This is a genomic window from Paraburkholderia dinghuensis, from assembly GCF_003837865.1.
GTDB classification, from domain to species: domain Bacteria; phylum Pseudomonadota; class Gammaproteobacteria; order Burkholderiales; family Burkholderiaceae; genus Paraburkholderia; species Paraburkholderia dinghuensis.
The window spans coordinates 113,262-170,932 of record NZ_RQIS01000007.1; the positions used below are offsets into that span (position 1 = coordinate 113,262).

46 protein-coding genes and 1 pseudogene (2 of these 47 cut by a window edge) are annotated in these 57,671 nt (G+C 63.6%); 23 read left to right on the forward strand and 24 right to left on the reverse strand.

Annotated elements, in window-relative coordinates; translation table 11 throughout:
• Positions 1-228 carry the final stretch of an alpha-hydroxyketone-type quorum-sensing autoinducer synthase gene (cqsA, locus tag D1Y85_RS11410; protein WP_124151160.1) on the forward strand. 1,077 nt of this gene lie to the left of the window's left edge, so only the last 228 of its 1,305 coding nucleotides appear in the window; its start codon lies beyond the left edge, outside the window; its stop codon occupies positions 226-228.
• A gap of 34 nt (positions 229-262) precedes the next feature.
• Here cqsA and D1Y85_RS11415 read toward each other — a convergent pair whose 3' ends face one another.
• From D1Y85_RS11415 to D1Y85_RS27000, 4 genes are all read right to left on the reverse strand, one after another.
• On the reverse strand, positions 263-1,276 hold the full coding sequence (locus tag D1Y85_RS11415) for a response regulator (protein WP_124151161.1): 1,014 nt from the start codon (positions 1,274-1,276) through the stop codon (positions 263-265).
• Positions 1,273-2,628, reverse strand: a complete 1,356-nt coding sequence (locus D1Y85_RS11420) for a sensor histidine kinase (RefSeq protein ID WP_246024880.1) — start codon at positions 2,626-2,628, stop codon at positions 1,273-1,275. Before D1Y85_RS11420 ends, D1Y85_RS11415 begins: the two co-directional genes overlap by 4 nt.
• A 600-nt stretch (positions 2,629-3,228) precedes the next feature.
• Positions 3,229-4,056, reverse strand: a complete 828-nt coding sequence (locus D1Y85_RS11425) for an alpha/beta fold hydrolase (protein WP_124151162.1) — start codon at positions 4,054-4,056, stop codon at positions 3,229-3,231.
• Between the two features lie 248 nt (positions 4,057-4,304).
• Positions 4,305-4,442 (reverse strand): hypothetical protein, encoded by a 138-nt coding sequence (locus D1Y85_RS27000; RefSeq protein WP_185218956.1) that lies wholly within the window; start codon positions 4,440-4,442, stop codon positions 4,305-4,307.
• A gap of 204 nt (positions 4,443-4,646) precedes the next feature.
• Between D1Y85_RS27000 and D1Y85_RS11430 the strand changes: the two genes are divergently transcribed.
• Positions 4,647-5,096 carry a PaaI family thioesterase gene (locus D1Y85_RS11430; protein ID WP_124151163.1) on the forward strand — a complete coding sequence of 150 codons (450 nt, stop codon included), beginning with the start codon at positions 4,647-4,649 and terminating at the stop codon, positions 5,094-5,096.
• A 94-nt stretch (positions 5,097-5,190) separates the two neighbouring features.
• On the opposite strand, the gene D1Y85_RS11435 is transcribed toward D1Y85_RS11430, so the two are convergent.
• From D1Y85_RS11435 to D1Y85_RS11445, 3 genes are all read right to left on the reverse strand, one after another.
• The gene (locus D1Y85_RS11435) at positions 5,191-6,102 is read right to left on the reverse strand and encodes a ketopantoate reductase family protein (RefSeq protein ID WP_124151164.1); all 912 of its coding nucleotides are present in this window, start codon (positions 6,100-6,102) and stop codon (positions 5,191-5,193) included.
• 391 nt (positions 6,103-6,493) lie between these two features.
• Entirely contained in the window at positions 6,494-7,135 is a 642-nt protein-coding gene (locus D1Y85_RS11440) for a hypothetical protein (protein WP_124151165.1), read from the reverse strand.
• Between the two features lie 14 nt (positions 7,136-7,149).
• Positions 7,150-8,544 carry a selenium-binding protein SBP56-related protein gene (locus tag D1Y85_RS11445; protein WP_124151166.1) on the reverse strand — a complete coding sequence of 465 codons (1,395 nt, stop codon included), beginning with the start codon at positions 8,542-8,544 and terminating at the stop codon, positions 7,150-7,152.
• A gap of 254 nt (positions 8,545-8,798) precedes the next feature.
• Between D1Y85_RS11445 and D1Y85_RS11450 the strand changes: the two genes are divergently transcribed.
• Entirely contained in the window at positions 8,799-9,122 is a 324-nt protein-coding gene (locus D1Y85_RS11450) for a DUF4148 domain-containing protein (RefSeq protein WP_124151167.1), read from the forward strand.
• A gap of 228 nt (positions 9,123-9,350) precedes the next feature.
• Here the strand turns inward: D1Y85_RS11450 and D1Y85_RS11455 are convergent, their stop codons facing one another.
• The 6 genes and pseudogenes from D1Y85_RS11455 to D1Y85_RS11480 all read right to left on the reverse strand — a co-directional run bounded on the left by D1Y85_RS11455 (position 9,351) and on the right by D1Y85_RS11480 (position 15,492).
• Positions 9,351-10,802 carry an efflux transporter outer membrane subunit gene (locus tag D1Y85_RS11455; protein WP_124151168.1) on the reverse strand — a complete coding sequence of 484 codons (1,452 nt, stop codon included), beginning with the start codon at positions 10,800-10,802 and terminating at the stop codon, positions 9,351-9,353.
• Positions 10,799-11,779, reverse strand: coding sequence for an efflux RND transporter periplasmic adaptor subunit (locus D1Y85_RS11460; RefSeq protein ID WP_124151169.1), 981 nt, complete (start codon positions 11,777-11,779; stop codon positions 10,799-10,801). The genes D1Y85_RS11455 and D1Y85_RS11460 overlap by 4 nt, the downstream gene beginning before the upstream one ends.
• 1 nt (position 11,780) lies before the next feature.
• Positions 11,781-11,993, reverse strand: a complete 213-nt coding sequence (locus tag D1Y85_RS11465; RefSeq protein WP_124151170.1) for a DUF1656 domain-containing protein — start codon at positions 11,991-11,993, stop codon at positions 11,781-11,783.
• Between the two features lie 37 nt (positions 11,994-12,030).
• A complete protein-coding gene (locus D1Y85_RS11470) occupies positions 12,031-14,172 on the reverse strand; it encodes an FUSC family protein (protein ID WP_124151171.1) in 2,142 nt (713 codons plus the stop codon).
• An 8-nt stretch (positions 14,173-14,180) separates the two neighbouring features.
• Complete coding sequence (locus tag D1Y85_RS11475; RefSeq protein ID WP_124151172.1) at positions 14,181-14,645, reverse strand: MarR family winged helix-turn-helix transcriptional regulator; 465 nt, start codon at positions 14,643-14,645, stop codon at positions 14,181-14,183.
• A 150-nt stretch (positions 14,646-14,795) separates the two neighbouring features.
• Positions 14,796-15,492, reverse strand: a pseudogene (locus tag D1Y85_RS11480) (HAD family hydrolase).
• A 347-nt stretch (positions 15,493-15,839) separates the two neighbouring features.
• On the opposite strand from D1Y85_RS11480, the gene D1Y85_RS11485 reads away from it, so the two are divergent.
• Positions 15,840-16,598 carry a class I SAM-dependent DNA methyltransferase gene (locus tag D1Y85_RS11485; protein WP_124151173.1) on the forward strand — a complete coding sequence of 253 codons (759 nt, stop codon included), beginning with the start codon at positions 15,840-15,842 and terminating at the stop codon, positions 16,596-16,598.
• A 28-nt stretch (positions 16,599-16,626) separates the two neighbouring features.
• Here the strand turns inward: D1Y85_RS11485 and D1Y85_RS11490 are convergent, their stop codons facing one another.
• On the reverse strand, positions 16,627-17,889 hold the full coding sequence (locus tag D1Y85_RS11490; protein WP_124151174.1) for a pyridoxal-phosphate-dependent aminotransferase family protein: 1,263 nt from the start codon (positions 17,887-17,889) through the stop codon (positions 16,627-16,629).
• 183 nt (positions 17,890-18,072) lie between these two features.
• Between D1Y85_RS11490 and D1Y85_RS11495 the strand changes: the two genes are divergently transcribed.
• On the forward strand, positions 18,073-18,768 hold the full coding sequence (locus tag D1Y85_RS11495) for a hypothetical protein (protein WP_124151175.1): 696 nt from the start codon (positions 18,073-18,075) through the stop codon (positions 18,766-18,768).
• A gap of 61 nt (positions 18,769-18,829) precedes the next feature.
• Here the strand turns inward: D1Y85_RS11495 and D1Y85_RS11500 are convergent, their stop codons facing one another.
• From D1Y85_RS11500 to D1Y85_RS11530, 7 genes are all read right to left on the reverse strand, one after another.
• Positions 18,830-20,077: an autotransporter strand-loop-strand O-heptosyltransferase gene (locus tag D1Y85_RS11500; protein WP_124151176.1), complete on the reverse strand. Its 1,248-nt coding sequence runs from the start codon at positions 20,075-20,077 to the stop codon at positions 18,830-18,832.
• A gap of 14 nt (positions 20,078-20,091) precedes the next feature.
• Positions 20,092-22,671 (reverse strand): glycosyl hydrolase family 28 protein, encoded by a 2,580-nt coding sequence (locus D1Y85_RS11505; protein WP_124151177.1) that lies wholly within the window; start codon positions 22,669-22,671, stop codon positions 20,092-20,094.
• A gap of 77 nt (positions 22,672-22,748) precedes the next feature.
• Positions 22,749-28,142 carry an AIDA repeat-containing protein gene (locus tag D1Y85_RS11510; protein WP_124151178.1) on the reverse strand — a complete coding sequence of 1,798 codons (5,394 nt, stop codon included), beginning with the start codon at positions 28,140-28,142 and terminating at the stop codon, positions 22,749-22,751.
• 123 nt (positions 28,143-28,265) lie between these two features.
• Positions 28,266-29,510, reverse strand: a complete 1,245-nt coding sequence (locus D1Y85_RS11515; protein ID WP_185218957.1) for an autotransporter strand-loop-strand O-heptosyltransferase — start codon at positions 29,508-29,510, stop codon at positions 28,266-28,268.
• Between the two features lie 635 nt (positions 29,511-30,145).
• On the reverse strand, positions 30,146-30,940 hold the full coding sequence (locus tag D1Y85_RS11520) for an ABC transporter ATP-binding protein (protein WP_124151180.1): 795 nt from the start codon (positions 30,938-30,940) through the stop codon (positions 30,146-30,148).
• Between the two features lie 3 nt (positions 30,941-30,943).
• On the reverse strand, positions 30,944-31,840 hold the full coding sequence (locus D1Y85_RS11525; RefSeq protein WP_124151181.1) for an ABC transporter permease: 897 nt from the start codon (positions 31,838-31,840) through the stop codon (positions 30,944-30,946).
• A gap of 188 nt (positions 31,841-32,028) precedes the next feature.
• Positions 32,029-33,015 (reverse strand): ABC transporter substrate-binding protein, encoded by a 987-nt coding sequence (locus D1Y85_RS11530; protein ID WP_124151182.1) that lies wholly within the window; start codon positions 33,013-33,015, stop codon positions 32,029-32,031.
• Positions 33,016-34,019: 1,004 nt separating this feature from the next.
• Here D1Y85_RS11530 and D1Y85_RS11535 point away from each other — a divergent pair.
• The 6 genes from D1Y85_RS11535 to D1Y85_RS11560 all read left to right on the forward strand — a co-directional run bounded on the left by D1Y85_RS11535 (position 34,020) and on the right by D1Y85_RS11560 (position 40,114).
• On the forward strand, positions 34,020-35,138 hold the full coding sequence (locus D1Y85_RS11535; RefSeq protein ID WP_124151183.1) for a branched-chain amino acid ABC transporter substrate-binding protein: 1,119 nt from the start codon (positions 34,020-34,022) through the stop codon (positions 35,136-35,138).
• A 130-nt stretch (positions 35,139-35,268) separates the two neighbouring features.
• Positions 35,269-36,195 (forward strand): high-affinity branched-chain amino acid ABC transporter permease LivH, encoded by a 927-nt coding sequence (gene livH, locus D1Y85_RS11540; RefSeq protein WP_124151184.1) that lies wholly within the window; start codon positions 35,269-35,271, stop codon positions 36,193-36,195.
• A gap of 7 nt (positions 36,196-36,202) precedes the next feature.
• Positions 36,203-37,483 (forward strand): high-affinity branched-chain amino acid ABC transporter permease LivM, encoded by a 1,281-nt coding sequence (locus D1Y85_RS11545; protein WP_124151185.1) that lies wholly within the window; start codon positions 36,203-36,205, stop codon positions 37,481-37,483.
• The gene (livG, locus tag D1Y85_RS11550; RefSeq protein WP_124151186.1) at positions 37,480-38,250 is read left to right on the forward strand and encodes a high-affinity branched-chain amino acid ABC transporter ATP-binding protein LivG; all 771 of its coding nucleotides are present in this window, start codon (positions 37,480-37,482) and stop codon (positions 38,248-38,250) included. The genes D1Y85_RS11545 and livG overlap by 4 nt, the downstream gene beginning before the upstream one ends.
• On the forward strand, positions 38,250-38,951 hold the full coding sequence (locus D1Y85_RS11555; protein ID WP_124151187.1) for an ABC transporter ATP-binding protein: 702 nt from the start codon (positions 38,250-38,252) through the stop codon (positions 38,949-38,951). Before livG ends, D1Y85_RS11555 begins: the two co-directional genes overlap by 1 nt.
• Positions 38,952-39,520: 569 nt before the next feature.
• Positions 39,521-40,114 carry a DUF4337 domain-containing protein gene (locus D1Y85_RS11560; RefSeq protein WP_124151188.1) on the forward strand — a complete coding sequence of 198 codons (594 nt, stop codon included), beginning with the start codon at positions 39,521-39,523 and terminating at the stop codon, positions 40,112-40,114.
• 67 nt (positions 40,115-40,181) lie between these two features.
• On the opposite strand, the gene D1Y85_RS11565 is transcribed toward D1Y85_RS11560, so the two are convergent.
• The gene (locus D1Y85_RS11565) at positions 40,182-40,625 is read right to left on the reverse strand and encodes a hypothetical protein (protein WP_124151189.1); all 444 of its coding nucleotides are present in this window, start codon (positions 40,623-40,625) and stop codon (positions 40,182-40,184) included.
• A gap of 166 nt (positions 40,626-40,791) precedes the next feature.
• A complete protein-coding gene (locus D1Y85_RS11570; protein WP_124151190.1) occupies positions 40,792-41,244 on the reverse strand; it encodes a DUF2501 domain-containing protein in 453 nt (150 codons plus the stop codon).
• 608 nt (positions 41,245-41,852) lie between these two features.
• Here D1Y85_RS11570 and D1Y85_RS11575 point away from each other — a divergent pair.
• The gene (locus D1Y85_RS11575) at positions 41,853-42,968 is read left to right on the forward strand and encodes a transposase (protein WP_246024881.1); all 1,116 of its coding nucleotides are present in this window, start codon (positions 41,853-41,855) and stop codon (positions 42,966-42,968) included.
• Between the two features lie 51 nt (positions 42,969-43,019).
• On the opposite strand, the gene D1Y85_RS11580 is transcribed toward D1Y85_RS11575, so the two are convergent.
• Entirely contained in the window at positions 43,020-44,540 is a 1,521-nt protein-coding gene (locus D1Y85_RS11580) for a mannose-1-phosphate guanylyltransferase/mannose-6-phosphate isomerase (protein WP_124151191.1), read from the reverse strand.
• 145 nt (positions 44,541-44,685) lie between these two features.
• Between D1Y85_RS11580 and D1Y85_RS11585 the strand changes: the two genes are divergently transcribed.
• The 11 genes from D1Y85_RS11585 to D1Y85_RS11635 form a co-directional block, all read left to right on the forward strand.
• On the forward strand, positions 44,686-44,889 hold the full coding sequence (locus D1Y85_RS11585; RefSeq protein ID WP_124151192.1) for a hypothetical protein: 204 nt from the start codon (positions 44,686-44,688) through the stop codon (positions 44,887-44,889).
• 144 nt (positions 44,890-45,033) lie between these two features.
• Entirely contained in the window at positions 45,034-46,413 is a 1,380-nt protein-coding gene (locus tag D1Y85_RS11590) for an undecaprenyl-phosphate glucose phosphotransferase (protein WP_124151193.1), read from the forward strand.
• Positions 46,414-46,490: 77 nt separating this feature from the next.
• Complete coding sequence (locus tag D1Y85_RS11595; protein WP_124151194.1) at positions 46,491-47,909, forward strand: UDP-glucose dehydrogenase family protein; 1,419 nt, start codon at positions 46,491-46,493, stop codon at positions 47,907-47,909.
• A 32-nt stretch (positions 47,910-47,941) separates the two neighbouring features.
• Positions 47,942-48,388 carry an arsenate reductase/protein-tyrosine-phosphatase family protein gene (locus D1Y85_RS11600; protein WP_124151195.1) on the forward strand — a complete coding sequence of 149 codons (447 nt, stop codon included), beginning with the start codon at positions 47,942-47,944 and terminating at the stop codon, positions 48,386-48,388.
• Positions 48,382-49,557 (forward strand): polysaccharide biosynthesis/export family protein, encoded by a 1,176-nt coding sequence (locus D1Y85_RS11605; RefSeq protein ID WP_124151196.1) that lies wholly within the window; start codon positions 48,382-48,384, stop codon positions 49,555-49,557. Before D1Y85_RS11600 ends, D1Y85_RS11605 begins: the two co-directional genes overlap by 7 nt.
• A gap of 83 nt (positions 49,558-49,640) precedes the next feature.
• Positions 49,641-51,863: a polysaccharide biosynthesis tyrosine autokinase gene (locus D1Y85_RS11610; protein WP_124151197.1), complete on the forward strand. Its 2,223-nt coding sequence runs from the start codon at positions 49,641-49,643 to the stop codon at positions 51,861-51,863.
• 36 nt (positions 51,864-51,899) lie between these two features.
• Positions 51,900-52,826: a glycosyltransferase family 2 protein gene (locus tag D1Y85_RS11615; protein WP_124151198.1), complete on the forward strand. Its 927-nt coding sequence runs from the start codon at positions 51,900-51,902 to the stop codon at positions 52,824-52,826.
• A gap of 32 nt (positions 52,827-52,858) precedes the next feature.
• The gene (locus D1Y85_RS11620) at positions 52,859-54,007 is read left to right on the forward strand and encodes a glycosyltransferase (RefSeq protein WP_124151199.1); all 1,149 of its coding nucleotides are present in this window, start codon (positions 52,859-52,861) and stop codon (positions 54,005-54,007) included.
• A gap of 2 nt (positions 54,008-54,009) precedes the next feature.
• Positions 54,010-55,482, forward strand: a complete 1,473-nt coding sequence (locus tag D1Y85_RS11625) for a glucose-6-phosphate isomerase (protein WP_124151200.1) — start codon at positions 54,010-54,012, stop codon at positions 55,480-55,482.
• Positions 55,483-55,505: 23 nt separating this feature from the next.
• Positions 55,506-56,723: a glycosyltransferase family 4 protein gene (locus D1Y85_RS11630; protein ID WP_124151201.1), complete on the forward strand. Its 1,218-nt coding sequence runs from the start codon at positions 55,506-55,508 to the stop codon at positions 56,721-56,723.
• Positions 56,724-56,764: 41 nt separating this feature from the next.
• Positions 56,765-57,671, forward strand: the 5' portion of a protein-coding gene (locus tag D1Y85_RS11635; protein WP_124151202.1) for a glycosyltransferase family 4 protein. Its footprint extends 266 nt past the window's final position; 907 of the gene's 1,173 nt are visible here — the first part of the coding sequence; its start codon is at positions 56,765-56,767; its stop codon lies off the right edge, out of view.

The following is a 57,671-nucleotide window of genomic DNA, read 5'->3' on the forward strand; positions in this document are numbered from 1 at the left end:
GCGCCCGCGACGGCGCAGAACCGGTCGATTGTGCGGTTTTCGGTGAATGCTGCGCTCTCGGATCAGGAACTGGAGCGAATCGTCGAGGTGTGCGACGAGATCCGCGATGAGGTTGATATGTGGAACTGGCCGTCCACGCGGCGTCTGGCTACGCGCGGTGCGTCCCGCATGCGCGTGCGTCAGGCGCAGCCTGCGGTGGGCATGGCGATGGAGGCCGTGCTGGCCTGATGGCAGCGCGGCGTGGGACCGCCTTGCGCGAGTCTCACGCCGCCGGCACTTCGCCGTCCAGCTGGTGCAGATACGTGTCGTAGGGGAGGACCGTATCGAGCGCCAGCCCCGCTGGCTGTTTCACGATCGCATACGTATAGCGGCGCTCGCCGGTGAATACCGAGGCGGGATGCATGTACTGCTGCCACTCGGTGCACTGCGCCGGGTAGTAGCCGTCCGTGCGCCAGAAGTAGGGCACGCTGCGATGGCTGTCGAGTTCGGCCAGGAAGCTTTCCGGCGCGCCCTGTTCTACGGCGATCTCGCGCACGCCGCGCAGTGTTTCGTCGGTATGGATCACGAGCAGGTACGCCGTGCCCGCTTCATCGACCATCAGGAGGCCGTGCGGCTGATACGTGAGGTAGTGCTCGACAATGCCAAGCGACTTGAATATGTCGTTCACATGCCCGGCCAGCGCGCTGTCCTTGAGAAAGCGATATTCCGCAACGCAGAGCGCATCGCGGACCGAGGCGCCCGCGTGTTCGAAATACGCGTCCTGCATGTCGCGGATCGCCTGATTGAGCGCCTCGTCGGCATCGACTTCATGCTTGCGGATAAAGCGGTCGATAAGTCCCTCGTTAAAGCTGCGCACGGCAACGCGTTCGTCTGCCTTGCCGGTGAGCATGATCTTCTTCACCGTGGGATCGGTGATGCGTCGGCAAAACTCCAGTCCGTTCAGCTCCGGCATGTCGTAATCGACCACTACAACCGATACGGATTCGAAGCGCCCGGGCTGATGCACGAGGCTGCGGATCGCATCCACGCGCATCGCGACAACCTGTTGCGCATCGTTTTCCTCGGTCCGATCGAGATACGGACTGAATATGTGTTCGGCGGCCTGATGCTGCGCGGGGCGTTCATTCAGGAATTTCAGCGCCTCCACCGGAGAACCGAACATGCGGAATGCCAGCAGCGGATCGAGCTGGAGACTCAGGTTCGCCAGAAACGCCGTGCTGTCGTCGACAAAGGCGACAGTGGTGGGGTACGCGAACGGTTTGATGGCTTTCGTCATGGCGCTGGGAATGTCAAAACGAACTCAGTGTACTCACCTTGCACCGAAGAACACGTTATCGCGCCGCCGATCGCCTGCATGACGTCGCGGCAGAATGCGAGTCCGATTCCTGTGCCGAGCGTGACGTCCTCGGTGGTGCTCGACGAAGTATAAAAGCGGGTGAAGATGTGCGGCAAGATGTCAGGCGCGATACCGCTACCCGTATCGCTGAAAATAAGGCGATTGTCCGTCGATCCCGATTCAAGGCGAATCGAAATACAGGCGGTTTCATTACTGCCCATATGCCGGAAAGCGTTTTTGAGCAAATTGAAGAGAACGTGCACAGTCAGCATTTCCGAGCCATTGAACGAAAAATCGGGCCGCAGATTGCAGTGCACGCGGGGCCGGTCGCCTTCGCGAAACGGATAGCGCGAGAGTGCCGTTTCCACGCAATGCACGATCGAACACGTCGCTGCGTTTTGCATGTTCCCGCCCGTGAAGCGCGCGGTGGCGAGCAGCATGTCGATGATTGCGTTCGAGTAGTTCGCTTCCTGCTCGATGCGGCCGGCGACACCCTGAAGCGAACGCAGATGTGCCGTGCGGATGCGCGGCACCGGCAGACGGTGGCGTTGCGCGAGCAGGTAGGTGTCGAGCAGACCCGGCAAAAAACGCAGGAGACCGGCGGCGCCCACGCGGATCGCCACGAGCGGCGTGCGCAGTTCGTGCGCCACGCTCCCCGCCGTGGCGAGCATCGCGCGCTCCTGTTCGATCTGGATGCGCTCCTGGTCGTAGTTCGACGCTGCGCCGAGCGCCACCGCGAACGAGAAGATCGTGAGGTGCATGAGGTAATTGGTGCCTAGCACGACGGGGTCGGTGGTCAGGCAATACGCGATTATGCCGAGGCCGATCCCTGTCACGAAATGCAGGACGAGCATGCTCCAGTCGTGCAGCAGAACCATCACGAACGCGGCGATCAGTGCGCTTTCCACCCACACGTCATTGCCGTTGTTCTTGAGCAGCATGAACGTGAAGAAGAACGGCAGCGCATAGAGCGTGGTGCCATACCAGTACCAAGGCAGCAGCTTCTTTGCCCAGGTGGGCCATCGTTCGAACGCGAGCGCCGGCACGAACAGCGCGGAGCCGATCAGCCGCAACGTGAGATTTTCGTACGGTTGCGGAAAGAGGAATTTCCAGACGTAGTAGTAAAGCGGAAAACCGACGATAGCCACCAACGCGATTACCCGCATCCGCCGCTTCACATACTGCAGGTTGCGCAGCGCGGGCGCGAAGGCGCGCAGGATGCGCGGACGTATCGACGTCCATGCGTGCCGCAGCCGCATCCGCAGCCGCAGCGAAACTCTCGGTCCATTCATCTGCGTGAAATCGTTCATTGTTGAAGCCAGCGGTCGCGTGCCGCCAGGTCATCGTCGCTGCGTCGTTGCCGAGTGCTTTGCCCCATGCCGCGATACCCCGCTCGCTACTGGCATGGTGCTTTCCGGCCGCGCGCTGGCCGGCGCAGGCCGCCGTGACATAAACAGGCGGCATCCAATACAGACAATATCATTAATGCGTGTCGCTGGAACGGTGCTAATGGCATGTCGCACCCCAGTACCTCTACGTGACTGTGCGTGTTTCATGCGGGATGCATTGTTTCGGCCGCAATGAGTCTGCGTTGTGTGTGCTTACCGTCTGGTACGAAGTGTCTGCGAGGGGACTTCGCCAGCCCGGGCGGGTCGCCACGGCACTGGTCTCGTTCCTCTGCGCACGCCCGGAGGACATCGTGTTTTCGACGCCACCAACGCTTATTCGCTGACCACGCTAGTGACGGCCACCGTGGGGGCACCGGCTTTGCAGTTCAATTTCGCGATTGGCGCGATCGACGATCAGGCGGCGGGAAGACGCGGACGCGTCGTGTGTGGCATCGGGGTGAGCAGGCACCGTGCCGCGCGGTTGGGGTGCTTATAGCGGCAATTTTATGCCGAAACAGCATGTTGCCGCTGTTCGAGCACGAATTGCGCGATGACGTCGTTGAGCGGCTGCGGGGCGTCCCGGTGCGGCGAGTGGCCTCCGTGTGCGAGCGCATGCACGCGCGCGTGCGGCACTGCGGCGCCGATGGTTTCGATCTGGGCCATCGTTCCGTAGTGATCGTCGAGCGCCTGCACCGCGAGGAGCGGCGCGCGGATCGTGCCAATCTGATCGACGATGTTCCAGGCCCGGAACGCCGGACTCAGCCAGATGTCGCACCAGCCGTAGAACGCCGAATCGACGTCGTCGTGATAGCGCGCGAGCTTGCTGCGAAGATTCGTCGTTTCGTAGGCGAGCTTCGTTTCAGCGATGCCTTCGACCGAGATGTCCTCGACGAACACGTGCGGTGCGATCACGACTGCGCCGGCCAGCGCATGCGGGAAAAATGCGGCGTAGTGCAGCGCGATCGTGCCGCCGTCGCTATGGCCGACGAGCCACATGCGTTCGCGTTGCAGCGCGCTTAAGCCGAGTGTGTCGAGCAGCGCGGGCAGCACGTCGCGCGCTTGCAGCGCCAGGTAGTCGACAGGCCACCTCACATCGTGCGGACGTGGCGTCGAACGGCCGTAGCCGGGGCGAGACCAGACGAGTCCGCGCATGCCGAGCCGCTCACAGAGCGTTTGCGGCCAGTCCTTCCACATGGCGATCGAGCCGAGGCCCTCATGCAGGAAGACCGCAAGCGGCGCGTCGGCGCGTTCGACACCGATCCAGCGGTATTCGATGGAGAGGGTCCCGCGCGTCGCGGTAGCGGGCAGGTGGGCGAATTCGCTCGGTGTCATGATTTCAACGGCTCGGCTGGAACGGCTTGCGCAGACGGAAACGATGGATTTTACCCGTTGCGGTCTTCGGCAGGTCATCGGCGAACAAGATGTCTTGCGGGTGCGGGTTAGGTGCGGCACCCAGGCCGATGTTTTATTAATGTGCGTAGGCGTTGGGCATTTAATTATTTCGTATCACTGATCAATATGCGGAAGAATTTCATCGAGTTGAATGTCGCATTTTCACGCGCGGCGCCGGAGTTGAGGTGCTATTTGCAGGATGCCTGTGTGAGCGCGCTGTGGATGTCGCGCAGTTGCTCAAGGGCGCCAACACGCGCATCGCCACTTTCGAACCACAGCGCGTGAAGCACGGCGCGCAGCGGGAGGTTGCCAATATCCACGGTCATGGCAGGGACGCATTCCGGGCGCACCTGAAGTGCAAAGGTCGGCCGGACCTGGAGACGTACTGAAGCAGGGCGCTTCGCCGGTTTAATGCGGTTTTAGCACGATCGTTCGAAACGCGGTAGGATGCGCGAATTGCCGGAACATGCATCGTCGAATCGCGGGTGTTGCGTGTGCTGACCGGCGTGACCCAATGGAGCCTGAACGCCATGAACCTCCTGGCACAATTACCGCCGGGCCTGACCGGCCTCGAACAGTTGCAGCACATGATCGAACTTGGCGGCGTCGCGCCGATCGGCCAGACGCTCGATTTCCGGCTCGTCGAAGCGGAGGACGGCCGTGCGGTGTTCGCCGGCACGCCCGGGTTGCATGCCTATAATCCGCTCGGCACGATTCACGGCGGCTATGCTGCCACGCTGCTCGACTCCGCATGCGGCTGCGCCGGACATACACGGCTCAGCCCCACACAGGGATACACGACCCTCGAACTCAAAGTGTCGTATCACCGCGCGATGACGGCCGATACCGGACCGGTGCGCGCCGAAGGCCGCGTGATTTCGTCTGGCCGCCGCGCGGCCTTCACCGAAGCGACGATCACCGATGCGGCGGGCAAGATCTACGCGTCGGCCACGTCCACGCTGCTCGTATTCGAACGCTGACGCCCGAGACGTTTTCAGACGTCCTTCGAATTGGCGGACAACAAAGAAGCCGGCGCCCTCGGGGCAATCGTGCCGCGGTCGGGTGCCGTTATCGCTACACGACCTGGCGCGCCTTGTCCTCGATGAGACGCACGAGCGTGTGCAGCAGCCGGTTCGCGGGCGCAGGTACGCCAAGCGCCGCGCCGCGGCGTGCGACGTACCCGTTGAGGTGGTCGATCTCACTGCGCTTGCCGCGCGCCAGGTCCTGCGCGGTGGACGAGTATTGCCCCGGCATGGTCTCGGCGATTCGGCGCACGGCGACATCCACGTCGGACGGCAGCGTTACGCCGTCGGCCTGCGCGACCGCGACGCATTCGTCGATGACGTCGCGCATCGAATCGCGAACGCCTTCGCCCGTGACGAGTCGTCCATAGGGCAACTGCGTAATCGCCGAAAGCGCGTTGTACGCGCAATTGAGGATCAGCTTGGCCCACAGTGCGCCGCGCACGTTCGCGGAAATCTCCACGGGCACCTGCGCCGCGGCGAGCGTCTGCGCGACCGCCGCGCTCTGCGGCGACGGCTCGATCACGAGTTCGCCGCGTCCGTGATGGCGCACGTGGCCGGGACCGGCCATTTCGGTGGCGACGTAGACGACCGCCGCAGCCACGTCCTGATCGATGACTCCGCGCAGGCGCTCGGCGTTGTCGACGCCGTTCTGCAGCGTGAGCACGAGTGCATCGGCGGCGAGATGCGGCTTGATGAAAGCGCCTGCGCTTTCGGTATCGGTCGACTTCACGCAGAACAGCACGAGGTTCGCGCCGGTCACCGCGGCCGGATCGACGCTCGCCGTGAGATGCGGGTGGCCGATCTGTTCGTCGAACGTCTGCGTTTCGAGGCGAAGGCCTTCGCGCTCGATCGCCTCGACGTGCTGCGGGCGGCCGATCAGCACGACGTCGTGTCCCGCTCGCGCGAGCATGCCGCCGTAATAGCAGCCCACTGCGCCTGCGCCCATGACGGCGACTTTCATATGCGGTTCTCCCATTTGGAATCAGGGTGTTGTTGATATCGGTGCGCTCGCGCGCGCCCATTCATGCGGTGCGGCGCGCCGGTCGGCGCGCGCCGTTCGCGACCGCAGTTCACGACAACATGCGGCCGGGCGCATTGGGTGTGTCGGGCGCTTCCCGGCTGTCGCAGCTAGCAAGGCGACGTATGGTACATGTGCTCGCGTTTTGCCGCTGCAGTGCATGCGCCGGGAGGTGGAAAGGCCGAAGTGGCTGTCACCGCATGGATGAAACGAACCTGCTGCGAGCGCCTCGCGTCTTTCACGGCGCTCCATCGGAGCGCGGCGATATTAGCGCTCGCCAGTGCTTACGCGCAAACGCCGGTTGCACAGATTGCGTTCCCGATTCCGTTCGGTGTCAGCCCGTCGCGATCATCAGCGTCCCGGTCGCCACGAGCGCGCCGCGCCAGAGCCAGTCGAAGTTGATCCAGCCGCGCCGTAGCAGCCCGAGTCCGAGATACTCATAGACCGCGAGCGCGATGGCGGCGGTCGTGGCGAGTGTCGTGATTGTGTGCAGCGCGGTGAACTGCAGCGAGACGATCAGCGAGTCCGTCGCCGCTGCCGACGCTGAACTGCCGCCGCACAGCGGCAGCATGGCGGGCATCAGCATCAGACCCGCGCCGTGCAGCATCGCCATGAGCGCCGACCATGCCGCGAGTCCGGTGAACCCTGCCGTCATGCCCACGCGCACCCGATGCCGGTGCCCAAACACCTGCAGGCACGCGGCCCAGCCGATCAGCAGCGCACCGAGCAACCAGTGCAGACCGGAAGCCGGCAGCCACGCGCCGAGCGCGGCCGCCGAACTCGTGAAAAGCAGGATCGCCGCCGCGTGCCCGAGCGCGATGGGCGGCAACGCGGTGAGGAGCGCCGTGCGGGTGCCGCGCTGCAAGCCGAGCGCGGTCGCGAAGAGCCAGCCCATCGCTGGATTCAGGCCGTGAAAGACGCCGCTGCCCACGACCGTCGCCCAGGCGCTCCAGTGTGTAGCGAAGAGGCTGTTCACGCTGCGCTCCGCGTTCAGGGGTAGCAGTACGAATCCGACGACGCATCGCCGCCTTCGAGCCGGATCTGATGGGGCCGGTGCGACTTCGGCCATTCGATGAACAAGCGCTCGTCGAACGTGATGCCACCGTCCGGCGCGGCGTCGAGTTTCACCATCCACCCGTCGATGCCCTCGGGATAGAACTGCGGGTCGATTGCGCCGTAGAGCGAGTTCGTGAAGTAGATGCGTTGTCCGTCGCGGCTCACTTCCACCATCTGCGGACCGCCGTTGAGCGCGCGGTCCGGCGCGCGCGGATGCGCTGCCTGCGCGGCGATTCCGCCGATACGCACGCAGCCCGTGAGGCGAGGGTGCTCCGGATCGGAGACGTCGTACTGGCGCATGTCGCCCGTGCCCCAGCACGCAACGTAGAGAAAGCGGTCGTCGAGCGAGAGCGCGATATCGGTGACGAGCGGCGGCACCGCCGCGAAGCCTTTTAGCATCGGCGGCAATTGCGCGGGATCGGCGGGCTCGGCGGGAATCTCGATGATCTTTCGCGCGGCCCACGCGTCACCATCGAGATACCACTGCCAGATCGACGCCGAGAGGTCCTTCAGGCTGATCACCGAATTCACGAAGCCATAGGGCCGCGTGGGATTGTGCGCGGGGCGCAGTTCGAAGACGAGCTGGTTTTCGGCGCCGAAATCGACCACCTGCTTGTGGTGACGCGTATGCAGATCCCAGAAGTGCAGTCGGTGCCCGTATTGCCCGCCGAGAAGCACTTCGGGGACGAGGCCGTTCTCGAACGCCGCGGGCAGGCCCCATTCGCTCGTGACGGCGGTATCGAAGCCGAGATGCCACCAGGCGTCGTACGCAAGTTGCTGCGGGCCGCGATCGATTTCCCACTGACCGCGAATGTCGAAGGTCTCGTGGTCCATCAGGAAGAGACCGCCGGGCGCATCGCCCGCCGCGTTCGCGAGCGCGCTGACGTAGATGCCCTCCGGGCCGCAATGCACGGTATGGGGCCGCGAATAGCCCGCGCGGTGCGCGACGGTCTCGGGTTCGTGCACGCGCACGATGTGCGGACGCTTCGGGTCGGGCTTCGTATCGACGATGTGAATGCGCGACGAGCGCAGCCCCGGCACGACGAGATAACGCCGCTCCGAATGCGGGTGCGGCGCGTCGGGGCACAGGCACGAACTGCAGGCGTTCCAGCCGAAGTGATGGAGTTCGTCGCCGGCGTTGGGCATGGACAGCCGGTGAACGACGCGCCCGAAATCCACGGAGGCGGAATCCAGATCGACGACGTCGAGCGTATCGGGCACGGTACGCGTGGGGTCGAAACACGCGACATACGCGAGCGTTTCTTTTGGCGCGTCTGCCGCCATGCGGGCGGACGGATAAAAGGTCGGATCCGGTTTCCAGGTAGCCATGGCGCTCCCCTCATCGGTGAAGGCTTTTGCCATGATCCACCCGGCTGCGTGGCGTATGGCGAGTGTCCCTTATTCCTTTGTGGATGAAGCACCTGACCGCAAGCGATACGCCACGCGGTGGCGTGATTGACATGCTCTGCAAGAACAGTCATTTCAGATAGTCGGCATTTATCTGTGCGCCTCACCTTCCTAAACTGTATTCAACGGATGCAGAAATGCGCTGCTCCGACATTCAGATTTTTGGAGGTTTATTTATGAAGTCGCTCGTCAAAGCTGTTGCACTCGCGGTCGTACTGGTGGCACCCGCCGTTTCTTTCGCGCAAGCGCAACCGGGCAACGGACCTGTCACGCGCGCCCAGGTGCGTGAGGAACTTGTTCAGCTCGAAAAGGCCGGCTACCGGCCGAACGTGAACGAGCAGAACTATCCGGACAACATCCAGGCCGCAGAGGCCCGCGTTCACGCGCAAGACGGCGGACAGGCGAGTGGCTACGGTCCGGCGACGAGTGGCACGACGCAAGCCGGTGGCCCGGTCACCAGCTATTCAGCCCCGATGTCGGTGTATAAGGGAGGCCACTAACGGGCCTGATCCGTTGATGTATTGACGTCACGGGCCGGTGCGCCGGCTCGTGATTGCTTGAGTGCCGCGCGGATCGCAGTCCGTGCGGCACTGTGTTTTCCGGAAGATGGCGTCGTGGTGCTTCACCACTAACGCGACGCCCGCGTTGCGCGGGCATGTGCCCACCTTCATCGGCAATGCAAAGCGGAGTGATGCGGTCGTCGCACCGAGCCCGACCGCCTCCGTGCGTTACTGCGCCTGCGTCTGAGTCTGCGTCTGCTCCCATCCGCCGCCAAGCGACAGGAACAGCTTCACCTGATCGATCGCCACCTGGCCCTCCACCGCTGCAACTTGTGCTCGCGAGGACGTCAGCGTGCGGGTGGCGTCGAGGTCCGAGAGGAACGAGTCGCGTCCCGCGGCATAGAGCCGGTGCGTCTCATCGGCGGACTCCTTCGCCGTTGCGTACGCCGCGCGCAGCGCCTCGGCGCGCTGGTCGTCGGCGGCATAGGCCGCAAGGTTCGTCTGCGTTTCGCGCAGCGCGTTGAGCACGACGCCGTCGAAGTGAGCGAGCGCGCCGTTCGTCGCCGCTTCGGCTTCGCGCACGCGTGCGCGCTGACCATTGATCGGAAACGACCAACTGATCAGGGGTCCGAATGACCAGTGATTGGTCGCCGGCGTGAACAGGTCCTCCGCGACGCCGAGCGTCCCGACCCCCGCGCCGATGCTGATCGACGGATAAAGCGCCGCTGTCGCCACGCCGATGCGCGCAGTCGATGCCGCAAGCTGGCGCTCGGCCGCACGCACGTCAGGGCGGCGCTTGAGCAGTGCTGTGCCGTCGCCGACCGGGATCGGCTGCGTGAGCTTCGGCAGGCGCGCGCACGTGAGCGCGCCTTGCGGCAGGTCGGCGGGCGAGCGCGCGAGCAGCATCGCAAGCTGGTATTGCGCGATGCGGCGGCGGCCCTCGAAGCGGGGGATGTCGGCAGCGATCGTCTGGACCTGGGTCAGGCCGCGCGTCACGTCGGGTTGGTTGCCACGGCCCGCGTCGCGCAGCCGTTTCGTGAGCGCAACGCGTTCTTGCGTCAGCTTCAGCGAATCCCGTGCGATGGCGAGTTCTTCACCGGCCGAGCACGATTCGACGTAAGCCTGCACGACGTCCGCGACAACGGTGATGCGTGCGAGATCGGCTGCGGCCAGCACGGCGTCGTCGTCGGCGCGTGCCGCTTCCACGCCGCGCCGCAGCTTGCCGAACAGGTCGATCTCGTACGAGATGTTCACGCCGAGCGCGCCTTCGTTGACGACAGGCACTTTGCTGAAGAGCAGGAACTGTTCCGCCGATTCCTGCGCACGCTCGAAGGCAGCACTTGCGCCGCCGGAGAATCCGCCCTGTTCGGTCGCGACCTGAACCGCCGCGCGTGAGCGCGCGAGATTCGCGGCCGCCACGCGCAGGGACGTGTTCGACTGCAGCGCGTCATGCACGAGCGTGTCGAGCACCGGATCGTCGTAGAGACGCCACCAGTCGACAGGCATGTCGCCTGACGCGACAGGGGCGTTCTGCGCGCCCGCGATCGGCCCCTGCGCCAGTGGGGCGTTGACGAGCGCGTCGTCCGGCATTTTGTAATTCGGACCGACGGTCATGCACGCGCCGAGCGCGAGCACCATCGGCGCGAGCGCGAACGCGCGCCAGCTACGGCGGCGTGTCATTGCGAGGCTCCTGCGGCGCTGGCGCCTTGCTTGCCGGCTGCCGCCGCACCGCTTGCACCACTCGCACCGTTCACTGCTGCTGCACCGGCTGCGGCCCGGTTGTTCTCGTTTCCGGACACGCGCACCGCAACGGTCGCCGTGCGGCCGGCGATCATACGGAAGTCCTCGGGCACTTCGTCGAGCGCTACGCGCACCGGAATGCGCTGCGCGAGCCGCACCCAGCTGAATGCGGGGTTCACGTTTGGCAGCAGATTCTGGCTTTGCGTGCGGTCGCGGTCTTCGATTGCGGCGACGATGCTCAGCACATGGCCGCGCAGCGCATGCGGCTCGCCCATCACCGTGATGTCCACGGGCTCGCCGATATGGATGCCGCGCAGCTTCGTTTCCTCAAAGTAGCCTTCCACGCGAAACGAGTGCATGTCCACGACGGACAGCACCGGACGGCCCGACGACACGTATTCGCCCACACGCGGCGCGCGATCGTTCAGGTAGCCGTCGACGGGACTCACGATCGTCGTGCGCTGCAGATTCAGGCGCGCGGTGTCGACCTGGACCTGCGCGTCCGCGACGGTGGCCTCGCCTTGTTCGACGCGCGTGCGGCTCTCTTCGATCGTCTCGCTGGCGACGAGATTGCCGAGCGAGCGATTGCGGGCGTACTCGCGCTTCGCCTGGGCGAGCGTCGCCTGACGTTGTTCGAGTGCGGCCTGCGCGAGCCGCAGCGTCAGCGCGTAGCGCGCCTGGTCGATCACGAACAGCACCTGGCCTTGCTTGACCTGCTGGTTGTCCGTCACTTTCACGGCGGTGATGAGTCCGCCCACGTCGGGCGCGACCTGGATTACGTCGGCGCGCACGCGCCCGTCGCGTGTCCACGGCGAGAACATGTAGTAGTTGACGATGCGCCACAGCACGATGCCGGCGACCACGACGACGATGAGTGTCAGCAGGATCTTGCCTGCGGAGAACAGAGTCTTTTTCACGTTAATTTGGCATGTAGCGATGCGAGACGACGATGACGGCAGCCAGCACGAAGACGTAGATGCCGAGATCAAAAACAGAACGGTGCCAGACGAACCGGTAGAAGCCGATCAGTGTGAGCACCTTGCGGACCACGATGTTGATGAGGTACGCGATCAGCATTAGCACGAGCACGGTCGGCACGAACACGCCGAAGATATCGATTTCGCCGATCATGGTGCGAGCCTCGAAAGAAGAACGGAAATACAGGGGCTCATGCCTTGGCCTCCCCAGAGAGTTCGGGCGGCTGTGCGCCGGCGTGCGGAAAGAGCGAGAGCCGCAGGCCCACCAGTGCGTGCCGCGTGTCGCGCAGCCAGCGCTGTGAGGCGCCGATGTGTTGCGGTTCCCCGGCGGGCGTGGGTGCCTCGGGTGCAGGGTGCGTCGCGATGAAGTCGCGCGAAGCACCGGCAATGCGGCCGAGCGCGTCGTCGATGGTGTCGCGCAGCGCCTGCGGTGCATTCTGGCGCTCGCTGGCCTCGGCGCACTGCGCGTAGTGGGCGCTGACGCCTGCCAGCACGCGGTCGACGGCCGCGGACATGTCGCCGCTGAGCTTGTGGCGCGAGCGGCGCAGATCGAGCGCATTGAGTGCGATGCGCAGATCGCGGAAGCTCTCTATCGAAGGTTGACGATGCTCGTCCGAGGCGGCAAGGCGCGGGATCAACTGCATGAGGCGGTCGAGCATGCGCGAGGCGAAGTTGCGCTGGTCGGCGATCGGCGTTGAGGACGCCGAGAGCGCGACGTCCTGCCAGCTCGAACGCAAGAGCCGCTTCGCTGCGAGTTCGGCGCCGAAGGGGCGCGCCACGCGCGTCCAGACGAACGCGAAAAGCAGGCCCGCGACGCCCGCGAGATTGCTGTTCAGGAATACGAGGAAGTCGGCCTCGTAAGCGCCCTGGATGCTGATGAAGGTGGCCGTGTTCACGGCGACGAGCATCGTCACCATGTTGAACTGCGGGCGCGGAATCAGCGTGCCGACCAGAATGAACGGCACCGCGAAAATGACGATGAGCAACTCGAAGTCGTGGACGTGCGGCAGCACCACGAACACATAGAGGCCCGCGAACACCACGCTCGCGCAGGTGGCGAGGAAGAAGCGGAACACCATGGGCGCCGGTTCGTCGAGCGCCGCGAAGAAGCAGCACGCCACCGCCGCGAGCGAGACCGCGCCTGCACCGTCATGCCAGCCCGAGCTGATCCACAACATGCATGCGACGATAATCGCGCTCACCGGCACGAGGCACGAAATGAGCATCATCCCGCGGTCGAAGAATCGTTCGGTGCCGCCGAGACGCCAGTGGCGATAGCGGGGCCGCCACGTGCCCGCCTCGTGCGCAATGAGCGCGCGCAGCGCCCGGCAGTCCTGCCAGACGTCGATCACCTGACGAAGCCGCCACAACGCATTCGAGAACAGCGCGCCTTCCCAGCCTGTTATCAACTCGCGCGCGGGCTGCAAGGCGGCGATGCGCTCGCGCAGGCGATCGGCCACGGGGTCGCCCGCGTCGTCGTGCATGTCGGCTGCGCGCGTCGGCAGCGGCGCGTCGAACCATTTCGCGGTGTCGGCGAGCAGCGCGTCAAGGCCTGCGGGGCGCACCTGAAGATCGCGCATCAGCGCGATCAACGGATCGGCAAGCGCGGAGATCATCGGCAGGAAGAGCAGCATGCGGCCGCGCAGCGCTTCGGCGCGCTTGAGGATTTCCGGATGCGTGTGGTCGTACGCCAGTTGGCTCAACAGGAATTCGAGGCCGTAGACCGTGCTCGCGAGCCGCTGGCGAATGGCGGAAAGCCCCGTGCCCGCGAGGTGGCCCGACAACGTTTCGCGGCCGTAGAGCGCCGCGTCGCGGAACCACATGTCGGCGCGTTCGACGATCGTGGGGGCGAGACGGCTCGGCAGCACCACGCTGCCCACCACGCTCGCGCAGACGATGCCGAGCGTGATTTCCTGCGTTCGCGCGATGGCCACGTCGAAAATGGTGGTGGGATCGGTGACCGTAGGCAGCGCGATGAGCGGCATCGTATAGCCCGCGAGCATGAACACGTAACTGCGCGCGGTCCGGTCGGACATCGCGAAGTAGAGCAGCGTGCCGGTCCACACCGCGACGATCACGCTGAACGTGAAGGGCATTTCGACGAAGGGCGGCACGAGCATGACAGCGGCGAATGCGCCGAGCGCCGTGCCGAGTGCGCGATAGAGCGCCTTCGAGCGCGTCGCGCCGACGAACGGATTCGACACGATATAGACGCTCGCCATCGCCCAGTACGGACGCGGCAGCTCGAAATAGAGCGCGAGATAGAGCGCGAGCATCGCTGCGGCGAATGTTTTCACCGAGAACAGCCAGTCGCGCAGGGAGGGGTAGGTCATGGCGCCGTTCACTCGCGGGATGCCGGGTTGAACGGGTCGGCCGCGTTGGACGTGTTGAATGCGTTCAGCACGCGCAGCGTCGCTTCGAGGTCGGCGCGCGTCACGCCCTTGAGCACGCGCTCGCGCAGCGCGCGCAGTTCGTCCTCCATTTTCGCCGTGACGGCGCGGCCTTCGCTGGTCAGCGAGATGGTTTTCGCGCGGCGGTCCTCGGGATCTTCGTCGCGGCGCACGAGGCCCGCGGCGCAGAGCTGGTCGAGCAGGCGCACGAGCGACGGCCCTTCGATGCCGACATGTTCGGCGAGCGTAACCTGGTGCACCGCTTCGCCGAGCCGGCTCGCGGTGAGCAACGGCGCCGCGCAGGCTTCCGAGACGTTATAGGCGGAAAGTGCGCCGTGCGTGGTCCGACGCCACTTGCGCGCGGCGACGACGAGCGTACTGCTGACGGCACGACGTAAAGTATGAAGATTAGACATCGGCGGGATGATAGCCCAGAGCGATTCGGTAGCAAACTATCTTTTCTGGCTGACGACGCGATCATCGGATGGTATTCGAGTCAGCCTTCGCGCGCTTCGCAGGTGAGCAACGCGCTTTTACTAGCGTGTTTTACGAGCGTTTTGCGCCGGTCATGCAGCGCCTCCGTGCGTGCCCCAGCGTGCGAGCAGAGCAGGCAGATCGGCCATGTCCCCGAAGACGTGCGCGACGCCCGCTTCGCGCAGCGCCGCGGCGCTGCTGTGGCCCGGTCCGGACGGGCTGTAGCCGAACACGGTCGCGCCCGCGGCGAGACCCGCGCGCGCCGGTCACCGTGTCCTCGATCACCGCGCAGCGCGCGGGCGCGACACGCAGGCCGGCCGCCGCGGCGAGATAGACATCCGGGTGCGGCTTGCTGCGCGGCATTTCGTGGCCGCTGTAGATGTGGGTGTCGAAGCAGTCGAGGAGGTCCACCTTGCGCAGTTGCAGTTCCACCTTGCGACGGTCCGCGCCCGAGGCGACCGCGATGCGCCCGCCCAGCGCCGCATGCACGGCGCGCACGGCGGCGGGGGCGCCCGGAATTTCGACGAGATCGCGCGCGAGGGCTTCGTTGCGTCGCTCGCGAAAGTGCTCGAGCCAGGCGTCGTCGATCATCACGCCCGTGTGGGCCTCGATGCGCGCCGCCTCGTCCTTGACCATTTTCCCGACGAAAATATCCATCGCGTCCTCGACGGAGATCGTCCAGCCCAGCTCGCCCAGCATCTGCACGAGCACGACGTGCGTGATGCGTTCGGAGTCGACCAGTACGCCGTCGCAGTCGAAGAGCACGGCATCGAAGGGAATGTGGGACATCGTCTGTGTGGAGTAGCTGGGTGTGGCACGGGGTTGGGGGCGCCCGTGTTACGCAAGAGCGCGATGATAGCCTGACAGCGTGCAACGCGTGGCGCTCGCCGGCAAATGGGGCTTGGTGGTGGCGGTGGAAGGAAATTGAAAGTTTGTATTCCGTTCTGGCGATAAGTCTGCACGCCCGGAAATTGTCGGGTTCGTGCGTTTGCCGCTGTGGGGTGGTCTGGTGTGCGCCGTGCCGGGCTCACTGTAAGCCACGTCCGGCCCGCACAGTTTCAGCGAAGCCTGGAACAAAGCCCGGAAAACGACGGACAATAGCGTTCCCGCGAAATTCCGCCACGCACAAACCCCCGATGCCCGCCGACAAGCCAATTCCCAGCGCCGACTCTAAAGAGCTTCCAGGCCGCGCGAACTACACGCAGTTCGCGGACCGCTACGCGCAACGCGTGCCGGAGAAGCCGCATAACGCCCTTTACGAGCGTCCGGCCACGGCCGCACTCCTCGGCGATGTGGCGGGCCAGACGGTGCTCGATGCCGGATGCGGCCCGGGCATTCTCAGCGCGATGCTGGCGGCGCAAGGGGCGCGCGTCCATGCATTCGACGTGACGCCCGCGATGGTCGAACTCGCGCAGGCGCACTGCCTGGGGTTACCCGTCGAAATCACGACCGGCAACCTGGGCCAGCCGCTCGACTGGCTAGCGGACGAAACGTTCGACTGTATCGTCTGTTCGCTCGCGCTGGACTATGTTGAGACACTCGCGCCGACCTTCGCGGAATTTCACCGCGTGGCGAAGCCGGGCGCGCTGCTGGTTTTCTCGATGGCGCACCCGATGCGCGACTGGATCGACACACGCACGCGCGGTTCGCGCAGCTACTTCGAGACGACGCGTTTTGGCCTGCACTGGGGCGGTTTCGGTGAGCCGAAACCCTACATTGAAGCGTTCCGGCGGCCGCTGGCGGAGATCGTCAATGGATTGACGGAAAACGGCTGGATACTCGATCGGCTGGTCGAGCCGAGACCGTTGCCGGAGATGAAGTCGGTGGCGCCCGCGCTCTATGCCGAACTGGAGCAGTCGCCCGCGTTTATCTGCGTACGCGCGCGGCGCGCGTGAGACCCGCGCGCCGCATTCGTAGCGGTCTTTAACGCCGCGTCTCGCGCGCGCCGGCCAAAAGCGATTCTTCGAGCGCCGCAACGCCGGCAGGCAGATCGACCTTCGCGCCCAGATCGCGGATCGTGCGGCCGAGCGCATGCACGGTGCGGAACAGGTTATGTTCGCGGCACTGCTCGCCCATCTGGCCGATACGAACGATCGGCAGGCCGAACGATCCGGAGATTTCAACCTGATACTGCTGCGAAATGCGATCGCACACGTCGTGTGGTGTGAGGCCTTGCGGGAGCCTGATGCCTACGACGGAGTTCAGTCGGCAGTCCTCGGGCGTGTAGAGCGCGAGGCCGAGCGCGCTTACGGCGCTTTGCAGCGCAAGCGAGCAGCGTTGATGGCGGGCGAAGCGTTTTTCCAGCGTTTCCACGCACACGAGCCGCAATGCTTCGTGCAGCGCGAGCACACCGGACACCGGCGCCGTGTAGTGATAGCCCGCCTTGTGCCAGAAATTCTCGGCGAGCGTAGCGTCGAGGCACCAGTGCGTGTTCGGTACGGTGCGCGTGCGCACGCGCTCCCACGCGGCATCTGAAAACGCGATCAGCGAAACGCCAGGAATCGACGAGAGCCCTTTCTGGCCACCCGTGATCACCACGTCGATACCCCAGGCGTCCATGTCCAGCGGCATCGTGCTCAGCGTGCAGACCGCATCGACGACGACCAGCGCGCCGACTGATTTCGCGACCTGCACGATTTCCCTGATCTGCCGGTTCCATACCGTGTTCGAGGTCTCGCCGTGGACGACCGTGACGACCTCGGGCCGCGTGCGCTCGATGGCCTGCGCCAGCGCTTCGAGCGAGGCGATTTCGCGGTCGGGCACGTCGAACGTCGTGACGTCGGCCCCGACGCGCCGCGCCATTTCGGCCATGCGACTGCTGAAGAAGCCGTTTGCAATCGAAAGCACACGCGTTCCAGGCCACGCGAGATTCGACACAGCCATTTCCATGGCGGCGGATCCCGGTCCCGCCACGCCGAGCACCCAGTTAGAGCGCGTCTGGAACACGTAGCGCGCCATCTCCTTCACCTGGTGAATCACGCGTGCCATCGTGTCGCCGAGGTGATTGATCACCACCGAGTTCGCCTGGGCGACCGCAGCCGGAATGGGCACGGGGCCGGCGCCCATCATCAGGAGCGGCTCGTCGGGCAGGATGCCGTCGAGCGACTCGACGACCGGGCAGGGGACCGGTGCCGCTTGCACGGAAGGCGTAGCGATGGAGTCGGGGTGGAGCGGGGTGTCGTTCATGTGGGTACCTGTTTGCGGCGGATTTCGCGAAAGGTGCGGGCGCGATGGCGAAAATACAGTGTCTTCCCGGATGTATACATCTGACCATATACAGTTGCGGCGAGTTTGGCCGAACAGTAGTGTGGCTTTGCGCCGCGTCGTGTCCGTGCCGATTTCGGCATCATTTCTGGCGCCGGGCTTGCGGTGGCGCTCGTCGGCCGCTTTGCGCCGATCCTGCATTTCGGGGGTATCCGATGTCGGGCGTCGAATTCGGGAGCGCGAAGGACAGTCGCCGCTGGCGTACGGAAATCCTCGCCACGCGGCCCCGGTTATCGGACAATGCACCATTTTCAAGACGACTCCCGGACTCCGGGCCATGACTTCATGAAGCCGCTTTTCTTCTCCGCGCCGGGCGCGTTGCTGGCCCTGATGCTGGCCGTTGGTGTTCCCGCATCGGCCGAGGCGCTGACCCATACGCCTGTGTCGCACAGGGCAGCCACACTCGATCAGAACGCACCGGCGTTTGCCGTTGCCAGCGTGCATGCCATCGCCGGGACATGGAACCCGCGCGAGATGATGACGCGGGCCGCGCCCGAAATCATGACGCCATTCGTGCAACAGGAATTGCCGAACGCCTACGCGCGCCTGAACGCGAAACTAGGCAAGCTCACGACCCTGAGCGCGCCGGTCAGCGACAACGGCCCGCCGCTGCCGGGCAAGGACCCGATGGCGAACCCCATGCCGGTCACGGTGCCGGTGCCGCGCGACGGCATGGTTCAACGCTATCTGTTCAATGCGCAATTCCAGGCGGGCGCGCCGGCGCGCATCGAGATCGTGCTGCGATATCGCGAGAAATGGCAGATCGTCGGTCTGCATGTCGACTCGCCGATGTTGCATTGATCAAAAGAAAGGGGCCGTGCATGACGCGGCCCCCGGTGTTTTTATTGGATCCGATGGCCAGTCACGGACCGGCCACGCAGGACTTTAGATCATCGATCACACGCTTGATCGTGCCGATCACCTGGCCCGGCGTAATCATCCGCGAGCACTCGAACTGACGCTCCGTACCCGCACCGCGCGGGCACCACAGGTAGTTCTTGTTGTCGAACTCGACGGTCATGTCGTTCCAGCAACTGTTGCAGGCGTGGTAGTTGATCACGCGGTAGGGCGTATCGAACTCATTCTGTGGATGCGTGAAGCCGCTGATCATGACGACCGGCGTGCCGACTGCCCAGGCGAGCCATGACAGGCCGCTGCTCAGGCCGACGAAGAATTCCGCGTGCATCAGCAGGCTCGCGCGTTCTTGCAGTGGCCGGTTGCCGGTGAAGTCTTCGGCGCCGTGCGGGATGTGATTCCAGTGCATCCCTTCGCCCGCCGTGGCATCGCGGTCGATGCAGAGCACACGGTAGCCCTGGGCCTTGAGGAACTTGACCGTCTCGTACCAGCCCGACGGGTTGTTCCAGTACTTGCACTGCGAGGACGCTTGCGCGGCGATGCACACATACGGTTCGGCAATACACCGAGCGGTATCGCGAACGCCGATGCGCGGGCGGCACTCCTTTGCAGGCAGGCCCAGTAGCGTGGCGATGGTCCGTTGCAGGCCGCTCAGGCGAAAGTCGACGGGCTGGTGCGTGCGATCCGTACTCGGGAAGAAGATGCCGAGAAAGTAGCTCGCGTAGAAGCCACTGGCCGCCGCGTCCTCGTCCTCGGGCCGGATGTAATGCAGATCGGGATAGGCATCGGCGAACAGCGACCACAGCTCCGGCCCCATCGACAGATACATCTCGCAGCCATGGCGTTTGCGGAATTCGTCGACGTACGGGAACCAGGCGAGCACATCGCCGATGGTCGAGACCGGCAGGCGTGCGTAGATCTTGCGGCCGCGCGCGGCGTAGTCGTGCTCGAATACGAGCTGGCACTCGCGGAATACCTCAATTCGGAAGTTGACGAAGTAACGCTTGGTGCTGGTGACCATCGCATCGACGACTTCGTTGTCGTACAGCACGACATCGGCGTCGCGGTCGAGCAGGCGTACGCGCGCGCGGCCCTCGACCTTGACGCGGCAACCATAGTTGAAGTCGTAAAGTACCCCCGGTGCACCCTCGAACAACGGGGCGCCGAGCTGCACGAACGGCTGGTTGGCGAGATTCACGGCGACGGTGCCGGCCGCCTTCGCAGCGGCACCGTCACGAGCGGATGAAACGCTCATCGAAATACCATCACTCACTGTTGCGCGGGAACCTGCTGGCTCGGGATCGACTCAGGCCACATCTGGCCCGGGAACGGCGAGTTGATTGCGTTGCCATTGACATCGGTATTACCCGGGATGTTTGCGAAAGCCTTCGTGCAATCCACGGTCGCGGCGGCGTTGAATGCACTGCTGCCCGTCACGTTCACATTGCTGGTACCGTTCAGCGCCATCAGACCCAGGTTGTTGCTCACGTTGTTGCCGAGCATGATCCTGGCATCGGACGCCTGTACCGGATTGACCGGCGGCTGGTCGGCCACCACGTTGTTCAGCGTGATGCCGAGCGGGTTCACGATGGTCGTGGCCGGCGCGCCGGTCCAGCCTGCCGCGACGGCAGCCGGCGTAGCAAGCGTCGCCGAGTTGAAGCCCGTGAGCGTCCAGTTCGCCGCGCTCAGTTCATGCACACCATTGACGTTGATATTCTGATAACTCGGCAGCACACCCTGATTCGGCCCGACATCGTACGACGAGAAGATGTAGATCGCGTTCTGCGGCGAAGCATCGTATGTGCTCGGCATCGGGTTGCCCTGCATGCACACGTTCGTGTAGTTGACGTTCGACACGAGACCGCCTTGACCCCAGTCCGTCTTGATGCGGATGCCGTTGTCCGTGTAGTCGAGTGCCAGGTCATAGACGTTGATGTTCGACACGCTCGGGTACAGCGTCTGCGTCGCGTAAGTCTGGTTGGTGGCCGACCAGGCGCCCTTGGTCTGATACGCAGCGGTGCCGGTGGTGTAGCTCATTGGTGTCGTCTGGGCCATCACCGTCGCGCTCGGCATGCCGATGGCCGGTCCCCCCGAGGTCTGGCTGCCGATCGACATGCCATGGCCGTAGAAGAAGTGATCGTGCGCGAAGATCAGGTTGTAGACCGCGCCATCGGCCTTCGTGTAGCCGGTGCCGCTCGCGTTGGGCGTGTCCACGCAGCCCGAGCCGCCCGACGAGCCATCGAGACCGCACGGTCCGTCGCTGCTGCTTTCGCCCTTGATGGCGACGTTGTCGTCGGTGTCGCTGATGTACGAGTACGCCAGCACGATATTGCTCACGTCGCCGTTGAAGCTGCCGAGCGAGCCGCTATAACCGCCCGCGAAGGCAGGCGCGGCCGGCGTGCTCGACGACGTTGCGCCCTTGTTGCCCGGATCGAGACCATCGGTGTTTTTCACCGATGCGTAGTCGTAGTAGGCGCCCCAGTAGTTCTGTTTCTGGGTGTAGTCGTTACTCGGCGTGAAGATTTTCAGGCCCCAGGCTGTGAAGCCATTGACCCCGGTCGGCGAGATATGGATCTTCGGCGCGTTCTGCAGCGTGATGTTGTAGAGCGTGAAGTTGTAGCCGTACTGCGGCCACACGATACGTGGATTGTTCTGGTCTTCGCCGCTCAGTGCTTCGTTGCCTTCCCAGCCGAGATCCCACCAGCTCATGGCGGTGCCGTCGGCACGGGTCAGGAGTGCCGGAAACAGATAATTGCCCGCCGGCGTCGTCAAGGTCTTGCCCGCGAGCAGCGAGAACAGCGGCTGGCCGCCCTGTCCGTCGATCACGCCCGGTCCCATCACGGCGTTGTTGCTCGTGTAGACCTTGGACGGTTTCATCGCCGGGCCGGTAAAGATCACGTTGCTGATCAGCGGATTGCAGCCGTCGTCGTTCGGGTAGATCTGACCGCAGAAATAGGTCGGGCCGCTGCCGCTCGTACCTCCGGCACTCGTCGGATCGGCGCCGTAGCCGTAGGAGGCGGGCGTCAACGTTGCAGTCTGAGTGCCGCCCGCACCCACGACGTACGTGTTCGCACCCTGTTGCGTGCTGTTCGGCGTGCCGTACAACGTGCCGCCCGGCGAGCTGTAGCTCGACGCCTTGTAGGCCGTCGCCGATTCGTACAGCACCGGATCGCGCGACGCGAACAACGTCACGCCCTGGTCGATCACGAGCGTCACACCGCCCGGCATCGACAGCGGGCCGGTCACATAGGCCGTCTGCCCGTTCGCGCCCTTCGACAACTCGACCACCGTGTTGGTCGCGATGTCATTTGCGTTGTCGTAGGCATTCGCCGCATTCGCGCACGCGTACAACGCCTGCTGGATACGCGCGGTGTCCGGCGCGGTCGGATAGCCATCGGGCACGTTAAGGCCATTCGCCGCCAGTGCGACTTCGGTCGTGCCGCTCTTCGTCCCGAGGCCGAGCACGGTGGGAATTGTGGTGCTGTTGGCCGCCCATGTCGTCGACGTGCTCCAGGCCGTCACGCCCAGAGTCGAATCGCCGTTGGCCAGCGTTACGTCGACGTTGGTCGAGCCGCCCGGTGCGTACGTCGGGATCGCCGGGCTGCCCGACGAGTAGTATTTGGCCGACAACTGGCACCCGCTTGCTGCGGCCGCCGGTTGGGGGGGCTGGTACTGCTGCAGCGCCGCGTCGGACGGATTCAGGCCGACCCGGTATGCGACCGCGGGCGTACCTGTTGCCGGATAAGCCGCCGCCGAACCACCAGGGTTCGACGACGATCCGCCGCCGCACGCGGCGAGCAGCAAGGCCAGCAAGCCTGCTGCCGTGGTTTTATGGGGATATCTGATCAATTCGGTCTCCAAACGAAATCTTTTTGTGGGCGGTAACGGACCAATGGCGGGTCGGCGCCGGCCCGCTCATCACGCCATCACCACTGCCATTGAGCGCCCAGCTGGCCGCCGAAAGCGCGGGTATGCGTACCGACTTCGCCGCCGAGCTTCGCGAACAGGCTGACTCGCTGTGTCACCTGCATCTGGGCGCCTACGTCGAGGCGTGCCGCGTCTCGGTCGGTCGGCGTGCCGTAGACCTGCCACGCCTGGCCCGGCGCGTTCACGAACGAAGCCGTCAGTGACTGGTCCACGCCGGTCAGGCTATGCGTCCAGGCCAGATCCACGTGCCAGTCGACCGAATGGCCGAACAGCACGCCGCCCTGCTTGAGCAGGCGTGCGCCGAGCACGCTGAACACGGCATTCGTGCTCGCCGGGCCATAGGAGAGTGCGCTCACGCCGCCGCTTTCGGTCGCGCTCTGCTGGCCGAAGTGACCCACCGTCAGGCCCGCATACGGCTCGAGGGTGCCGGCGGCCGTGGCGAGTTTCAGGCCCGCTTCGCCATACAGCGTTTCGCTGGTGGTATTGAACGTCGCGGTGTTCTGTTCGCTTTGCGTATCGACGGTCACAGTGCGTGTCAGGCGGTTGTTCCAGTAGCCGAGCCCAGCGATGCCGGTGACGTAGAACGGACGAGCCGACGGCGACCACGTGCCATACAGCTGACCTTGCACGCCGTTGATGCGCGCGTTTGCCGGATTGTCCGCAAAGTCCACGTTGTCGTTGTTGGCGATCAACGCGGCGCCGGCACGAACGTCGGGCAGCACGGCCTGGTCGTAGCCGACGGTCAGCGCGGCGGAGTTGTCGTCGTAACCGTCGCTACCGAGGGTGCCGTCGCTGCGGGCCGTGTTGTGCTGATAATCCGCACTCACCCACAGGCCGTGGGCGAGGGCGCTGCCCTGTACGAGATGCGAGGCGATGGTGTTCTGCGCCTCACCCGTGCGGTCCTGCGCGATCTGGCGGAACGGCACCGCTTCGCTGCCGGCCAGTTCGGACATCGCGCTATAGGCCTGACGTTGCGTGGCCGGGATGAGCGCCTGCGTCACGGCGTTGCCGCCGTTGTCGTAGATCCGGCTCAGCACCGCGGCCACATGATTCTGGTTGATCGAATCGACCGGCAGCGCGAAGTTGATGGTCGACGGTGCGGCCAGCGTGACCGTCACGGCGCCGCTCGCTCCGTAGCTAACGCTGCTGTCCATATAGGCCAGGTTCGTCGTCACATTGCTGAACGCGCCGGACAAGAGACCCGAATAGCTCAGAACCGTGTACGTGGTGCCCAGCGTGTAGCCACTGCCAGACGAGATCAGTTGCAGCGTGGTGCCGCTGCCGATCGTCACGTTGCCGAGCACGGTTGTGACACCGCCCGATGTCGGCGTGATCGCGACGGCATACGTCGCGCCGCTATTGAACGAGAGTGTGCCGCTGATGTTCAGGCCCGTGCCGGGTTGGTTCGCGTACAGCGTGCTGCCGCTGGTCATGGTCAGGCCCGGCGTGATCGAGCCGATACCTTCAACCGTCGCGCCACCCGAGCCGATCGTGACGTTCGTGGCGATGCCGCCGTTCATCAGCAGTACGCCGCCGTTCGCGACTGTGGTGCTGGTGGCGATTCCGGTACCCATGCCGTTGCCTGCGCCATCGACTTGCTGCGTACCGCCCGAAACCAGCGTATTGACCGCCGAGCCGCCGCTCGTGACGTCCTGCAAGGCGCCGCGGCCCACCGTCGTGCCCGAAGCGACACCGTAAATCACGCCATCGACGATCTGCGTGGCGCCCGAATTCAGTTGGGTATCGATCGCGAGGCCGCCACCATACACATACTGCGTACCGCCCTGATTGACGGTCGCGTTGGTGGCCGTGCCGCCCGAGCTCAGCACCTGACTGCCGCCGGCATTGATCTGGCCGCCGCTGGCGACACCGCCCGACAACACGGACTGCGTACCGCCGCCACTGACGATCGTGCCGTTGGCGACACCGCCCGACACGATCTGCAATCCGCCACTCACTGTCGTTGCGTTGGCGGTGCCGGACGTCAGCACCGTTTGCGCGCCGCCGTTGTTGACGATGGTGTCGTTCGCCACGGCCAGGGCAGACACAACCTGCGAGCCCTGCGAATTGACGACGGTCGCCGACGCCGAGCCACCGGCCGAGACGAACTGGGTGCCGCCATCGACCACGCTGCCGATGGCAACGCCACCGCCCGACACCGTCTGCGTCGCGCTGGTGCCGAGCGTGGTCGCGCTGACCACACCGCCCGTCACGGTCTGATTGCCGCCACTCGACACGACGGCGCTCGTCACCGTGCCAGAGGTAATGTTCTGCACGCCGCCCGACATCACCGTCGAATCGATGACGATGCCGCCCGTACTTACGTTTTGTGTGCCGCCGCTCGTCACGGTTGCGCTCAACGACGTGCCGCCATTCGCAATATCCTGCGTGCCGCCCGAAGCCACGGTTGTAACGGCCGCGGTGCCGCCGGAAAGGATGGACTGCAGGCCGCCCGCGCTGATCACGGTGGTGGTCGCCAAACCGCCGGAGGTAATGATCTGCGCGCCGCTCGCACCGATCTGCGTGCCGGTCGCGAGGCCTCCGCCTGACACTGTTTGCGTGCCGCCGCTGCCGATTTGCGCAGCCACCGCCGACCCGCCCGACATGACGTTCTGCGCGCCGCCTGCGCCGATCTGCGCGGACACGGCGAGACCGCCGGCCGAAATGGTCTGCTGGCCATTCGAACCGACGACCGTGCCGCTAGCCAGACCGCCCGCGGATACGATTTCGGCGCCGCCACTGCCGACCGTGGTCGTGAGCGACGTGCCGCCCGACAGCACGGTCAGGCTGCCGCCATCCTCGGCCACGACGCCCGACGCCACGTTTTGCGCAATCGTGAAGGCGCTCGATGTGCCCGAGACGGAGAACACATTGCCGGTCACGGTATCCGCCGTGTTCAGTACCAGCGCGCCGCCGGCGCTTTGCACCGTGTTGGTTGCAGTGCCGCCCGAGGAGACCACGAGCACGCCGCCGCTCGAGATGTCGGTATTGCCCGCCATGGTGCCGCCCAGCACATACAGCGTGCCGCCGCTGCTCACCACCGTGCCGATTGCGGTCGAACCCGAGGTGACTGTCTGTGTGGAACCTGCCGACAAGGTCTGCGGGACGTCCAGTACGCTCACGTCACCGGCCGACGTACTTTCGCCACTGTTGACGTAACCGGACACCAGATACACTGCACCGCCCGCTTCGACGGTACCGCCGGACAGCACGCCGCCTGACGACACGAACTGAGTGCCGCCGCTGTCCACCAGCGCATTGACCGATGTGCCGCCGCTGGCAATACTCTGCAGCCCGCCGTTGGTCACGGTCGTGCCCGAGGCCACGCCACCGGTCAGGATGTTTTGCGTGCCGCCGCTATTGACGGTTGCGTTGATGGCCGTGCCGCCGTTCAGGATGTTTTGTGCGCCGCCATTGTTGATCACGGTGCCGCTCGCCACACCACCAGCCGATATGGTTTCCGTGCCGCCGTTGCCCACTTGCGTAGCGAGCGAGGTGTTGCCCGCCAGCACGGTCAGGGCCCCGCCGTTCTCGACCACAACGTTTGAGGCAACGCCACCCAGGATAGAGAAGGCGCTGCTGACCCCGGCCGAAACAACATTGCCCGACAGGTTTTCGGCGGTGTCGGTGACCAGCACGGCACCTGCATTCTGCGTCACGCCAGTGGCGGTGCCGCCCGAACTGACGTCGAGTTCGGCGCCGCTATTCAGCGTGGTGCTGATTGCGGTGCCGCCGTCGATAGTCTGTTTGCCGCCGCTCGCTACCGTCGCGTCGTTGGCCGTGCCGCCGATCGAAACAATTTCCTGACCGCCGTTGCCGATATGCGAGTTGAGCGACATGCCACCCGTCAGTACGGCCAACGAGCCGCCATTTTCGATCACGAGGCCTGTCGCGACATTGCCGGAAATCGAGAATGCAGCGCTGCCTGCGCCATACGTACCGGTTAGTGTCTCGGCGGTATCGGTAATCAGCGCGGCGCCGGCATTCTGCGTCACGCCGGTGGCGGTGCCGCCCGACGTAACATTGAGTGTGCCGCCGCTCGACACGGTCGTGCCGGACGCACTTGCGCCCGACGAAACGATCTGTGTGCCGCCGTAAGTGACGGTGGTGCTGCTCACGACTCCACCCGTTCCCGCGACGTTTTGCGTACCGCCGCTTGCAACGGCGGCGTTTGCGGCGCTGCCGCCCGACTTGACGTTTTGCACGCCGTTGACCGTTGCACCGGTATCGACGCCACCGGACGAAACATTTTCCGTACCGCCGGCTGCGATCGCGGTGGCAGTAGCGGTGCCGAGCAGGCTTTGTGTGCCGCCGCTCGACACGGTCGTGCCAGCGGCCACGCCGCCCGCACTCACCTTGATGTTGCCGGCGTCCGAGACAGTCGCGCCCTGGAGGGTGCCGGTGGACGAGACATTGAGCGTGCCGCCGTCGACGTCGGCGCCCGAGGCCGAACCGCCCGAACTGACGTTCAACGTGCCGTTGGCCTGTACGGTGGCGTTCTGGTCCGTGCCGGCGGCATACACCGTTTCGGCACCGCCGCTATTGACAGTCGCACCGATCGACTTGCCGCCGGAAGACACGGCGAATACGCCGCCGCCATCGACGATCGTCGACGAAGCCACACCGCCGGCCGTCGTCCCCGATGCGAGTGATACCGTGCCGCCGTTTTCGACCGTAGTCGCCGATGCAACGCCGGTCGTCAGCACGGCCATCTGCGCGCCCGTGCCGCTCACCAGTGTGCCTTGCGCATAGCCGCCGGCACCGCCAGAGGCCACGACCATCTTGCCGCCGGCCTCGACAGTCGTGTCATAGGCGCTGCCCGCACTATAGCCGCCGCCGGAGCCGCCGATGTAGAGCGTGCCGCCGGAGTTGGCAACATAGTTCGATCCATTGACGGTGGCTGCACCTGCGCTCTCCACGATCGTGCCGGACGCGACTCCGCCGGACACCACGTTCTGAAGACCGCCGAGCACGACGGTGCCGTATGCAATGCCGCCTTTGCTGACGACCTGTTTCGCCGTGCCGCCCGAAGCGACGACGTAGGTGTCCACGGACACGGTGTTCGTGCCGGACACGGTCTGCACCGCACTGGTCGCGGTCGTTCCATCCACCACGGCGTTAATTGTTCCTGCGCCCGCCGGCGATACGTTTGCCGAAGTATTCAGGTACACGGTGGCCGACGTCAGGGCGACGGTGGTAGTTCCGCCATCGGGCGTGCAACTCGTGTCCGTCGATGTCGCAACAGCACATGCCACCGCTTGCGCGTGAGCCAACATCGGAACGCCCTGTGCCGCTGCGAAGCCAAGCAACAGCCTGACGAGCCGCGACAACCCCGCGCGCCTGAACCCAAAACGATGCACGCAATACTTGCGACGGTAGGTCAACCGTTTCATCTACGTATCCCCAATGTGTCTGCGGGGCACCTGGTCTTGGGGTGTCCCGCCTTTTTTTATTTGCAGCCTGAAATCTGCCCAGCACGGACTGGCAACGAAACTGGCCTGGCCTTCCCCGATGCCTTACGCTCCGAACCCGGGAATGCGGCGTATTACGTGCTTGACCTGCTCGGTCGTGATCAGGCGCGTGCATTCGAACTGCCTCGGCGTACCTGCATGGCGCGGGCACCATAAGAAGTCCTTATGATCGAACATTACCCGTACGTCGTTCCAGCAGCTGTTGCACGTGTGGTAGTTGATGACCCGAAACGGCGTGTGAAACTCGTTGGTCGGATGCGTGAAGCCGCTGATCATCACGACCGGCGTGCCCATGGCCCACGCGAGCCACGACAGCCCGCTGGAGAGGCCGATGAAGAAGTCGGCATGCTTGAGCCACCGCGCACGTTCGGCAAGCGGCTTGTCGCCCGTCTCGTCCTCACTGCCATAGGGGATGTGATTCCAGACCGTGCCGGTGCCGTGTGTGGCTTTCTGGTCGATGCAGATCACGCGGTAGCCGTGGTCCTTAAGGAACTGCACAAGCTCGCGCCAGCCGGTGGGGTTATTCCAGTATTTGCACTGCGTCGTGCTTTGGGCGGCAATGCAGACGTATTTTTCGGGAATAGGGCGGGAGGTCTCCTGCAATTCGATCTCCGGGGGCGTCTCGTCGGGATCGACGCCGAGGATGTAACCCGCTGTGCGGTGCAGGCCCACATGACGGAAATCGCAGGGCTGACTGACGTTCGCCTCATCGGTGAAGAAAAGGCCGATGTTGTACGTCGCATAGAACTGCGCCGGATCGACTTCCTCGGGCGTCACGAACGTTATCCGCGGATAACGTGTCTTGAAGAGCGCAATCATTGGCGCGCCCATCGAGCAGGTCAGGGCGCAACCGGGGTGTTGCCGTGCGAATTTCGCTGCATACGGAAACCAGGCGATCAGATCGCCGAGCGTGCCGACGGGAAACTGGATCAGCACGCACTGGCCGTTGAGGTCGAACTGGTGGCGCATCACCTCGGCATCGCCGTTGCGCACCTCGATCTCGAACGGAACGTAGTATTTCTTGCTGCTCGCAACGAAACCGGACTTGAGCGCGGTTTCGAAAAGCACGTTATTCGTCGTCACGTCACGCAGGCGCACGAACCAGTCGTCCCGTGCTTCGGGCAGGACGACGCGGCAGCCGTCATTGAAGTCGTAACGGATTCCGTTCGGCCCTTGCTGGGTCGGGGCGGCGGACGGCGCTACGAAATTGCCCTTGACGTCGGGCGTGGGGGACGTGTTCCTGGCCGGTTGCTTGTCCGCAACGGCCGCCGTCTTGTCCTTCTTCTTCAAATCGTCTCCGGGCCGCGCATCGGCCTTTCTAATAGCCTGAAATTATTCTGCATAACTAAGCGTTTTCCCTGGTGCGTGTGCCGGTCATTCCATGTCCCCCGACGTTTGCACCACTGCCCGCGAATTCGCCGGGCGGAGAACGGGCTCAGTGAGCCCGTTCGCATCCGGACTAGCGTTCGCGACTGATCATAAAATTACAGCGCAATAGTTGTCAAACAACAAAACCGTAAGGTTAAACAAGTATTGGCTCGCCGGCGTTGGCTTCCGTAACCCGGAAAGCCCGCCCGGAGCGGCTTCCGGCTGCCCGCGGGATGGGTGATAGACGTCGGCTGCTAGCCGCTATCAGGGATAAACCCTGGTCCTGCGGAGCCACGGTTGTTTTTTCAACTTACTCCCGCAATCGCGCTGCCGGATGAGCCATAGGCAACTGGCCGAGGGCGCACACGACAAAGTGGTCAAGCAAATCAATGGGTTGCGCATACGTAATGCATCCTGCCCAGAGGTCAACTCCAGCCTTGGCTCAGGGAGCTGCCAGTCAGGGCAAGCGTGTGCGCAATGGTCCCCAAAAAGAAAAATCCCCACTCAGTGCGGTTCACTGAGTGGGGATCGGAATTGCCGATCTCGCGGCGCGACGCTCAACCGAGCAGCAGGGCGTCGTCGTCGAGCTTTTCGTGTCGCGTCTGTTCGAACATGCGCAGCAGGTCCGGCACGTCGAGTCCGCGTCGCGCGTCGCCCGACACGTCCAGCACGACCTGGCCCTGGTGCAGCATGATCGTGCGCTCGCCGTAGTCGAGCGCCTGGCGCATGCTGTGCGTGACCATCATCGTCGTGAGTTTGGCTTCCTCCACGATGCGCGCGGTCAGTTCCAGCACGAACGCGGCGGTCTTCGGATCGAGCGCAGCCGTATGCTCGTCGAGCAGCAGGATGCGCGACGGTTGCAGCGAAGCCATCAACAGGCTCACTGCCTGGCGCTGTCCGCCCGAGAGCAGGCCGATGCGGTCGGTCAGCCGGTTTTCGAGGCCGAGGTTCAAAAGACTCAGCTTGTCGCGAAAGAGTTCGCGGTCCTGCTTGCGCAGCGCCGGGCCGAAGCCGCGACGCTTGCCGCGCGCCATGGCGAGCGCCATGTTTTCCTCGATCGTGAGGGCTTCGCAGGTGCCCGCCATCGGGTCCTGGAACACGCGCGCCACGAGGTGCGCGCGGTCCCATGCGTGCTTCTTCGTGACGTCCTGGCCGTCGATCGTGATCGAGCCTTCGTCGACCATCTGGTCGCCGCTGATCGCGTTGAGGAAGGTCGACTTGCCCGCGCCGTTCGAGCCGATCACGGCGACGAACTGGCTAGTCGGGATTTCGAGCGAGAGCCCGCGCAGCGCGCGCATTTCGATTGGCGTGCCGGGATTGAAAGTGAGCCTGAGGTCCTTTGCGCTGAGCATGGCTTATGCCCTCCCGTTCTTGCGGCCGAAGAGTTTCTTGCGCGTCGCAGGCAGCACGAGTGCGATCGTCACGAGGGCGGCAGTCACGAGATTCAGGTCCTGAGCCTTGAGCCCGATGAAATCGCTGTTGAGCGCGAGCGCGATGAAGAAGCGATAAAGGATCGCGCCGAGCACGGCGGCGAGCGTCGTGAGCACCAGACGGCGCGCGGGCAGGATGCTTTCGCCGATGATCACGGCAGCAAGACCGATCACGATCGTGCCGATGCCCATCGAGATGTCCGAGCCGCCCTGGGTCTGCGCGAAGAGCGCACCGGCCGTTGCGACGAGCGCGTTCGACAGCGCCATGCCGGCCAGCGTCGCGCGTCCCGTGGCGATGCCCTGGGCGCGCGCCATGCGCGGATTCGCGCCCGTGGCGCGCAGCGCGAGGCCGTATTGCGACGAGAAGAACCAGTCCACGCCGCACTTCGCAACGATGACGATAACGAGCAGTGCGAGCGGACGCAGTACGTAGTCGGGCAGCCAGGTCGGCTGAATCATCGTGAAGACGGTGGCTTCGGAAATGAGCGGCACGTTCGGCGCGCCCATCACGCGCAGGTTGACCGAGTAGAGCGCGATCATCATCAGGATGCTGGCGAGCAGGTCCATGATTTTCAGGCGCACGTTGAGCCAGCCCGTGACGAAACCGGCCATCGCGCCCGCGATCATCGCGCAGGCGGTCGCGAGAAACGGATCGTGACCGGCGGAGATCAGCGTCGCAGCAACGGCGCCGCCGAGCGGAAAGCTGCCGTCCACGGTGAGGTCGGGGAAGTTAAGGATGCGAAACGAAATCAGCACCCCCAGGGCGACGAGACTGAAGATCAGCCCGATCTCCAGGGCGCCCAGAAGCGAGTAAAGGGACATGGGAACAAAAATCCTGTTGCGGTCTCCCGCCGGGGTGTATCGGACTTGCCGAGGGACGACGCGCCCGGGCCGGGAAACTTCGCGTCCGTGCGTACCCGATAAGGGTACGCCGGTTTTTTTCTACTGGCCTGCTAGCCGTTCGCGACACGCGTCCGCATGCGGCGGACACTTGTCGCGACGAAGCGGCGTTACTTGACGACCGAGGTCGCGTCCTTGAGCAGATCGGCGGACAGTGTCACACCCTGCTTTTGCGCCGCGGCCGGGTTCACGAACAGTTGCAGGTCGGTGCTCGTTTCCGATGCGATCGCGCCGGGCTTCTCGCCCTTCAGGATACGCACGACGACCTTGCCGGTCTGATGGCCGAGGTTGCTGTAGTCGATGCCGAGCGCTGCGATTGCGCCGCGCTTCACGCTGTCCGTGTCGGAGGCGATGAGCGGGATCTTCGCGTCGTTGGCAACCTTCACGAGCGCCTCATACGCCGAGACCACGTTGTTGTCCGTGTTCGTGTAGATCACGTCGACCTTGCCGATCAGGCTCTTGGCGGCCGGTGCGATATCGACGGTGCGCGGTGCGGCGGCTTCCTTGAGCGTCATGCCGTTTTTCGCGAGCAGTTCCTTGAGCGCCTTCACCACCACGACCGAGTTAGCCTCGCCCGGGTTGTAGACCATGCCCACGGTCTTCGCATTCGGCACGACGCGCTTGATCAGTGCGACCTGCTTGTCGAGCGGGAGCTTGTCCGAGACGCCCGTGACGTTGGTGCCGCTCGGCGCCCAGCCCTTAACGAGTTGCGCGGCGATCGGGTCAGTCACGCCCGCGTACACGACCGGCACGGTCTTCGTCGCGGCGACGACGGCTTGCGCCGAAGGCGTGGCGATCGCGACGATCGCGCTCGGGTTGTCGCCGACGAACTTGCGGGCGATCTGCGCGGCGGTGCCGGTATTGCCCTGCGCGCTCTGGTATTCCCACTTCAGGTTCTTGCCTGCATCGTAGCCGGCGGCCTTCAGTTCGTCGCGCACACCGTCGCGGATCGCGTCGAGCGCGGGGTGCTCGACGATCGACAGCACTTCAACGGTGGCGGTTTGCGCGTGAGCGGCGCCGGAGAACAGCGACAGTGCGATAGCGCTGCCGATAACGGTTTGGGTGGCGGCCCTGGCGGCCAGCTTGAACGACTTCATGCGTGGGATCTCCCCCGAAACTTCAGGTCTGGATGATATTGCCGCGTAGCGCGGCGTCGCCGTCATCCCGCGCGGCCCGGATGTTCTGCGGCGCGCGCGTTATGGTGCAGTGGTCCGACGGCGAGGGTGCGAGGATACCACTTTCGGATGGGCTATCGGGGCGCTGGAAGGTCATTTTGCCGCGGCGGCGCGCCGCTTTGTTCACGCCTCGCGAGCGGGTATTCCGGCTTGATTTTCCGGTAATCCGACGTGGGAGAGAATTTTTTCCGGGTTTCGTTTCGGAATGTCATGACGATGCTCAACGGGAGGATTATCGTGTTGGTTTGACGTTCAATGGCATCCTGGAAACTGGTTTTGCGAGGCGATTTTCTTTGTGAATCAACATGATGGCGTGGCCTTGATTTAGGGTTTTCCATGGGTTTATTTTGCGATATGGCGGGTGATCTGTCGGCTATCGTAAATAAAACGGGAGGCTATATATAATCTGGCCATTAATGGAGTCCATTTATCTACAATTAATTCGCAATATTCCGCCGGAAAGGTTTTGAAAACATTTGCCGGAGAGCCGCACCAGCCGGTCATCTTCGGCATGCCGATCCACCAGGGCCGCATACGGGCACGATTTTTCGTGCATTTTCAAAGACTTTCCACCCGTCGCGTCAATTCAATGCGACCCCATATTCGCATCAAGGTTTGAAAACCTCATAGTTGCGTTCACAAGTGTTTGTTGATATTATCCGCCGATCGCTGATTCAGGCTGGACCATCTATCCGGTACGAAATGCAGCGAACGGGGCAGGCGGATCGCTTGCGCATTAGAGGTTGTATTCCGTGCAATCTCTCCGAACTCGGTCGCGACAAGGCGGCCGATACATGCCGGGCCCCGTCACGTCTTTTTTTTGGCCCGTCATGGTCGTTCTCCATGACCGATGTCCTGGAGTGCTGTTCGTTTGCGCACGTCAACCCGCCTGGCCGGTTGACCCGAAAACAAACGAGGAGCTCCAGATGATGTCGTCTCGCCTTACTTCCCTTTCCGTCGCTGCCGCGCTGCTCTCCCTGGGTGCAGCCGCTGCGCACGCCGACACTGTGAAAATCGCCATCGCGGGTCCGTTCAGCGGCGCGGTCGCCCAGTACGGCGACATGGTCAAGGCGGGCGCACTGACCGCTATCGAGCAGATCAACGCCGCTGGCGGCGTGAACGGCAACAAGCTCGAAGCCGTCCTGATGGATGACTCGTGCGAGCCGAAGCAGGCCGTCGCCGTCGCGAACAAGATCGTTTCGCAGCACATCCAGTACGTGGTCGGCCACGTCTGCTCGGGCTCGACGATTCCCGCATCGGACATCTACGAGAACGAAGGCGTCGTGATGGTCACGCCGTCGGCTACCGCACCGCAGCTCACGGAAGGCAAGAAGCGCCAGTTCATCTTCCGCACGATCGGCCGTGACGACCAGCAGGGTCCCGCCGCTGCTGCCTACATCATCAACAAGGTCAAGCCGAAGAAGGTCGCCATCCTGCACGACAAGCAGTCGTATGGCCAGGGCATTGCGACGTCGGTGAAGGGCGCGCTCGACAAGGCGCACATCCCGGTCGTCGTGTTCGAAGGCATCAACGCAGGTGATTCGGACTACTCGGCAATCGTCACGAAGCTCAAGTCGCAGGGCGTGGACTTTGTGTACTTCGGCGGCTACCACCCGGAAATGGGCCTCCTGCTGCGCCAGTCGCGCGAACAGGGCGTGAAGGCCACGTTCATGGGACCTGAAGGCGTGGGCAACAAGGACGTGACGGCCATCGCCGGCGCGGCTTCGGAAGGCATGCTCGTCACGCTGCCCGCCGACTTCTCCGCCGATCCCGCGAACGCGAAGCTCGTGAAGGCATTTGCCGACGCGAAGCGCGACGCCAACGGTCCGTTCCAGATGCCGTCGTATGCCGCGGTCGAAGTGATCGCCAACGGTATCGCGGGTGCGAAGAGCATCGACCCGACCAAGGTCGCTGCTTACATCCACAAGAACGCAGTCAGCACGCCGATCGGCAAGGTGGAATACGACGCACAGGGCGACCTGAAGTCGTTCCGCTTCGTCGTTTTCACGTGGCACAAGGACGCCACGAAGACCGCCGCTAACTAATCCCGGCGCGTCAACCGGACGCCCCGCTCCTCGTTTCGACGGGCGGGGCGTTTTCAAATCCGGCGGTGTCGAATCCGGGTCTGACCGCTGTGAGCGGTCCTGATCGGTCTTATTGCCGCGAGGTGTTTGCATGAACGATTTTCTTCCCCAATTTACCCAGCAGCTCGTCAACGGGCTCACGCTGGGTGCGATCTATGCGTTGATCGCCATCGGCTACACGATGGTCTACGGCATCATCGGCATGATCAACTTCGCTCACGGCGAGATCTACATGATCGGCGCCTATGTGGGCCTCGTCACGCTCACGGCCATCGGCATCTCCGCGGGTTATCCGCTGCCGCTCGTGCTGGGCGCGGCGCTCATCGTCTCGGTGCTCGTCACCGGACTCTACGGTTTTGCGGTCGAGCGCGTCGCGTATAGGCCGCTGCGCGGCGGGCCGCGCCTCGTGCCGCTGATCTCGGCGATCGGCATGTCGATCTTCCTGCAGAACTACGTGCAGATCGGGCAGGGCGCGCGCGACGTCTCGGTGCCGCAGCTCATCTCCGGCGCGATCGAATTCAACATGGGCGGCAACTTCGACGTGACGATCCCGTATGCACGCATGCTGATCGTCGGCGTGACGCTCGTGCTGATGATCGCGCTCACGCTCTTCATCAGTCGCTCGCGTATGGGCCGCGCCTGCCGCGCCTGCGCCGAGGACATGAAGATGGCCAATCTCCTCGGCATCGACACGAACCGCGTGATCTCGTTCACGTTCGTGCTCGGCGCGATGCTCGCCGCCGTGGGCGGCGTGCTGATCGGTCTCACGATCGGCAAGCTCAATCCGTATATCGGCTTCATCGCGGGCATCAAGGCGTTTACGGCGGCGGTGCTCGGCGGCATCGGCAGCATTCCGGGCGCGATGCTCGGCGGCGTGCTGCTCGGCCTCGCCGAAACGTTCGCCTCGGGCTACATGCCGGCTGAGTACAAGGACGTCGTTGCGTTCGGCCTGCTCGTGCTCGTGCTGCTGTTCCGTCCCACCGGCCTGCTCGGCAAGCCGGACGTCGAAAAGGTGTGAGGACGTCATGAGTCAACCCATTCCGGTTTCCATCGGCAGCAACCGCGCACATGGCGCGTCCTCTTCGCAGACAGTGAAGGGAGCATTCGCCGCCGCGCTGGCGACGATCATCCTCACCGCGCCGGTTCTCGGCCTGCAACTGACGCTCGACGGTTATCAGGTCGTGCTGCAGCAGCACTGGCGACCCGTCTGGATCGCGGCGGCGGTCGTATTCGTGTTCCAGCTCGTCAAGCCGCTATTCCAGCGCGCGACGAGCGGCGTGCGTCTGCCCGCGCTGCCTGTGCCCGGCGCGCGTGGCCAGCGCGTGGCGATCTGGGTGCTGCTCGCATTCGGCCTCGGCTTCGGCTTCGTCGGTTCGCGCGGCGCCGTGGACGTCGCGACGCTTGCGCTGATCTACGTGATTCTCGGCCTCGGCCTGAACATCGTCGTCGGCTTCGCGGGTCTGCTCGATCTCGGCTATGTCGGTTTTTACGCGGTCGGCGGCTATACGTATGCGCTGCTCAATCAGTATTTCGGCCTGACGTTCTGGGAGTGTCTGCCGATTGCTGCGCTCGCCTCGGCCACGTTTGGTTTCCTGCTCGGCTTTCCGGTGTTGCGTCTGCGCGGCGACTATCTCGCGATCGTCACGCTCGGTTTCGGCGAGATCATTCGTCTCCTGCTGAACAACCTCACGAGTATCACGGGCGGTCCCGACGGCATTTCGGGCATTCCGAAGCCGACCGTGTTTGGCTTCGAGATGGCGCGCCACGCGAGTGTGGATGGCGCAAAGACGTTCCATGAGCTCATGGGTTGGGAATACAGCGGCGATCACGTGGTGATCTTCCTCTACCTGCTCGCGCTCGTGCTGGTCGCATTCACGCTCTTCGTCACGAGCCGCCTCTTGCGCATGCCCATGGGCCGCGCGTGGGAAGCGCTGCGCGAGGACGAAATCGCCTGCCGCTCGCTCGGTCTGAATCCGACGCGCGTGAAGCTTTCCGCGTTCACGCTCGGTGCGTCGTTCGCGGGTCTCGCGGGTGCGTTCTTCGCGGCGCGACAGGGGCTCGTTACGCCCGAGTCGTTCACGTTCATCGAGTCGGCGCTGATTCTCGCCGTGGTGGTGCTGGGCGGCATGGGCTCGCAGCTGGGCGTCGTGCTCGCCGCGATCCTGCTGACCGTGCTGCCGGAAATCGCACGCGGCTTTGCCGAGTACCGGATGCTGATCTTCGGTCTCGTGATGGTGCTGATGATGATGTGGCGTCCGCAGGGCCTGCTGCCCGCGAGCCGTCCGCATGTGGAGTTGCCGCGATGAGCGCAGAACAGTTGTTGAAAGTATCGGGTCTGCAGATGCGCTTCGGCGGCCTGCTCGCCGTGGACGGCATCGAGTTCGATGTGCGCGCGAACGAAGTCTTCGCGATCATCGGCCCGAACGGCGCGGGCAAGACGACGGTGTTCAACTGCGTCGGCGGTTTCTACAAGCCGACCGCGGGCGATATCCGTCTGCAGGGTCACGCGATCACGGGGCTGCCGAGCCATCAGGTGGCGCGGCGCGGGCTCGTGCGCACGTTCCAGAACATTCGTCTCTTCAAGCAGTTGACGGTGCTGGAGAACCTGATGGTCGCCCAGCACCTCAAGGTCAACCGCAACATTCTGAGCGGCCTCTTCACGACGCCCGGGTATCGCCGTGCCGAGCGCGCAGCGCTGGAACGCGCGGCGCTGTGGCTCGACCGCGTGGGTCTCACGAGCGTCGCGAACCGTGAGGCGGGCACGCTTTCGTATGGCCATCAGCGGCGGCTCGAAATCGCCCGCTGCATGATCACCGAGCCGCGTCTTCTGATGCTCGACGAACCCGCCGCGGGTCTGAACCCGCAGGAGAAGATCGAGCTGCAGCAGATGGTGGACGGATTGCGAAACGAGTTTGGTATTTCCGTACTCCTGATCGAACACGACATGAGTCTTGTGATGGGTGTGTCCGACCGCATTCTCGTGATGGAGCACGGTAAGCCGATCATGATCGGTAAGCCTGACGAAGTGCGCAACGACCCGCGCGTGATCAAGGCGTATCTCGGAGAGGACTGATGCTGAAGCTGGAAAAGGTCCATACGCACTATGGCGCGGTAGAAGCGCTGTCGGGCGTGTCGATTGAAGTGAACAAGGGCGAGATCGTCACGCTGATCGGCAGCAACGGCGCCGGCAAGACCACGCTCATGATGACCGTGTGCGGTACGCCGCGCGCGTCGTCCGGGCGCGTGACATTCGAGGGCGAAGACATCACGCGCATGGCGACGCACGAAATCATGCGTCTCGGCATGGCGATTTCGCCCGAAGGCCGCCGCGTGTTCCCGAGCCTCACGGTGCTCGAAAACCTGCAGATGGGCGGTTTCTTCGCGTCGCAGCACGAGATCGAGGCGGGCCTTGAGCATGTGTTCAAGTTGTTTCCGCGCCTTAATCAGCGTGCGAGACAGCGGGCCGGCACGATGTCGGGCGGTGAGCAGCAAATGCTGGCGATTGGCCGCGCGCTCATGAGCCGTCCGCGTCTATTGCTGCTCGATGAGCCCACCCTCGGCCTCGCGCCGCTCGTGATCGCGCAGATCTTCGACATCATCCGCACGATCCGCGATGAGGGTGTGACGGTGTTTCTCGTCGAGCAGAATGCGAACAAGGCGCTGCACGTGGCCGATCGCGGCTATGTGCTGGAGACGGGACGCGTCGTGCTCGCCGACACCGCGGACAATCTGCTCGCAAACGACGACATCAAGCGCGCCTATCTCGGCGGCTAGTCCGGCTCACCGAAAACCCGCACGCCGTTCAAAAGCGGCATGCCTCCGCCCGCAAGATCGCCGTTCCCTGAACGGCGATCTTGCGGGCGGTTTCGTTTGCGATGGATCGAGTCGATCAGACCTGCGAGGTCCGTGGCTGCCGGCATGCAGCCAGCCATACCCGAATGGTCCGAGGACTGTGGTACAGGCGAACGCAGGACGACCCGGACCCACGGTTGCGGAAAATGCTGCGATGCGGGCTCTGGTGCTACCCGTGTGGCGCCAGAGCGATATTTGCATGCGGTTGAGCCGCTCAATGCGATGCAACATTTTCGTTTTCCATAAATTAATAAACAGCCGATAAATCCAACGTTTTGCTTTCTAAAGTTGCAAATCGCTTTTCGTTTTGAAACGATGGAAATCGACTACTGGACAAGCGGGCCGGACTCACGATAATGGAGCGTCCTGAAATCGGGTCGCGTGCCGAAAATGGCACGCCACGCACAACACGCGACACGCGACGCAGCCAGCCTGCCGGGCCATGCAAGAATCGCGGCGCGCATGAATGAGCCTTACCGGAGAGTTTTTGCATGTCTGAAGAGTACGAAGTGCACGGGCCGCACGATCACGCTGTGGAGCACGCCGCTGCCGGCCACGGCGGACACGGGGAGGGCGATCCGTTTGCCGGCCGCATGGCTGTGATCACTGCGATCCTCGCGTCGATCGGTGCGATCTTCGCCTACCAGAGCGGGACGAGCGAAAATCTCGCGCTCTATTACAAAAACGAGGCGGCGATCCGCAAGACCGAGGCTGCGAACCAGTGGGCTTACTACCAGGCCAAAGGCGAGAAAGAGAATCTTGCCGAACTCGGTGCAGCACTCTCGGCGAATGCGAGTGAAACGCAGCGCCGCTTCACCGCCGATGCCGAGCGCTATCGCCAGCAGAAGGAGCCGATCCGCGCGAAAGCCGAATCGATCGAAAAGGCCGTGGCGCTAGACGATGAACGCAGCGAAGCGCTCATGCACGGTCATCACCGCTGGGCGCAGGCCACGACGGCTATCCAGATCTCGATTGCGCTCACAGCGATCACACTGCTGACGCGCCGCCGCTGGCTGCTTTATGTATCGATGGGGATGGCGTCGGCGGGCGTGGTGCTCGGCGCTCTGGCGTTCTCGTCAATCTGAATCGCGCAGGGCCTGATATTCGCACGGGCAGGCCCGGGGGCCCCCTCACGTGATCGAGGCAAGCGACTCAACCGCCGCAGACGATGGCCGTCAACAGCAACGGTACGACGGTTTCGACCGTCGCATCGCTGTTGGCCTCGCGCAGCCGCAGCCGCACCGAATCCTCCGGGGCGGACACAATCACGCCGTAAAGCGGCGAATCGATTTCCTTCCCCGAGCCGCGGTGAAAGAGCGCGTCGTCGCGCTCGTAGCCAAGCACCATATAGATCGGGAAGCCGAACGCGCTGAGTTGGCCCTTCTGAACGGGCCGGAATGCGTTGACCGAATTGGACTCCACCCGGCTGGGTTTCGGATCGATCCATCGTTCGTTGATAAACGATGAAACGAACGCATGCGGACTCGACGTGCAATCGAACTGCTGGTCATGAGGTTCGGCATGCGCGAATGCCGGGACCAGCATTGCAGCGACGCCTGCCACAAGCGTGACGACGGGAGCTCTGTGCTTGCTCATGTCTGTGACAACCGAATCACCCGGAAAAACCATTCGACACCCGAACAGCATTCACGTTCAACCGACGCGGCACGTCCCTTGCGCAGCGTCTGTGTTTGCGTACATGTGGATTGCGGCATGCGGTCGCTGGGCCGCGCGACGCAGGCTGGCGCGGCCGGAGATGGCGTCAGAGCATGGACTTCGCCTGGGTGAGGATCTTGTCGCAGACCTCGCGCGTGGCGGCTTCCTTGAGCCCGCTGCCCGAGAGATCGATATGCGAGCCGTTGCCTGCAGTAAGAATGCCGTTGGTCCCCTGCTGGTAGCCGCTATCCGTAGTGTTTGCGCCGCCGGGCAACTTGCTGAGCAGTGAGTTCTGGACGCTGCTTGCAGAACCGGCGCTCAGAAAATTGTTCTTGATGCAGTAACTGAGCACGCCGGTGACATTGCCGAGACTGCTCGAAGTGACCGACGCCCCGGAGAGCGAACTGCTGAGGCCGCCGAGATTGCCGAGCGCATTTCCGGCTGTGCCGCTGTTACCGCCCTGATTCAGCAGATTGCCGAACTGGGCGTGCGCGACGCCAAAGGTCAGAAGCAGGCCAATGGCGAAAAGGGCGGCGGTGCGCGGTGTAGAAGTTTGCATACACGGACCTCCGAGGTGGGCAGGTACTTTTCTACTATAGATGCATTCGCTTTCGCTGCTTGCGAGGATGACCGCTGTATAAAGCGCGACTCAATGCGGCATGCAGTGCGGAATGCGAGGTGCAACCCAGTCAGACGGTGACGTAATGACCGTGTCATCGCCATGTCATTTGTTGCGGCAACAACGGAACCGGTGGATTTGATGGTTCGAAGCGGGTGTATTGCACCGCGCGAACAAGGCCACTTGCATACCGCAACCTTGCGGCGATGTATTGCGTTTCCGGAAGAAAGATCGCAGATTCAGGCGCAATCGCGCAAAATTCGCACCGTTCGATGCGCAACTTTGTTTCTAACCGTAACACTTATTTCGGTCCGCCTCAGTGACTGGTTTGAGGTGGTATCCTTCCTGCACAAATTCTCCCCTGCACGAGTGAGACCACGGTTCTTGCGTCAATTTCGTGACGTGCGCACCGCCCGAGTGCGGCGTCCGACGTAAATGAACCAGGTAGAAAAGCATATGGTGCAACCGGGTATTCCAACGCGGGCAGACACGATCCGCGCGTGAATACCCAGTCACGGCAGCCACGGTCCGGCTGTGTGGAGAACAACATGAATTTCGAAGAACTGAACGATGACGAGTGGATGTTGGTGTCGTCGCTCGTATCCGATGATCCGCCCATTCGACTCAATCGCCGTGGTCGCCCTCGCGCGGAGCCGAGGATCGTTGCCAATGCAGTGCTATGGATCCTGACCACTGGCGAATCGTGGTCGCGTTTGCCCGCGCGTTATCCATCCGGGCCCACATGTCGCCGCCGTTTCGACGACTGGCACGTGAGCGGCACGCTCATCGAGATCGTCAAACGGCTCACGCAGGTCGGGCGTAGTTTCGTCTATGTGCCCGAGCCGGTTGACCCGGCATCGGTTACTTCTTCCGCATCGTCGGTCAAGCAGGCCGCAGTGGTCGAAGAATCGGCGGACGACGACGGACAGCCTGCCGTTTACTGGAAGAGCCCGGAAACGTGGCAGGTGTCCGCAAGCGCTGGCGATGCACCGATTGCCGCCGATGCTATCGAGAGCATGACGCGTCAACTCGCGAGTCCGAGCGTGCCTGCTGTCACCCGGAAAGCGGTCTCCGCCTTGCCTGCGCGGGCGATAACGTCCACGGCTGTTCCAGTGCCTGCCGGTTCGCAAATGCCGCGCGACGAGAGTCCTTCGGCGGCGCGTAGCACGCTATGGACGAGCGATGGTATGCAGTCGGTGCAGATTGCGGAATGGCGTGGCTATGCGATCAACCTCACCGTGCAGCCGGTGCGCAATCGCATGTATCGCGCGTCGGTGGAGATCCTCAAAGACGGTCAGCGCGTGGAGCGTTCCGGTTTGATTGGTCCGCGATTCCAGGACCGCGACTCGGCGAAACAGTTCGCTTACGACTGGGCGCGTAAATGGATCGAGCACGAGTGCCGCGGTGTGTCTGCTACGCCATTGACGCAGGGCAGCCAGCGTCCGGCGGGCACGACAGTCACGCGCGCGCCCAACGCGGTCATTGCGCGACCTGCGCTTGCTAATGCCACTAGTGTGGCGACGAGTGCGCCCGGCAACGTGCGCCTTGCCCCGTTGCAGCGCTACACGGCCGCAAGCTCGCTGCGGCCGGGCAATGATAGCGATACCGTGAGCAGTCCCGCCGAACCGCAATACAGGCCTCATTCGAGGACGCACGCCGGTTGACGTGCGCCCTCATGGGGCGCGTCCCGCAGGCAGCAGATCCGCCGCCCGCGTTCATTGCCGCCCGTATTGATCGTCGAGGCGAACGATATCGTCCTCGCCGAGATACGAACCCGACTGCACTTCAATGATCTCGAGCGGCATCTTGCCGGGGTTTTCGAGCCGGTGAGCAACGCCGAGCGGAATGTAGGCCGATTCGTTTTCGGACACGATGAACCGTTCTTCGCCGCGCGTGACGAGCGCGGTGCCGCGCACGACGACCCAGTGTTCGGCGCGATGATGATGCATCTGTAGCGAAAGACGCGCGCCCGGCTCGACGACGATGCGCTTCACCTGGAAGCGTTCGCCGCCGTCGACGCAGTCGTAGTGTCCCCACGGACGATGCACGAGCCGATGCGTGAGGGCCTCACTGCCGCGCTGCTCGCGTATGCGCTGCACGACTTTCTTCACGTCCTGCGCGCGCGAGCGATCCGCGACGAGCACGGCGTCCGCCGTTTCCACGACGACAAGATCCTGCGTGCCGACGCAGGCAATCAGACGGCCGTCCGAGTGCACGAAGGTGTCGCTCGCGCCTTCGAGCATCACATGTCCCTGTGCGACGTTGCCGTTGTTGTCCTTCGGCGAGACCTGCCACACCGTGTCCCACGAACCGAGGTCCGTCCAGCCTGCGGCGAGCGGCACGACCACGCCGGCGGCCACGGATCGGTCGCCCGTGAGCGATTCCATGACCGCATAGTCGATCGAGTTCGATGGTGAGCGCATGAAGGCTTCACGGTCGACGCGGAAGAAGTCGCCGTCCTCGCTGCCGCTTTCGGTTGCGCTCAAGCATGCCTCGTAAATCGCGGGCTGGAAGTGGCGGATCGCCTTTAGCCATGTGGACGCGCGGACGATAAAAATGCCGCTGTTCCACCAATAGCGTTGCGACGCCACGTATTGTTTTGCGAGTTCGAAATAGGGCTTTTCGACGAAGCCGTTGAGGTGCCGCGCGCCGTTGGGCTCGTCGGCGGCAACGGGATCGCCGATATGGATGTAGCCATAGCCCACTTCCGGGCGCGCCGGCACGATGCCCATCGTCACGATCTGCCCCGCTGCAGCGTGGCGGACGCCTTCGGCCACGGCGGACTGGAACGCGTCGAGGTCTGTGAGCGCATGATCGGCCGGCATGACCACGAGTATGCCGTCCTGCTTTTCCGCTACGACCGAAAGCGCGGCGATGGTGAGCGCGGGCGCGGTGTCGCGGCCCGCTGGCTCGAGGATCAGGCGGGCGCGTTTGCCTTCGCGCCGGACCTGCTCGGCAGTCGTGAATCGATGCTCTTCATTGCACACGATCAGCAATTGATCGGCGAGCGTAATGCTGTCCGCAAGTGCGTCGAGGCGTCCTGTCGTTTCTGCGAGCAGCGACCGCTCGCCGACGAGGTTGATCATCTGCTTTGGGTACTGCTCGCGCGACAGGGGCCACAGCCGCGAACCCGCGCCGCCTGCCAGCACGACGGGGCAGACCTGCAGGGCGCTATGTAACCCGGTGCCCGTTGCCTCCGTGCGCGCCGATGCCGTGATGGAGCCCGTATCCGTCATATCGCTCTCCTGTGAATGGATTTCGGTTCAGCGATTTGTAGCATGCGTAAATTCGACAATAAAACGAAGGCAATTAAGAAACGTGAAAATATTATTTTTCTAATTCGACGGGGTGTTTTTATTAACTGGGTCGAACGATAAAAAATTGAAGAATAAAAAGTCACTGGAGCGCAAGGCGATGCGTGGCACGAACGCTGAACTGGTGCGAATCAGGAAGAAAGTGCCGGAAACGGCACTGCGGATCGGCTCCATCGGTATCCGGGATGGAAAAATCTGCCGAAAATATTCGATAAAAAACGCCTCGTTCCGCTCGATACATTTGGAGATATTTTTGTGTCTTGCGGGATGAATTTTTATCGCGCCTTATTAGGGTTAATTCGGATTCGACTTAACGGTGCCGACATGTGAGCGGCACCGGATTCCCCAATTGACGACGCTGCAACCACGACAAAGGTGCGTGGCCGCGATCTTTTTTTAACCCGAGGTGCCGGACATGCTTAGCGTTCTAGCCAGAATCATCGACATCGTCGCGATCGCTACGGGCGCGCTTGTCGCGGCCGCTCTGCACCACGGCGAGTTCGTTGCGCTCAGCGACGCAGAAAGTGTCGCGCTAGCCTTCAACTGCCTGCTCGCGATCTGGATGTTCCCCGCATTCGGCATCTATCAGTCGTGGCGGGGCAAGTCGCTCCAGAATCTGTTCGCACGCGTGTGCATCGCGTGGATCGCCGTGGAAGCCACGGGCGTTCTGCTCAGCTTCAGCGTGCATCGCGCGGATTTGCTGTCGCGGCTGTGGCTCGGCTGGTGGGCCGTCGCTTCGGTTGCCCTGCTGATCGTGTCGAAGGCGCTCGTCTATATGGTGCTCAAGGGCCTGCGCCGCGAAGGCTATAACCAGCGCGATGTGGCCGTGGCGGGCGGACATCGCTACGGACGCTTTCTGATCGAACAGATGCGCCACCACCCGGAAGCGGGATTCCGCCCCACGCTGCTGTTCGACGAGGACAACGACGCGCATGGCGAAACGACTGTGGACGGCGTGCCGGTGGAGCGCAATATCGAGGCCTTGATTGAGCGTGTGCGCGAGCACGGCATACGCGAGTTGTGGCTCGCATTGCCGATTTCCAAGGAGCGCACGATTCATCGCATCGTCACGGAATTGCGCAACGACTTCGTGAATATCCGTTTCATTCCGGACGTGCGCAGCCTTTCCCTTTTCAGTCAGCCGGTGGTGGACCTCCTCGGCGTGCCGGCGATGAATCTCGCTGCGTCGCCCATCACTGATTTGCGTGTATTGCCCAAACGCGTTTTCGACTGGCTCTTCGCTGCGTGCGTGCTTGCGTCGCTCGCCCCGCTTCTGGCCGCCATCGCCATCGCAGTGAAGTGCTCGTCGCCGGGGCCGGTCATGTTTCGCCAGCGGCGCAAGGGCCTCGACGGCAACGAATTCGAAATCTACAAGTTTCGCTCGATGAAGGTCCACGCCGAAACGGCGGGTCAGGTCACGCAGGCGCGCCGCAATGACCCACGGATTACGCGTGTGGGCGCATTTCTGCGCCGCACGAGTCTCGATGAGCTGCCGCAGTTCATCAACGTGCTCAAGGGTGAAATGTCGGTGGTGGGCCCGCGTCCGCATGCGCTCGAACACGACGACATCTACAAGAACCTCGTGCGCGGCTACATGCATCGCTATCGGATCAAACCCGGCATTACGGGCTGGGCGCAGGTCAACGGCTTTCGCGGCGAGACGGATCGCGTGGAGAAAATGCGCGACCGCGTCCGCTTCGATCTGCACTACATGCAGAACTGGAGCTTCACGCTTGATCTGAAGATCGTCGCGATGACGATGTGGAAAGGCTTCGCAGGACAAAACGCATTTTGAATCGCTCGGGCGCGCGGTGTGCTGCATGACGCGGCGCGGCTCGCGCGTGGCAACAGGTAATCACTATTGAGGTGGGCATGAATCTGACGATCATTGGCAGCGGTTATGTGGGTCTCGTAACGGGTGCGTGTCTTGCCGACATCGGCAACGACGTGTTTTGCCTCGATGTCGACGAGCGCAAGATCGACATGCTCAATCAAGGCGTCGTGCCGATTCACGAGCCGGGCCTGCAGGAAATCATCGAACGCAATCGCCGCGCACGACGCCTCACGTTTTCGACCGACGCGGCCGCCGCGGTCGCGCACGGTGACGTCCAGTTCATCGCCGTGGGCACGCCGCCCGACGAGGACGGTTCGGCCGATCTGCAATACGTGCTCGCAGCCGCGCGCAATATCGGCCGGCACATGAACGGATTCAAGGTGATCGTCGACAAGTCGACTGTGCCCGTGGGCACCGCAGCGCTCGTGCACGAGGCTATTGCGAGCGAGTTACGTAAGCGCGGGCAATCGCACATGTTCTCGGTCGTGTCGAATCCCGAGTTCCTGAAAGAGGGTGCAGCGGTGGAGGACTTCGCGCGGCCCGACCGCATCGTGCTGGGCTGCACCGACGACGTGCCCGGCGAGCGAGCGAAGGATCTGATGAAGCGCCTGTATGCGCCGTTCAACCGCAATCACGAGCGCACGCTGTATATGGACGTGCCGTCTGCCGAATTTACGAAGTACGCCGCGAACGCGATGCTCGCGACGCGCATCTCGTTCATGAACGAACTGGCGAATCTCGCCGACCGCGTAGGCGCCGACATCGAGTCAGTGCGCCGCGGCGTGGGCTCTGACCCGCGCATCGGTTACGACTTTCTATATGCGGGTTGTGGTTATGGCGGCTCGTGTTTCCCGAAGGACGTAAAGGCGCTGATGCGAACTGCAGAGGATTTTGGCGAGCCGCTGCAGATTCTGCGCGCCGTCGAGTCGGTCAACAACGCGCAGAAGCTCGTGCTCGCACAGAAGATCGTTTCGCGCTTCGGCTCGGATCTGAGCGGGCTTACGTTCGGTGTCTGGGGTCTGGCGTTCAAACCGAACACGGACGATATGCGCGAAGCGCCGAGCCGCACGCTGATCGCCGAACTGCTCGCGCGCGGCGCGAACGTGCGCGCCTACGATCCGGTCGCAACCGTCGAGGCACAGCGCGTGCTCGCGCTCGATCTGGCGAATGTGCCCGAGCAGCAGTCGCGTCTCACGTTCGTCGACGAGGCGATGGATGCAGCTGACAGCGCCGATGCCCTCGTTGTCGCGACGGACTGGAAAGTATTCAAGGCGCCAGATTTTGAAGCGCTGATCGAGCGGCTGAAGTCGCCGATCGTGTTCGACGGGCGCAATCTCTACGATCCGTCCGCGTTGCAGGAGATCGGTATCGAATACCACGCCGTGGGCCGCGCGAGTGCGACGCAGGCGAGCCACGCGCGTGCCGCGGCCGCCGTGCGCACGCAGGCCGTTGCATAAAACGCAGCGACTAGGGAAGAAAGGGTGCAGCCATGTTCAAGGACGTGCTGATTGTCTGTCACGCAAACGTCTGCCGCTCGCCGACGGCGGAGCAACTGTTTCGCGCCCGCCTGCGCGAACGTGCTCCGGCGCGCAAGAGCGCGTTTCATTCTGCGGGCCTGCGCGCACGCGAGGGCGCGGACATGGACCCGGTCATGCAGCGCCTGCTCGCAGAACGCGGCGTGGCCGTGGGCGAGCACCACGCACGGCGTCTCACGGGCAAGCTCGTGCGCAATGCCGACCTTGTGCTCGTTACGGAGCGCCAGCAGGTGTGGGCCGTCGAGCGTATGGAACCGAGCGCGCGCGGCAAGGTGTACGCGCTCGGCGAATGGGAGAACTCGGATGTTGCCGATCCGTACGGCCTCGATGAGGTTGCGTATCGCGACAGTATCGAGTTGATGGATCGTCTGGTGAAGGGATGGTTGAACCGAATATGTTGAGAACGAAACTGACTGCCGTACTGGCGCTGAGCGCCTTCATATCCGCGTGCTCGACCGCGCCCGGCAATTACCTCGACGCGTCGAGCCTGCACGAAGAGCCGTCGAACCAGCCGCAGCAGCAGTACACGGTGCATCTGATCGACGCGCAACTTGTGATGCAGCAGGCTGCGGCGAAGGACGCGGCGGCGCACCGGGCGTTGCCGCCATCGCGCTACGCCGGTGCGGCCAGCTACGTCTATCACATCGCGCCGCAGGACATTCTGGGCGTGACCGTTTTCGATCATCCGGAACTTTCGACGCCGCAGGGCTCGACGTTCTCGGCCGGTGGCACCACCACGCAGACGGTCGGTCAGGCACTGACGCAGCCCTACACGACCGCGTTACCCGGCGAGGCCGATCCCTACGGTCAGACCGTTGCCGCCGACGGGACGATCTACTTTCCGTTCGTCGGGCGCATTCACGCGGCAGGCAAGACGCCGGGCCAGTTGCGCGACCAGCTTGCGTCGGGTCTCGGGCCTTATGTGAAAAACCCGCAGGTCGATGTGCGCGTGCTCGCCTATCGCAGCCAGAAAGTGCAGGTCACCGGCGACGTGAAGACACCGGGCCCGCTCGCGATGAGCGACGTGCCGCTTACGCTCGTCGATGCGATCACGCGTTCGGGCGGCACGACCGATAACGCGGACATCGATCGCGTGCGTCTCACGCGCGACGGCAAGCTCTATGTGCTAGACGCGAATCGCCTGCTCGATGCAGGCGATGCGACCCAGAACGTCATGCTTCAGGACGGCGACATCATCAACGTGCCGGATCATCTGGATAGCAGAATATTCGTGCTGGGCGAAGTCAAGACGCCGACGCAGACGACTATGGTCCGCGGAAAGTACACGATTGCCGACGCGCTCACGCAGGCGGGGGGCATTCTCAACACCGATGCGAACCCGCGCCAGATCTTCGTGATGCGCGGCATGAAAGACAAGCCCACGCAGCCGGAGATTTACCGGCTCGATATGACGCAGCCGAACTCGATCGTGTTGTCGTCGCAATTCCAGCTCAAGCCGCTCGATGTCGTGTACGTCGGCACGGCAGCTTCCGCTACCTTCAACCGCTTGTTGCAGCAGGTGCTGCCGACCATCCAGACCGTTTTCTACCTGAAGCAGATCACACGCTGACGCGCGTATCGATCGATTCACGAGATTCACGAAAGGGAAAACAGTCAGGTGCAACACTCACTCAAGGGGAAAGAAACGTGAGCATGCAAATCACCCCGCAGGCGGCCCCGGCGGCCCGCACCGAAGAAGAGGACGTGGTCCTCGGCCAGTTGCTGCGCGTCATTCTCGACGACATCGGTTGGCTGATCGCCATCGCAGCGGCCGTTGTCGCCATTGCCGTGTTCTATTGCTACGTGGCGAAGCCGGTCTATACGGCCGATACGCAGGTTCGCGTCGAGCAGGCCGACTACACGTCGCAGGCGCTTACGCAGACGCAGACGGGCGCGTCGATCAATAGTGGGTCGTCGGCTTCACTGCCGACCGACGCCGAGATCGAAATGATCAAGAGCCGCAGCGTGGTCGAGCCGGTCGTCAAACAATACAAGCTGAATTTTTCGGTTGCGCCGGTCTCGATCCCGGTGCTCGGCAATCTGGCGAACCGGCTGGCTACGCCTGGCACACCCGCGAGGCCCTGGTTCGGGCTCGATACGTTCGCGTGGGGCGGAGAAGTCGCCGACGTCGATTCGGTCAACGTGGATCCTTCGCTCGAAGGCAAAAAACTCACGCTGACCGCGCTATCGAACGGACGCTATGCGCTCGATGGCCCGAACGGGGAGCGACTGCTTGAAGGCGTAGCCGGGCAGACCGCACAGGGTAACGGCGTGACCATCCTTGTCAACGAGCTGGTTGCGCGACCGGGTACGCGCTTTACCGTGATCCGCATGAATGACCTCGATGCGATCAGCGCGTTCCAGAACGCGATCCAGGTGCAGGAGCAGGGCAAGCAGACGGGCGTGATCGATATTTCGCTTTCGGACTCGGACGCCACACGTTCCGCCGAGATCGCGAACGCAATCGCACAGTCGTATATGCGCGTTCACGTAGCGACCAAGCAGGCCGACGCGAGCAAGATGCTCGACTTCCTGCGCAGCGAGCAACCACGCCTGAAGTCCGACCTCGAAAACGCCGAGGCCGCGCTGACCGCTTATCAGAGCAAGTCGGGATCGATCAACGCGAGCGACGAAGCGAAGATCTATCTCGAAGGCAGCGTGCAGTACGAGCAGCAGATTTCCGCGATGCAGTTGCAGATCGCTTCGCTGGAACAGCGTTTCGGCGACGCGCATCCGCTGCTCGTTGCTGCGCGCAGACAGCTCGCGGAGCTTCAAGGGGAACGGGCCAAATACGATACGAAATTCAGGGACCTGCCAGCAACCGAAGTGAAAGCGGTGCAGCTGCAGCGCGATGCCAAGGTGGCCGAAGACATTTACGTCCTGCTGCTCAATCGTATTCAGGAGCTTTCCGTTCAACGCGTAGGCACCGGCGGCAACGTACATATCGTCGACGCCGCAATGCGCCCCGGCAATCCGTCGAAGCCGAAGAAGCTGCTGATCATTTCGGCGGCGTCGCTGCTCGGCTTGATTCTCGGTACGGGTTTCGTGTTGATGCGCCGTAACCTCTTCAAGGGTATCGTCGACGCGGACCAGATCGAGCGTGCGTTCCATCTGCCGGTTTATGGGCTCGTGCCGTTGTCGTCGGAGCAAATGGCGCTGGAAAAACGCGCTCCGGTGCGTGGTGGCACCCGCATGCGCGAAGTGCTCGCAAACGCGTACCCGAAAGACCTCACTGTCGAGAGTCTGCGCAGCCTGCGCACGTCGCTGCAGTTCAGCGTAATGGATGCGCGTAATCGCGTGGTGATGATTACGGGTTCGGTGCCCGGCGTCGGAAAAAGCTTCCTCACGGTGAATCTGGCCATGCTGCTCGCGCACTCGGGCAAGCGTGTGCTGATGATCGACGGCGACATGCGGCGCGGTGCGCTCGAACGACACCTGGGCAGCAGGCAGGAAAACGGTTTTTCCGAACTGCTGTCGGGTCAGATCTCACTCGACGAAGCGATTCGCTCGACGGAAGTGGATAACCTGCACTTCATCTCGTGCGGGCGCCGTCCACCCAATCCATCCGAGCTGCTGATGTCGGCGCGTCTCGGTCAGTACCTTGAAGGGCTTTCAAAACGCTATGACGTGTTGCTCATCGATACGCCGCCTGTACTGGCCGTAACGGACGCCGCCATCATCGGCGGGCATGCAGGCTCGACGTTCCTCGTGCTGCGCTCAGGCATGCATTCGGAAGGCGAGATCACCGATACGCTCAAGCGGCTGCGCAATGCGGGCGTGCGCGTGCAGGGCGGCATTTTCAACGCGGTGCCGCAGCGGGCGCGCGGCAGCTACGCCTATGGCTACACGGCGGCGCAGGAATATCTGAGTGCCTGACTTATGGATCGATATCATTCAAGCGGAGCATGCACGATGAGAGTGACCGTGATCGTGCCGACGTATCGTCGTCCTGATGATCTTTCTCGATGCCTGTCCGCGCTGCTGTGCCAGGAGCGCACGCCGGAGCAGGTCGTCGTAGTGGCGCGCGCCGACGACATGGCCACGCACGCGTGCCTTGCGGACCACGTCACGCCACGCGTACTGAACGTGGATGTCGCATTGGTCGACGAGCCGGGACAGGTTGCCGCCCTCAATCGCGGACTCGAAGCCGCGACGGGTGACGTGATTGCGATCACCGACGACGACGCCGCTCCACGCAGCGACTGGGTCGCGCGGATTGCCGCCGCGTTCGAACGCGACCCCGAACTCGGCGCACTGGGCGGGCGCGACTGGGTCCACGAGGCGGGCCGCGTGCTCGACGGCGAGTGCGAAATGGTCGGGAAGGTTCAGCGTTCGGGCCGCATCGTCGGGAATCATCATCTCGGCGTGGGTGACGCGCGCGAAGTCGATCTGCTCAAGGGCGCGAATATGAGCTATCGCTGCGCGGCCATCGGCGATCTGCGCTTCGACCGGCGTTTGCGCGGCACCGGTGCCCAAACGCACAACGATATGGCCTTCAGCATGAGCGTGAAGCGCTCGGGCTGGAAACTGGTCTACGACCCGCTCGTCGCCGTCGATCACTATCCCGCGCCGCGCGCAGGCGATGACCCCCGCAATGCGCAGACGTTCACGTCGATGCGTAATGCGGCGTTCAATCTGCATCTGATCCTGCGCGGCCATCTTTCGCCGCTGCGTCGGGAGATCGCCTGGTGGTGGTACGCGCTGATCGGCACACGCGTCTATCCGGGGCTCCTGCACGCGGGGTTGAGCGCTTTCCGCGTGGGGCCGCCCCAGGCTGCGGTCGCGCGCTGGCGAGCGGTGCGAAATGGCGCACGCGAAGCGCGCCGGGCGTTGGCATAGACGACGCCCACGTTTTACACGGAGGACCCTGAATGAGCAGCACGCAAGTTCACGTTCATCTTTTTTACGGCGCCGATCCGCGCCGCTATCGCAAGGGTGAAAACATCGGCTGCCTGTATGGTTACCATCATGCTGAATCGGACGAATTCACGCTCGATTACTCGCGCGACCAGCACGAAATCGTTCCGATGCGGTTCGCGCGACGCGCGCTGAAGGCGATGCTCGGCTTCGATTTCATCCATACGTGGCGTAATCGCCGCGCAATCCTGCGCTCGGACGTGATCTGGACGCATACGGAACAGGAGCATCTGGCCGTGGCGCTCCTCTTGCTGATTAGTGCACGCAAGGGCGGCGAGCAGCCGCTTTTGCTTGCACAAAGCGTGTGGCTGCTGGATCGCTGGGCCGGTTACGGCGCACTGCGTCGCGCGCTTTATCGCAGGCTGATCGCGCGCGCCGACCTGCTCACGACGCTCGCAAGCGAGAACGCTGCGCTCTGCGAGCGCTATTTCGGCCGCGACGCACGCCGGGTGCTTTATGGCCTGAACACGGGAGATTTTCCGTTGTGTCCACCGGCACGCTGGCAGCCGCATGACCCGTTGCGTATCGCCGCCATCGGCAACGACCGTGACCGTGACTGGAATACGCTGGTCGCGGCATTGGGCCACGACGCGCGCTATCAGGTGCGTATCGCCACGCGCCGGCGCATGCCGGTCTCGGCGCGCGCACCGAATGTGGAAGTCGTACGCGTGTCCGGCATCAAGCAGCAGCACGCGCTCTATGAATGGGCCGATCTCGTCGTCGTGCCGTTGCGGCCTAACACGCACGCCTCCGGTATCACGGTGATGCTGGAGGCGGCAGCGCTCGGCAAGCCGATGGTCGTGACGAAGGTCGGTGCGCTCGACGATTACTTCGACGAAGCAGCCGTCTCCTGGATCGAGCCGTTCGATCCGCAGCAATTGCGCGACGCCGTGAGCAGGCTGGCTGCGAAACCGGCGCAGGCGCTCGATCAGGCGCGCGCAGCATGCGAGCAGTTGCGCGCGCGCGATTTGACGACGCAGCACTTCGCCGAGCAGCATGTGGAACTCACGCGCGAAATGCTTCTGCAGCGCGAGGCACAGTGTGCGCGTGCGGCGGCGGCAGGCGCGGCGGTAACGGCTCGCGAATTAGGGCGAGGGATGTGACGATGCGTTTGCCGTCCGCTATGCCCGGTCCTTTTCCAGCGCCAGCCGCGCCCGTTGCCCCCGCAGCTCGCGGGCGTTCGGGTCTGCGCCGCGTGCTGGGCCGCGATACGCTTCCTCCGCTTGCGCTCTGGCTTATCACGGCGCTGCTCGTGGCCGCGCGCCAGGGCGCGGTGCTCACGCTGGCGTTTCCCGTGCTCGCAGTGATGACGGGCCTGTGGCTCTATTTCGTGAATCCGGTGCGCTATATCGGCTTCATGTGGTGGTTGTGGTTCCTGAGTCCTGAAGTGCGGCGCCTCGCCGATTACGGCAAGGGTGGATTCACGCCGACGAGCATGATTCAGGTCGCGCCGTTGGCGGTCACGATGATCAGCGGCATATCGCTGCTGCGCTACTACCCGTTGCTTGCACAGCGTCGCAGTTTGCCGCTGCTGCTTGCGCTCGCCGGTATCGCGTATGCGTTCGTGGTGGGTGTGGTCGCGAGCGGGCCTGCTGCCGCTGTCTACGATCTGGCGAACTGGGTTTATCCGCTCCTGATCGGCTTTCACATCATGGTGCTCACGCGCCAGTATCCCGAGTCGCGGGACACCATCGTCAACACCTTCATCTACGGCATGCTCGTCATGGGCGCCTATGGCCTCGTGCAGTTCTTCGTGATGCCGCCGTGGGATGCAATGTGGATGATCGGTTCTAACATGAACTCTCAGGGCGACCCTGTGCCCTATGGCGTGCGCGTGTTCAGCACGATGAACTCGTCGGGGCCGTTTGCATTCGCGATGATGGGCGCGATGGTGCTCGTGATGGCGGCGAAGCACCGGGTACGCTGGATCGCGGCCGCCCTCGGCTTCTTCGCGTTTGCGCTCTCGCTCGTGCGCTCGACGTGGGGTGGCTGGGCGATCGCGATGCTGATCCAGTTGATGAAATCGAGCAACCGCGTGCGCGTGCGCATCATCGTCAGCGCGATGGTTCTGGCGGGTGTCTGCGTCCCGCTCCTCACCATAGGCCCCGTCGCGGAGCGCATGCAACAGCGTCTGAACACGCTCGTGAACCTCAGCAACGACCAGAGTTATGCGGCGCGTAACCAGTTCTACGCCGACTTCGCTAAAACTGCGTTCACCGACGTAACAGGAGAGGGCCTCGGTGCAACGGGCGCTTCAACGAAGTTATCGAGCAACAACGGAGAACTCGGCAAGTACGGCAGCTTCGACAGCGGCGTGATGAACATTCCATTCGTGCTCGGCTGGCCGGGCACGCTGCTGTACATGTCAGGCGTGTTGTGGCTGCTTGCGCGCGCGGTGCGCGCGGCGCTGCGCATGCCCGACGATCGCTACGTGTGCGCGTGCCTGAGTCTCGCACTTTCGATATTCGCGATGCTCGTGTTCACGAACTCGCTGGTCGGCACGGGGGGGCTGCTGTTGTTTTCCAGCGTGTTTTCCATACTCAGCGCGGGACACTGGCGCAAGCTGACGCGACGCTAAACCCGTATCACGGAGGTTACCGATTGAGAGTTGCAATCGTCACGCATGTCGTGCGCCATAACGACGGCCAGGGCCGCGTCAATCACGAGATCGCGCGCGCGGCGCTGGATGAGGGATTCGACGTCACGCTCGTTGCCTCCCATGTCGCGCCGGAACTGCTCGCCCATCCGCGAGTGAAGTGGGTGCGCGTGCAGGCCTCACGCGCGTGGCCGACCAATCTGCTGCGTCAACAGGTATTCGCGGTGAAGAGCGCACTTTGGCTTCGCCGCCATCGCACGGAGTTCGATGTGCTCCATGTGAACGGCTTCATTACATGGGCGCAGGCCGATGTCAACACGGCGCATTTCGTGCATGGCGGCTGGGCGCGCAGCAAGTACTACCCCTTTGGCCTCACGCGTGGCGTGTGGTCCGCCTATCAGTTCGTCTATACGCGCGCGAATGCGGTACTCGAACGGTGGGCGTATCGCCGCTCGCGCGTGATCGCGGCAGTGTCGCGCAAGGTGGCGGACGAGATTCGTGCGTCGGGCGGCGAGCCGATCGAGCGGCTCGACGTGATTTACAACGGCGTCGATACGCGCAGTTTCGCATCGGCAACCGCTGACCGGGCGACGTTCGATCTGCCGGCCGACGCGTGCCTGTTGCTCTTTGTCGGCGATTTGCGCACGCCGCGCAAAAACCTCGGCACGGTGTTGCACGCGTTGAAAATCTTGCCCCAACGTGTGCATCTCGCGGTGGCTGGCTATCTGCCCGGCAGTCCTTATCCGGCTATGGCGCGTGAACTGGGCATCGCTTCTCGCGTGCATTTTCTTGGCCTCGTGCGCGAGATGCCGACGTTGATGCGCTCCGTCGATGCCTATGTTTTTCCGTCGCGCTACGAAGCGATGAGCCTTTCGTTGCTGGAGGCGATGGCGGCGGGCCTGCCTGTTGTGACCGCGCGTACGGCTGGCGGCGCGGAGATCATCACGCCCGAGTGCGGCATCGTGCTCGACGATCCCGACGACGCGAACGCCCTCGCGCGGGCGGTGCAGCAACTCGCCGACGACACCGCATGGCGGCAAGCAATGGGCGAAGCGGCGGCACGGCTCGCAGGGCAGTTTGGCTGGGCGCGCATGGCCGCGCAATACATCGCGCTGTATCGGCAACTTGCGGGAGACGCGACCGAACCCGTGGGCAGTGCGCGGGATATCGCACAAACTGCGGTGTCAGGCGGTCATTCCTTGCAGCACGCGGACACTCCCTGAGGCCGGGATTCAAGTAATCGAGCATTAAAAGGAAACACGCAATGACGACTCAATCCATCCAGTCGCTGCAGATCGGCATGCACTGGTTTCCAGAGCGCGCAGGCGGCCTCGACCGCATGTACTACTCGCTCGTGGGTGCACTGCCGGGCGCAGGTGTACAGGTTCGCGGCGTTGTCGCCGGCTCGCCGAACGTGGCACACGACAGCGGCGGGGCGATCCACGGTTTCGGTCTCGCTTCGCGTGCGTTGCCGCTTCGCCTCCTGGCCGCGCGTCAGGCGCTGCGACGCGAAATCCGCCGGCATCGGCCCGATGTCATTTCATCGCACTTTGCGCTCTACACGTTCCCGGGACTCGACGTGACGCGCGGTATTCCGCAGGTTTCCCACTTCCAGGGGCCGTGGGCCGACGAAAGTTTCGTCGAGGGCGCTGCGTCGCTGAGCCAGCGTATCAAGCACTATCTGGAGCAGTCGGTGTATGAGCGCTCGTCTCGGCTAATCGTGTTGTCACGTGCGTTCGGCGACATTCTCACCAAACGCTACGCGATTTCGCCGGAGCGCGTGTGTGTCGTGCCGGGCTGCGTGGATACCGCGCAATTCGATCCGCCCTGCACACAGGCGGAAGCGCGGCTGCGGCTGCAACTGCCGCAAGGGCGGCCCATCGTGCTGGCAGTTCGCCGGCTTGTGCGCCGCATGGGTCTCGAAGACCTGATCGATGCCGTCAAGCAATTGAAGTCACGCCATCCCGACGTGTTGCTGCTGATCGCAGGTCGCGGCCGACTGGAGGCCGAACTGCAGCAGCGTATCGACGGCGCCGGCCTCGTCGACAACGTCAAATTGCTCGGCTTCGTGCCGGATGCGCATTTGCCCGCACTCTATCGCGCCGCGAATCTGAGCGTGGTGCCCACCGTAGCGCTAGAAGGATTTGGCCTGATTACGGTGGAGTCGCTTT

Coding starts and splice junctions, on each gene's coding strand:
- D1Y85_RS11415 (WP_124151161.1), bottom strand. CDS start 1,276: ATGACGAAAGCCATCAAACCGTTCGCGTACCCCACCACTGTCGCCTTT.
- D1Y85_RS11420 (WP_246024880.1), bottom strand. CDS start 2,628: ATGAATGGACCGAGAGTTTCGCTGCGGCTGCGGATGCGGCTGCGGCAC.
- D1Y85_RS11425 (WP_124151162.1), bottom strand. CDS start 4,056: ATGACACCGAGCGAATTCGCCCACCTGCCCGCTACCGCGACGCGCGGG.
- D1Y85_RS27000 (WP_185218956.1), bottom strand. CDS start 4,442: ATGACCGTGGATATTGGCAACCTCCCGCTGCGCGCCGTGCTTCACGCG.
- D1Y85_RS11430 (WP_124151163.1), top strand. CDS start 4,647: ATGAACCTCCTGGCACAATTACCGCCGGGCCTGACCGGCCTCGAACAG.
- D1Y85_RS11435 (WP_124151164.1), bottom strand. CDS start 6,102: ATGAAAGTCGCCGTCATGGGCGCAGGCGCAGTGGGCTGCTATTACGGC.
- D1Y85_RS11445 (WP_124151166.1), bottom strand. CDS start 8,544: ATGGCTACCTGGAAACCGGATCCGACCTTTTATCCGTCCGCCCGCATG.
- D1Y85_RS11450 (WP_124151167.1), top strand. CDS start 8,799: ATGAAGTCGCTCGTCAAAGCTGTTGCACTCGCGGTCGTACTGGTGGCA.
- D1Y85_RS11455 (WP_124151168.1), bottom strand. CDS start 10,802: ATGACACGCCGCCGTAGCTGGCGCGCGTTCGCGCTCGCGCCGATGGTG.
- D1Y85_RS11465 (WP_124151170.1), bottom strand. CDS start 11,993: ATGATCGGCGAAATCGATATCTTCGGCGTGTTCGTGCCGACCGTGCTC.
- D1Y85_RS11470 (WP_124151171.1), bottom strand. CDS start 14,172: ATGACCTACCCCTCCCTGCGCGACTGGCTGTTCTCGGTGAAAACATTC.
- D1Y85_RS11475 (WP_124151172.1), bottom strand. CDS start 14,645: ATGTCTAATCTTCATACTTTACGTCGTGCCGTCAGCAGTACGCTCGTC.
- D1Y85_RS11485 (WP_124151173.1), top strand. CDS start 15,840: ATGCCCGCCGACAAGCCAATTCCCAGCGCCGACTCTAAAGAGCTTCCA.
- D1Y85_RS11490 (WP_124151174.1), bottom strand. CDS start 17,889: ATGAACGACACCCCGCTCCACCCCGACTCCATCGCTACGCCTTCCGTG.
- D1Y85_RS11500 (WP_124151176.1), bottom strand. CDS start 20,077: ATGAGCGTTTCATCCGCTCGTGACGGTGCCGCTGCGAAGGCGGCCGGC.
- D1Y85_RS11510 (WP_124151178.1), bottom strand. CDS start 28,142: ATGAAACGGTTGACCTACCGTCGCAAGTATTGCGTGCATCGTTTTGGG.
- D1Y85_RS11520 (WP_124151180.1), bottom strand. CDS start 30,940: ATGCTCAGCGCAAAGGACCTCAGGCTCACTTTCAATCCCGGCACGCCA.
- D1Y85_RS11525 (WP_124151181.1), bottom strand. CDS start 31,840: ATGTCCCTTTACTCGCTTCTGGGCGCCCTGGAGATCGGGCTGATCTTC.
- D1Y85_RS11530 (WP_124151182.1), bottom strand. CDS start 33,015: ATGAAGTCGTTCAAGCTGGCCGCCAGGGCCGCCACCCAAACCGTTATC.
- D1Y85_RS11535 (WP_124151183.1), top strand. CDS start 34,020: ATGATGTCGTCTCGCCTTACTTCCCTTTCCGTCGCTGCCGCGCTGCTC.
- livH (WP_124151184.1), top strand. CDS start 35,269: ATGAACGATTTTCTTCCCCAATTTACCCAGCAGCTCGTCAACGGGCTC.
- D1Y85_RS11545 (WP_124151185.1), top strand. CDS start 36,203: ATGAGTCAACCCATTCCGGTTTCCATCGGCAGCAACCGCGCACATGGC.
- livG (WP_124151186.1), top strand. CDS start 37,480: ATGAGCGCAGAACAGTTGTTGAAAGTATCGGGTCTGCAGATGCGCTTC.
- D1Y85_RS11555 (WP_124151187.1), top strand. CDS start 38,250: ATGCTGAAGCTGGAAAAGGTCCATACGCACTATGGCGCGGTAGAAGCG.
- D1Y85_RS11560 (WP_124151188.1), top strand. CDS start 39,521: ATGTCTGAAGAGTACGAAGTGCACGGGCCGCACGATCACGCTGTGGAG.
- D1Y85_RS11565 (WP_124151189.1), bottom strand. CDS start 40,625: ATGAGCAAGCACAGAGCTCCCGTCGTCACGCTTGTGGCAGGCGTCGCT.
- D1Y85_RS11570 (WP_124151190.1), bottom strand. CDS start 41,244: ATGCAAACTTCTACACCGCGCACCGCCGCCCTTTTCGCCATTGGCCTG.
- D1Y85_RS11575 (WP_246024881.1), top strand. CDS start 41,853: ATGAATTTCGAAGAACTGAACGATGACGAGTGGATGTTGGTGTCGTCG.
- D1Y85_RS11580 (WP_124151191.1), bottom strand. CDS start 44,540: ATGACGGATACGGGCTCCATCACGGCATCGGCGCGCACGGAGGCAACG.
- D1Y85_RS11590 (WP_124151193.1), top strand. CDS start 45,034: ATGCTTAGCGTTCTAGCCAGAATCATCGACATCGTCGCGATCGCTACG.
- D1Y85_RS11595 (WP_124151194.1), top strand. CDS start 46,491: ATGAATCTGACGATCATTGGCAGCGGTTATGTGGGTCTCGTAACGGGT.
- D1Y85_RS11600 (WP_124151195.1), top strand. CDS start 47,942: ATGTTCAAGGACGTGCTGATTGTCTGTCACGCAAACGTCTGCCGCTCG.
- D1Y85_RS11605 (WP_124151196.1), top strand. CDS start 48,382: ATGTTGAGAACGAAACTGACTGCCGTACTGGCGCTGAGCGCCTTCATA.
- D1Y85_RS11610 (WP_124151197.1), top strand. CDS start 49,641: ATGCAAATCACCCCGCAGGCGGCCCCGGCGGCCCGCACCGAAGAAGAG.
- D1Y85_RS11615 (WP_124151198.1), top strand. CDS start 51,900: ATGAGAGTGACCGTGATCGTGCCGACGTATCGTCGTCCTGATGATCTT.
- D1Y85_RS11620 (WP_124151199.1), top strand. CDS start 52,859: ATGAGCAGCACGCAAGTTCACGTTCATCTTTTTTACGGCGCCGATCCG.
- D1Y85_RS11625 (WP_124151200.1), top strand. CDS start 54,010: ATGCGTTTGCCGTCCGCTATGCCCGGTCCTTTTCCAGCGCCAGCCGCG.